Origin of the sequence: Alkalinema pantanalense CENA528 (genome assembly GCF_050753345.1) — a bacterium.
Lineage (GTDB): Bacteria > Cyanobacteriota > Cyanobacteriia > Leptolyngbyales > Leptolyngbyaceae > Alkalinema > Alkalinema pantanalense.
Genome location: NZ_JBLZFX010000001.1, coordinates 57,672 through 115,342 on the forward strand (window position 1 = coordinate 57,672; position 57,671 = coordinate 115,342).

The 57,671-nt window shown below is 50.0% G+C and carries 45 protein-coding genes and 1 riboswitch (1 of these 46 only partly in view); of the genes, 13 read left to right on the forward strand and 32 right to left on the reverse strand.

Translation table 11 applies throughout. From position 1 onward, the window contains the following. From ACN4EG_RS00260 to ACN4EG_RS00290, 7 genes are all read right to left on the reverse strand, one after another. Window positions 1-229, reverse strand: partial view of a response regulator gene (locus ACN4EG_RS00260; RefSeq protein ID WP_431627077.1) — the 5' end (the start) only. 4,046 nt of this gene lie to the left of the window's left edge; only the first 229 of its 4,275 coding nucleotides appear in the window; the start codon lies at window positions 227-229; its stop codon lies beyond the left edge, outside the window. Window positions 230-947: 718 nt separating this feature from the next. Further along, window positions 948-2,120 carry a hormogonium polysaccharide biosynthesis glycosyltransferase HpsP gene (gene hpsP / locus ACN4EG_RS00265; RefSeq protein WP_431627078.1) on the reverse strand — a complete coding sequence of 391 codons (1,173 nt, stop codon included), beginning with the start codon at window positions 2,118-2,120 and terminating at the stop codon, window positions 948-950. A 15-nt stretch (window positions 2,121-2,135) separates the two neighbouring features. Beyond that, the gene (locus ACN4EG_RS00270; RefSeq protein WP_431627079.1) at window positions 2,136-2,996 is read right to left on the reverse strand and encodes a DUF928 domain-containing protein; all 861 of its coding nucleotides are present in this window, start codon (window positions 2,994-2,996) and stop codon (window positions 2,136-2,138) included. A 189-nt stretch (window positions 2,997-3,185) separates the two neighbouring features. Beyond that, window positions 3,186-5,189 (reverse strand): CHASE2 domain-containing protein, encoded by a 2,004-nt coding sequence (locus tag ACN4EG_RS00275; RefSeq protein ID WP_431627080.1) that lies wholly within the window; start codon window positions 5,187-5,189, stop codon window positions 3,186-3,188. A 90-nt stretch (window positions 5,190-5,279) separates the two neighbouring features. Beyond that, window positions 5,280-6,353, reverse strand: a complete 1,074-nt coding sequence (locus ACN4EG_RS00280; protein WP_431627081.1) for a M23 family metallopeptidase — start codon at window positions 6,351-6,353, stop codon at window positions 5,280-5,282. Window positions 6,354-6,432: 79 nt separating this feature from the next. Further along, window positions 6,433-8,247 carry a TolC family protein gene (locus ACN4EG_RS00285; RefSeq protein WP_431627082.1) on the reverse strand — a complete coding sequence of 605 codons (1,815 nt, stop codon included), beginning with the start codon at window positions 8,245-8,247 and terminating at the stop codon, window positions 6,433-6,435. A gap of 613 nt (window positions 8,248-8,860) precedes the next feature. Further along, window positions 8,861-10,339 carry a glycosyl hydrolase family 57 gene (locus tag ACN4EG_RS00290; protein WP_431627083.1) on the reverse strand — a complete coding sequence of 493 codons (1,479 nt, stop codon included), beginning with the start codon at window positions 10,337-10,339 and terminating at the stop codon, window positions 8,861-8,863. A 339-nt stretch (window positions 10,340-10,678) separates the two neighbouring features. Here ACN4EG_RS00290 and glgA point away from each other — a divergent pair, with 339 nt between their 5' ends. Beyond that, window positions 10,679-12,154 carry a glycogen synthase GlgA gene (gene glgA, locus ACN4EG_RS00295; protein WP_431627084.1) on the forward strand — a complete coding sequence of 492 codons (1,476 nt, stop codon included), beginning with the start codon at window positions 10,679-10,681 and terminating at the stop codon, window positions 12,152-12,154. Window positions 12,155-12,375: 221 nt separating this feature from the next. Here the strand turns inward: glgA and ACN4EG_RS00300 are convergent, their stop codons facing one another. From ACN4EG_RS00300 to petM, 11 genes are all read right to left on the reverse strand, one after another. Continuing rightward, a complete protein-coding gene (locus ACN4EG_RS00300; RefSeq protein ID WP_431627085.1) occupies window positions 12,376-12,855 on the reverse strand; it encodes a YqhA family protein in 480 nt (159 codons plus the stop codon). Window positions 12,856-13,084: 229 nt separating this feature from the next. Further along, a complete protein-coding gene (uvrA, locus tag ACN4EG_RS00305) occupies window positions 13,085-16,117 on the reverse strand; it encodes an excinuclease ABC subunit UvrA (RefSeq protein ID WP_431627086.1) in 3,033 nt (1,010 codons plus the stop codon). A 90-nt stretch (window positions 16,118-16,207) separates the two neighbouring features. Continuing rightward, window positions 16,208-18,388 (reverse strand): tetratricopeptide repeat protein, encoded by a 2,181-nt coding sequence (locus tag ACN4EG_RS00310; RefSeq protein WP_431627087.1) that lies wholly within the window; start codon window positions 18,386-18,388, stop codon window positions 16,208-16,210. 157 nt (window positions 18,389-18,545) lie between these two features. Then, complete coding sequence (gene psbA / locus ACN4EG_RS00315; RefSeq protein ID WP_431627088.1) at window positions 18,546-19,628, reverse strand: photosystem II q(b) protein; 1,083 nt, start codon at window positions 19,626-19,628, stop codon at window positions 18,546-18,548. 355 nt (window positions 19,629-19,983) lie between these two features. Further along, a complete protein-coding gene (locus ACN4EG_RS00320; protein ID WP_431627089.1) occupies window positions 19,984-21,168 on the reverse strand; it encodes a pentapeptide repeat-containing protein in 1,185 nt (394 codons plus the stop codon). A gap of 233 nt (window positions 21,169-21,401) precedes the next feature. After that, window positions 21,402-21,596: a DUF2949 domain-containing protein gene (locus ACN4EG_RS00325; RefSeq protein ID WP_431627090.1), complete on the reverse strand. Its 195-nt coding sequence runs from the start codon at window positions 21,594-21,596 to the stop codon at window positions 21,402-21,404. A 592-nt stretch (window positions 21,597-22,188) separates the two neighbouring features. Next, window positions 22,189-22,728 carry a DUF192 domain-containing protein gene (locus tag ACN4EG_RS00330; protein WP_431627091.1) on the reverse strand — a complete coding sequence of 180 codons (540 nt, stop codon included), beginning with the start codon at window positions 22,726-22,728 and terminating at the stop codon, window positions 22,189-22,191. Then, window positions 22,709-23,404, reverse strand: a complete 696-nt coding sequence (gene nblR / locus ACN4EG_RS00335; RefSeq protein ID WP_431627092.1) for a response regulator transcription factor NblR — start codon at window positions 23,402-23,404, stop codon at window positions 22,709-22,711. Before nblR ends, ACN4EG_RS00330 begins: the two co-directional genes overlap by 20 nt. Before the next feature lie 321 nt (window positions 23,405-23,725). Next, a complete protein-coding gene (locus ACN4EG_RS00340) occupies window positions 23,726-24,658 on the reverse strand; it encodes an NAD(+) kinase (RefSeq protein ID WP_431627093.1) in 933 nt (310 codons plus the stop codon). 146 nt (window positions 24,659-24,804) lie between these two features. Continuing rightward, window positions 24,805-25,785 carry an SDR family oxidoreductase gene (locus tag ACN4EG_RS00345; RefSeq protein ID WP_431627094.1) on the reverse strand — a complete coding sequence of 327 codons (981 nt, stop codon included), beginning with the start codon at window positions 25,783-25,785 and terminating at the stop codon, window positions 24,805-24,807. 181 nt (window positions 25,786-25,966) lie between these two features. Beyond that, window positions 25,967-26,068, reverse strand: a complete 102-nt coding sequence (gene petM / locus ACN4EG_RS00350; RefSeq protein ID WP_431627095.1) for a cytochrome b6-f complex subunit PetM — start codon at window positions 26,066-26,068, stop codon at window positions 25,967-25,969. Between the two features lie 114 nt (window positions 26,069-26,182). Here petM and pdxA point away from each other — a divergent pair, with 114 nt between their 5' ends. Next, window positions 26,183-27,235 carry a 4-hydroxythreonine-4-phosphate dehydrogenase PdxA gene (gene pdxA, locus ACN4EG_RS00355; protein ID WP_431627096.1) on the forward strand — a complete coding sequence of 351 codons (1,053 nt, stop codon included), beginning with the start codon at window positions 26,183-26,185 and terminating at the stop codon, window positions 27,233-27,235. 42 nt (window positions 27,236-27,277) lie between these two features. After that, window positions 27,278-27,964, forward strand: coding sequence for a tetratricopeptide repeat protein (locus ACN4EG_RS00360; protein ID WP_431627181.1), 687 nt, complete (start codon window positions 27,278-27,280; stop codon window positions 27,962-27,964). Window positions 27,965-28,038: 74 nt separating this feature from the next. On the opposite strand, the gene ACN4EG_RS00365 is transcribed toward ACN4EG_RS00360, so the two are convergent. The 3 genes from ACN4EG_RS00365 to gpmI all read right to left on the reverse strand — a co-directional run bounded on the left by ACN4EG_RS00365 (window position 28,039) and on the right by gpmI (window position 30,875). Continuing rightward, window positions 28,039-28,851 carry a hypothetical protein gene (locus ACN4EG_RS00365; RefSeq protein WP_431627097.1) on the reverse strand — a complete coding sequence of 271 codons (813 nt, stop codon included), beginning with the start codon at window positions 28,849-28,851 and terminating at the stop codon, window positions 28,039-28,041. Further along, window positions 28,852-29,085, reverse strand: a complete 234-nt coding sequence (gene secG, locus ACN4EG_RS00370) for a preprotein translocase subunit SecG (RefSeq protein WP_431627098.1) — start codon at window positions 29,083-29,085, stop codon at window positions 28,852-28,854. A 191-nt stretch (window positions 29,086-29,276) separates the two neighbouring features. Further along, window positions 29,277-30,875, reverse strand: coding sequence for a 2,3-bisphosphoglycerate-independent phosphoglycerate mutase (gpmI, locus tag ACN4EG_RS00375; protein WP_431627099.1), 1,599 nt, complete (start codon window positions 30,873-30,875; stop codon window positions 29,277-29,279). Between the two features lie 517 nt (window positions 30,876-31,392). Between gpmI and ACN4EG_RS00380 the strand changes: the two genes are divergently transcribed. Both ACN4EG_RS00380 and ACN4EG_RS00385 read left to right on the forward strand, forming a co-directional pair. Continuing rightward, a complete protein-coding gene (locus tag ACN4EG_RS00380; RefSeq protein WP_431627100.1) occupies window positions 31,393-32,724 on the forward strand; it encodes a potassium transporter TrkG in 1,332 nt (443 codons plus the stop codon). Window positions 32,725-32,924: 200 nt separating this feature from the next. Then, on the forward strand, window positions 32,925-33,626 hold the full coding sequence (locus ACN4EG_RS00385) for a potassium channel family protein (RefSeq protein WP_431627101.1): 702 nt from the start codon (window positions 32,925-32,927) through the stop codon (window positions 33,624-33,626). Between the two features lie 202 nt (window positions 33,627-33,828). Here the strand turns inward: ACN4EG_RS00385 and ACN4EG_RS00390 are convergent, their stop codons facing one another. After that, on the reverse strand, window positions 33,829-35,334 hold the full coding sequence (locus ACN4EG_RS00390; RefSeq protein ID WP_431627102.1) for a glycosyltransferase family 2 protein: 1,506 nt from the start codon (window positions 35,332-35,334) through the stop codon (window positions 33,829-33,831). Window positions 35,335-35,853: 519 nt separating this feature from the next. Between ACN4EG_RS00390 and ACN4EG_RS00395 the strand changes: the two genes are divergently transcribed. From ACN4EG_RS00395 to ACN4EG_RS00410, 4 genes are all read left to right on the forward strand, one after another. After that, window positions 35,854-37,368 (forward strand): phytoene desaturase family protein, encoded by a 1,515-nt coding sequence (locus ACN4EG_RS00395; RefSeq protein ID WP_431627103.1) that lies wholly within the window; start codon window positions 35,854-35,856, stop codon window positions 37,366-37,368. A 78-nt stretch (window positions 37,369-37,446) separates the two neighbouring features. Then, a complete protein-coding gene (locus tag ACN4EG_RS00400; protein WP_431627104.1) occupies window positions 37,447-38,349 on the forward strand; it encodes a DMT family transporter in 903 nt (300 codons plus the stop codon). Between the two features lie 527 nt (window positions 38,350-38,876). Continuing rightward, window positions 38,877-39,146, forward strand: a complete 270-nt coding sequence (locus ACN4EG_RS00405; RefSeq protein WP_431627105.1) for a hypothetical protein — start codon at window positions 38,877-38,879, stop codon at window positions 39,144-39,146. A gap of 622 nt (window positions 39,147-39,768) precedes the next feature. After that, window positions 39,769-39,911: riboswitch (cyclic di-AMP (ydaO/yuaA leader) on the forward strand. A gap of 58 nt (window positions 39,912-39,969) precedes the next feature. Then, window positions 39,970-40,641: a universal stress protein gene (locus ACN4EG_RS00410; RefSeq protein ID WP_431627106.1), complete on the forward strand. Its 672-nt coding sequence runs from the start codon at window positions 39,970-39,972 to the stop codon at window positions 40,639-40,641. 143 nt (window positions 40,642-40,784) lie between these two features. Here ACN4EG_RS00410 and ACN4EG_RS00415 read toward each other — a convergent pair whose 3' ends face one another. The 3 genes from ACN4EG_RS00415 to ACN4EG_RS00425 form a co-directional block, all read right to left on the reverse strand. Then, window positions 40,785-42,929, reverse strand: a complete 2,145-nt coding sequence (locus ACN4EG_RS00415) for a tetratricopeptide repeat protein (RefSeq protein ID WP_431627107.1) — start codon at window positions 42,927-42,929, stop codon at window positions 40,785-40,787. Window positions 42,930-43,269: 340 nt separating this feature from the next. Continuing rightward, a complete protein-coding gene (gene psb34, locus ACN4EG_RS00420; protein ID WP_431627108.1) occupies window positions 43,270-43,440 on the reverse strand; it encodes a photosystem II assembly protein Psb34 in 171 nt (56 codons plus the stop codon). A gap of 258 nt (window positions 43,441-43,698) precedes the next feature. Further along, complete coding sequence (locus tag ACN4EG_RS00425; RefSeq protein ID WP_431627109.1) at window positions 43,699-44,538, reverse strand: thiazole synthase; 840 nt, start codon at window positions 44,536-44,538, stop codon at window positions 43,699-43,701. Between the two features lie 244 nt (window positions 44,539-44,782). Here ACN4EG_RS00425 and ACN4EG_RS00430 point away from each other — a divergent pair, with 244 nt between their 5' ends. Then, window positions 44,783-45,343, forward strand: a complete 561-nt coding sequence (locus ACN4EG_RS00430; protein WP_431627110.1) for a GNAT family N-acetyltransferase — start codon at window positions 44,783-44,785, stop codon at window positions 45,341-45,343. Here ACN4EG_RS00430 and thiO read toward each other — a convergent pair. From thiO to ACN4EG_RS00460, 6 genes are all read right to left on the reverse strand, one after another. Next, window positions 45,289-46,356 (reverse strand): glycine oxidase ThiO, encoded by a 1,068-nt coding sequence (gene thiO / locus ACN4EG_RS00435; protein WP_431627111.1) that lies wholly within the window; start codon window positions 46,354-46,356, stop codon window positions 45,289-45,291. The two genes, ACN4EG_RS00430 and thiO, sit on opposite strands and share 55 nt — an antisense overlap. 115 nt (window positions 46,357-46,471) lie before the next feature. Continuing rightward, window positions 46,472-46,861 carry a hypothetical protein gene (locus ACN4EG_RS00440; RefSeq protein WP_431627112.1) on the reverse strand — a complete coding sequence of 130 codons (390 nt, stop codon included), beginning with the start codon at window positions 46,859-46,861 and terminating at the stop codon, window positions 46,472-46,474. A 251-nt stretch (window positions 46,862-47,112) separates the two neighbouring features. Beyond that, window positions 47,113-48,705 carry an NAD(P)H-quinone oxidoreductase subunit 4 gene (locus tag ACN4EG_RS00445; RefSeq protein WP_431627113.1) on the reverse strand — a complete coding sequence of 531 codons (1,593 nt, stop codon included), beginning with the start codon at window positions 48,703-48,705 and terminating at the stop codon, window positions 47,113-47,115. A 640-nt stretch (window positions 48,706-49,345) separates the two neighbouring features. Then, on the reverse strand, window positions 49,346-50,839 hold the full coding sequence (locus tag ACN4EG_RS00450; RefSeq protein WP_431627114.1) for a type IV pilus twitching motility protein PilT: 1,494 nt from the start codon (window positions 50,837-50,839) through the stop codon (window positions 49,346-49,348). A 250-nt stretch (window positions 50,840-51,089) separates the two neighbouring features. Then, window positions 51,090-52,061, reverse strand: coding sequence for a glycosyltransferase family 2 protein (locus tag ACN4EG_RS00455; RefSeq protein ID WP_431627115.1), 972 nt, complete (start codon window positions 52,059-52,061; stop codon window positions 51,090-51,092). A 169-nt stretch (window positions 52,062-52,230) separates the two neighbouring features. After that, the gene (locus ACN4EG_RS00460) at window positions 52,231-53,217 is read right to left on the reverse strand and encodes a hypothetical protein (RefSeq protein ID WP_431627116.1); all 987 of its coding nucleotides are present in this window, start codon (window positions 53,215-53,217) and stop codon (window positions 52,231-52,233) included. On the opposite strand from ACN4EG_RS00460, the gene cobU reads away from it, so the two are divergent. Further along, entirely contained in the window at window positions 53,216-53,860 is a 645-nt protein-coding gene (gene cobU, locus ACN4EG_RS00465; RefSeq protein ID WP_431627117.1) for a bifunctional adenosylcobinamide kinase/adenosylcobinamide-phosphate guanylyltransferase, read from the forward strand. The two genes, ACN4EG_RS00460 and cobU, sit on opposite strands and share 2 nt — an antisense overlap. A 241-nt stretch (window positions 53,861-54,101) precedes the next feature. Then, window positions 54,102-54,545, forward strand: a complete 444-nt coding sequence (locus ACN4EG_RS00470) for a hypothetical protein (protein ID WP_431627118.1) — start codon at window positions 54,102-54,104, stop codon at window positions 54,543-54,545. A gap of 6 nt (window positions 54,546-54,551) precedes the next feature. On the opposite strand, the gene ACN4EG_RS00475 is transcribed toward ACN4EG_RS00470, so the two are convergent. Further along, on the reverse strand, window positions 54,552-55,616 hold the full coding sequence (locus ACN4EG_RS00475; RefSeq protein ID WP_431627119.1) for a ribonuclease Z: 1,065 nt from the start codon (window positions 55,614-55,616) through the stop codon (window positions 54,552-54,554). A 769-nt stretch (window positions 55,617-56,385) separates the two neighbouring features. On the opposite strand from ACN4EG_RS00475, the gene ACN4EG_RS00480 reads away from it, so the two are divergent. Next, window positions 56,386-57,570 carry a SpoIID/LytB domain-containing protein gene (locus ACN4EG_RS00480; RefSeq protein ID WP_431627120.1) on the forward strand — a complete coding sequence of 395 codons (1,185 nt, stop codon included), beginning with the start codon at window positions 56,386-56,388 and terminating at the stop codon, window positions 57,568-57,570. The last annotated feature ends 101 nt before the right edge of the window (window positions 57,571-57,671 follow it).

The following is a 57,671-nucleotide window of genomic DNA, read 5'->3' on the forward strand; positions in this document are numbered from 1 at the left end:
AGGCACTATCAGTTAGGGTCAGTAAATTTTCCAGCAAACCGTTGAAGAGAGCCTTGGGCGCTTCTGCATTAATAAACTGCGACTGCGCCGCCATAATGGCCTGTAGTAAATCGTTCGGATCATGCCGTCGTGCCGCATCCTGTACATTTGCCACGGGAGAGATGGGAGGATGGGCGATGACATCCTGGGCAAAGAGGGAGTGGGGATGGGCGATCGGCAAGTCTTCCACAGGAACCTCGGGGCAATTTACTCCAAACTGAACAAATATTAGTCTCCAACCCAATAGCTATTGGAATCGATGGGTATTGAGATGGGATGCTACTAACCGATAGCTGCACCTTAGCTTAAGGATGCCCCTTCAATTTCAAAAGTCATGATTTTTACAGATAGATTCTTATACAACCTAGACAATAGAATGTTGGGAAAAACCAATTTTCTATTGTCCGGATTATGCAAAAAAAGTATGAACAATGTAATTTTGATTGTAAATTCCAAAGAATTTAACTAGAAAAATATCTACAACTCATCATCATTTGAAATCGATTTTGAAATAGACGTTGATCGTTCCGCAATCATATTGAGCCTCTGCAAAACGTTTGATGTGGACAAACGTTTATGAATGTGCTGAAGAGAAAGGACGTTGAATCTTTAGTGAGTTATATTAGACCTAAATCTATGACAAGTCAACTTCATCGAACAACGAATCAGTCGATGATTGCATAGTTAGATAATGGAGTTGATTCTAAGAATGATCAGCATTTATCAATCCAAGCACTATAAGTATTTTATTTTAGTTATCCACTATGATTAATTATTTCATCGATCTATAACGCAAATCCGGATAGACCCAAGGATCGGAGTTCATATTGGCTCTTTTGATGACATGATTTTCTGGCTATAATTCTTTCACTAATCTTGTCCTGCTGCCTTCATTAACTGTATCACCTTCATGAACCTATGACTTCCTGATACCGTTGACAGAGCTGGGTCGCGATCGCCTCCCAACTGTAATGTTTGCGGGCATAGCCTTGGGCTTGCAGTCCTCGATAGCGCAACTCCTGGTGATCCTTGAGCGCAACCTGGATTGTATTAAATACGCTATCCGCCGTACATTCACAAATCCAGCCAGATTCAGATTGTTCAATCTGTTGCCAGATGTGAACTTGATTGGAAATTATCACAGGCGTACCAACAGACATCGATTCAGCAACAGAAATACCAAAATTTTCGTAATAGGATGGTAATAGAAACAGATCTGCAATCTGTAATAGTTCAGTTTTTAGATTACCGGAAACAAAGCCTGTAATCGTTGTACGATCGTTTAATGGTGATGACTGAATACGCAGTCTGATTTGAGCTTCGTAACCTGAATCCTGGGGATTGCCGCCTGCCAGGACAAAGTGAAAGGGAGTGGTTTGGCTGAGCTTTTCTAAGGCCGGAATCAGCAAATCCAGCCCTTTTTTAGGATCAATCCGAGACATAAACAGTAGAATCGGTCGATCGCTCGGTAAATTCAGAGCAGCTTTGGTTTCAGCAACCGATCGAACAGCGGGAGGGAGTTGAACCCCCAATGGATAGATCCAATCCATACATTGAGTGCCAAATCGTTCTGAAACCTTGGCTTCCTGATCACTGGTAAAATGGAGCGCAGCCGCACCTGCCAAATTAGGGCGTTCTAATACATGAGCGTAGAGTTGTTTAATTCTCCGTTTTTTCTGTAAATCCGCTGGATCAAGGGTTCCCAGGGGGCGCAAGATATAGGGCAATCCCTTAGTTCGCACGATCGTAGCTGCTAGGGAAGTGACGGGGGAAAATAAGGCGTGAATGTGAACAACATCGTAGCGATCGACATTGCGCCACAGCCACATTAATAGGTCGATCGAAAACTTATAACGCCGAAACGGAGAACATCGGAAATAGATAATGTCGTACCCATCCTGTTCAACGGGAACCCCCAAAGGCACTGGGAGGGGTGCCTGTCCTGCATCTCCGTTGGCATCCGTGGTGAGAATCGTCACTTGCACGCCCGATCGGGCCAAAGCCGACGACAACCCCACTACCATTTGACTTGGGCCACCGTAGACCAACGAAACTGAGGGGATAATTTGCAGGATTTTCATGCGAGTTAAGGTTGGTTAATATCGCAGTTGGGACTGGGGGCAACGCACTTTCTCGTCGGAACGTGGTGCCCCGATCTGCATTTCTCCGTGGCAGCCCGTCGCCCGCTTCATTTTACGGGCTTGGTCTACCGTTTTCTTCAATCCCCCCTGTTCCAAGAGATCGAATAAAGCGGTTTTGAGCGCTTTATTTTGCGGTTGATCCAGCAAGGGGCCAGCCAAACTATCCACTGCGTCGTACCACAGTCCTGCGTCTGCGTAGATTGCCGATCGCTCTGGAATGGCTTCTACTTTAGCGAGGGCTTCTTCTAATTTTTTGGGACTCTCCACCCGTTGTAAGTTGGCTTTGATCAAACCAACATTTTCATAGGATTTCTTAGGATTGCAAACCACTTCCACTGACCACTGGTAGGTTTTGCCCGTTTGCAGTTCCGGTTGATCGCTCGGATAGGGCAACGGCATCAATCCAGGTTCACTAGATTCCACGCGCTGGATAAACAACGGTTTTTTGCCAACTTCCCCAAAGCGCATTTCGATCGGGCGCTTGCCTGTGAAATAGGCGTACAAGGTGGGGCGAGGATTCACGGTTTCTCCGGTATGCCCCACCGGAGCCAGCATGGAGAGAAACATCGACTCGCTGGTGTTCGCACACTTCACCCCAGGGCTGCTTCGTACCCCTGTACCATCTGTCCGAATCGGCGTGGGGCGATTGGGGGGATTATATTTAGCCCGTTGCGCCGCGATCGCGGGTTGGCTCCATTCCAGCAGAAGCGAATGCCGTGCCGTCCCAGCATTCACCAAACTCTGGAGAGCAATGAGTGCCGCTACGCTGGTTAAAAAGGTACTTGTGGAAAACCGGAAAGGCTGCAATCTAGGCATATTCAGGACTCCTAATAGACAGATTGAGAATGAGTCAGCAACGAAACTGGGTGACGAATAATTTAATTTGGACACGAAACACGGCGACTGCATCCCTGATTAGATATATTTCACATATGATTCACTCACACATATGATTCATTCACGATATGCTTATGCGACTGGCTGACTGGAGCACTGCCTGGAGTACTATTCCGGTGCGGTGGAAGGGACTAACACCGATTCGCTTGTCGCTAAAATTTGATAGACCTGTGTGGGTTGTTCCCGCCCTTTGAGTTGCACTGAACCGATCGATCGAGCTTCAAATTGAGATTGGACTAACTGGTATGTCGAATCACTGACCAGAACTCGGCACAGCCCACCCTCAATGCTTTTATCGAAACTTTCTAGCCGAGCCGCAATATTGACCGTATCGCCGATCGCCGTGTAATCCATGCGCTGATGTCCCCCGAGGCTGCCTGTGACCGCCGTGCCCGTAGAAATCCCAACCCTCATTTGGATCGTGGGCAAACCGTCCTTTGCCCATTTTTGGTTTAAACCCTCCAAGGCTAACCCCATTTTGACAGCGCAATCCACTGCATTGAGGGCATCTTGCCTTACCTCTTCAGGGGTTGTCCGGGCAATCGGTACTCCAAATACGGCCATAATGGCGTCTCCGATGAACTTATCGACGACGGCACCGTGATCCAAAACAATCTGAGTCATGGCTGCCATATAGTCGTTCAACCAATCCATTAAAATTTCGGGATCGGTGCGCTCCGAGATCGTACTGAAATCTTTGATATCCGTGAACAGTATTGTTACGGTCATCTTGCGACCTTTCAGCCGTCCGTTACCGAGGAGTTGATCGCGATCGCGCCAGATGGCTTCGGCAATCTGCGGGGTGACGTAGCGGCCAAAGATATTCATGACCAGCTTGCGATCGTTGCGCTCTAAACTGCCGACATAGCCCGTCAACGCGATCGCAGAGAGTCCCAAGGCCAGGGCCGGAGGCACCACGGGAATCCACCAGCCTGCTAGAAAGACTCCATAGGTGATCACAAACAAACTGCCCTCCGCCGCAGATAGGGCCAAAATGCCATAGCGTGGATTGCGGTAGATCCAGGCCAACAGTCCCCCGATCGTTGCCCAGAGCAAAATCCAGGCTGATTCCTTCGGGTCAGGGATTTGCCATTGCAGAGAAAAGCCCTTAGGAAATAATTGCAGTGGGGGATCAGCCCAAACCCGCAGATTCGATCGACCATCCAAAGCCGCACTAATGACTTGACTGGCGACATTGGCTTGAATTTCAACCCCGTGGGTTTTTTCTGGGGTGGTGATCGTATTGCCGCTGTAGGGAGTGTAGAAAAAATCCTTGAGGCTCTCCGCTGTCGGGCCAATCAAGACGATGCGATCGCGGAAAAGATTCCCAGCAATTTTGCCCTGCAAAACATCCTGCATCGGAATGGTCTGGAAGGTGCGAGAGGGACCTCGGTAGTTCAACAGAATCTGGTAGCCACCCGCATCCGCCCCCACATAGCTGCCATCATTCGGTTCAAAGATGGGAAACACAGCATTCCGCAGCCGCAGCGCCGGAGAGGTTTCACTTTCCGCCTCCGGTTGAATGCCTTGCTTGTCCAAATACATCAGCGCGAGACGCAGCCCTAAACTTTCCAAGGATTCACTGCCGTCGGGGGTTGTCCAGTAGAGCAGGGCGCGGCGCAGTTTGCCATCGCCATCGGTCACGATGTTATTAGAAGCCGTCTGGCCCTTTTGTTTGAGCAGATTAGCAGTATTGACTGCCGAAGCATCTTGGCTACCGAGGCGTTTTTCAATGCCAATTAAGTTGGGCAGCTTTGCTAAAACTTGGGTCAATCGTTTAGAACCCGGTTCGACGGGCACATCCCGGAAAAAGTCCAGCCCGATCGCGCGGGGTTGTTGCTTCTGGATGTTTTCGATCACCTGCGCCAGGGTGTTGTCGTCCATGGGCCAGCGCCCGATCGCCTGAATATCTGCCTCGTCCACGCCCACAATGACAATGCGATCGTCCGTCGGTTCCTGGGGCCGCAGCCGAAAATACTGATCCAGTGCCATCCATTCCAAGGGTTGCAGCCAGCCCAATGCCCGCAACAGCACGATCGCCCCTGTGACCGCTGGAATAATCATCCAAAGGCCACGCCACTGCCAAAGTTGTTTACCAAGGCGGTTCACCATAGGAAAAACCTGGGATCTTGTTCATGGGTTCCATTTATTAGATCCCACCCCTAAGGGTGCCCACCAGGAAACAAAATTGGGCAGTGAAAATTACGATCGCGGTTGAGTGGCCTGGGGAGTGGCTGGATTTTTCGCGACTTGCAGGGACTTAACCAGATCGGCCATGGCGGTTTCTAGCTGGAGTCCGGCATCCATCGCAACCCAGCCTTCATCGGTCAGTTGGCGCAGTTCAAAGTGCAGGTGTGGCCCGGTGGAGTTCCCCGTACTGCCCACCCGACCGATCGCAGCCCCCTGCTGGATCAGTTCCCCTGGTTTTACAAAAATTTCCGATAGGTGGGCGTAGAGGGTTTGTTGGGTGCCGTCGGTATGCTCGAGGGCGATCGTCAAGCCATAGCCTCCCAGAAAATCAGCTAGCAAGACTCGCCCCGCTAAAGCAGCTAACACAGGCGTTCCCATGGGTGCGCCGATGTCCGTTCCGGTGTGCATCCGTTGTTCGCCAGTAATGGGGTGGATGCGCCAGCCGAAGAGAGAGGTAATCGGCGCGGGGATTGCCAGGGGAAACATTAATTTCAGGTTGCCATTGCCCATGCGACCAAAGGGACGGATCAGCTTTTTGCTGAAGTAACTGGGGGCGCTGGCGATCGCGTTGGGATTGACGGTTGCCGGAGTCCAACTGGGGCCACTGGCAGAAAAATTGAGCGACCCGACGCGCACAGGGGCTGCACTGGGGCTGGAACCGACTGCAATCGCTGACCCTGAAGGTGCGGGCTTACCATCGGCTGCGGGCACTTCTCGCTGGGTCGCTCCGAGGCTGTAATCGGTGCGATCGATAAAGACATCCGCTGATTCGACTTGCTGAGGCGGTTCGACTTGACCGGCGCTGTAATCAGGTTCATGGGTCTGGGAGGGCGCATCGATCGGTGCAACGGGCACCGCTTCGGGGGATCCCGCACCGCCCAGGCTGTCTCCCGCAGGTTCAGTCACCGCTGGAGCCGGACTGGCAAATTCTCCAGCGCTCTCTTGGGCAGCGGTTTGGGCAAGGGCGATCGGTGCAAAAGCCACCAAACTCAGCAGGCCGCTTAAGCTCAGCCAGATCGATCGACGATATCGTACTTTTCCAGAACGAAGAAATTGGTGTAACTGAATCTGAGGCTTGGAAGTCATGGTTAGAAAGGGATAGGCAATGAGAGTAGGAAATGGGCAGGGGGCAAATATTAATCCCCAGTGAGTCAAGAACCGTGCATTATTCCCGAGCAATATTGCTGATAGCGCGTCGGAGTTGGGCCAGCGATCGGTTATAGCCAATGATGGCGCTGAGGCGGTTGCCCTGGGCGCGGGTTAGATCGGTTTGGGCGTTAATCACATCGGTTTGGGTACCCACCCCTTCCCGGAAACGGATCCTGGCAAGATACAGCGCCCGTTCCGCTTGGGTAACGGCTAGGGTTGTAGTCTCAATGCTGGCGGCGTTGGCTTGCAGATTTGCGTAGGCTTGTTCCACTTCAAAGCGAACCACATTGCGAGTTTGGGCAAAGCGAGTTTCGGCAATCTGCTTGTTAATTTCCTGCTGCTTGGCTTGGGCACGGGCACTGCCGCCGTCGAATAACGACCAACGCGCCACAGCAGACAGGCTATAACCGTCGGAGAAACCGGGCACCGGCTGCTCAAAAATTTTCAGAAGATTATAGTCGGCTTGCACACTGAGGGTGGGGCCAAGGGTAGCCAGAGCCGCTTTACGCTGGGCTTCGCTGAGTTCTCGTTGTACCAGTTGGGTTTCCAGTTCCGCCCGGTTTTTATAGGCAGCAATAATGCTTTCTTCGAGGGAAAGTTTCCATTCGCCTGCTTTCTCCACGGGGTCAGCCGCAAGGATTTCCGCAAACTCTGGCAGGCTGAGTAACTGCGCCAGTTGGCGACGGCGAATCGTCCAGTTGGCCTGGGAGTTGGTTAATTGCTGTTGGTTATTGGCCAGTTGCACCTGCGATCGCAGCACATCAAAGCTCGTGCCCAAACCTGCCCGCAGTAACTTTTGGCTATCGCTCAAACTTTGTTGGGCATTTTCCACCGCCGCTTGGTTAATCCGCACCTGTTCTTCGGCGTCCTGTAGGTCGTAATAGGCACTGGCTACATCAAACTGAATTTTTTCCTGGGATTGCTCTAGCGCCAGTTCAGCGGTGCGCACCTGTTTTTCTGCCGCGCGGATTTGGGCTGGCCGACGACCGGAGGTGTAGATATCGTAGTTGAGTTGGATTTGGGTGTTGAGGCTGGTAACCGGTTGGTCGTCCCCTGGGTCTGGGGCTTGCTGAAATACCCTTTGGGCAGGGCTCAGGCGATCGAAGGCAATGCGTTGGGAACGCAAAGAAATTTCAGAACTGGCATTCTCCGATCGGGTGAAGGTCCCTTGCAGTTCCAGGGTGGGAAAGAGGCTAGCTTGAGCCTGACGCAGGGCTGCCTTGCTGCGCTCCAGTTCCAACTTGCTGACTTGAATGTCTCGATTATTGCGTTCCGCTAATTCCAGCGCTTGGTTCAGCGTAATGGGTTGCGCTCCGGCTAACTTAACCTCTTCTGTTTTAGTCGGAAACAGCAACGGGTTTGCATGGGGATTCAGCAACTCTGGCGCAGGAGCCTTCCGCTGTTCTTCAGTGAGCAAGGATTTCCGTTCTTGAAGTGTGCCCGGTATGGCGGGTTGAACGGATGGCGTTGATAGGTTGGGTTGCGTCTGAGTGGGTTGATTCTGGCTGGGCGGTAAGGGGGTACTGGAATTGGGAGCAGACGACTTGGACGGGGTGGCCGGGACGATATTGGAATTGCTGGGGGAGTTGTTAGGGGAAGTAGTCGGTTGGGTTTGCTGGAGAGAACTGGGCAGCGACATAATTTGGGGAGAAAATTCCTCCGGGGCATTCGCTGCTGCTAGCAGCTTCCCTAAATTAGGGGACTGGATCTCAGAGGATGGCTGGCTCAAAGGCTTTTGCGGATTGACCGACTGGGCAGAACTAGAACCTGCATGACCTACGGTGATTAATGCACCGACCCCTGCAAGAAAGAAAAGATGCGATGTCTTCATACGAACCTGGTTAAACCCAAAGCGTCAACAGCAAATAGCGGATAGATTGCAGCAAACACAACCTTAAGCAGGATAGCGCTTGGAATGGAGGATCGGCAAAAATCTTCGCAGGATTTGGGCAGTTAGGGCTTGGAAAAGGCCCGATTGCCCAGCATCTTGTCTCAATCGCCAATATTTCTCCCTCGATCGCTCTAGCTCAGTTGCGAGTATTACTGTCTCTATCGGACGGTAAATCGCCTATGTAAATTGCTCATGTAGATTGCTTACGTCAGTTGCCAATGGCTCTTTTCCAACGATGATTCATGTTTTAAAAAGAGCATGGGTTCCTGCAATGGACCAAAGTTCGATTCCTATCCTATCTCACGTGCTTCAGCGATCGGGGCCAGACTAATAAAATAGCGCGCTCAAGCACTGGCCCCCAGAACGGAGGCCCAAAAATTTGGAGCGCGAGAAAAGATGAACTGGCCCCATGGGTTGCATTTTCTAGGATGCATAGTCCCATGCTGAGCCAGTTCCACTAGGCTATCTATTATCTCCTTTGAGTCAGTGGGAGGGGAGATCGGGCCGAAGGTTCTAAAGTGGTGAATCCTGACGATTTCCCCCCAATCAGTCCTTACGACTCGATCAGGGCTATCCCTCGGCGGTACAGTTCCCGCGCATAGTCCGTCCAAGCCCCTTGGCCCCAATAGCGGAAGCAACTGGTTTCCGTCAGCAATACATAGAGTAGTGCGGCCTGGTAAGTGGGATTTTGGGTGAAGCTAGGATTTTCTGCCACCTGCCGATCGAACTTGGCGTGGAATTGGGCACTGAGCTGGTTCATCGGCTCTAGGACATTGTCATAGCCCCGCACCCAACTCAAATCGTTTGTCCAAGAAGCACCATCCATGCTGAAGCGGTGATCCTCCTGCTTCAGAGCCGCGATCGCCTGTTCCACTTTTTCAGGGGTTGCCGTAGCCGGATCCACCCGTTGCCAGATTTTATGCTGCTGGACAGCCTGCACCTTGGGATAGTCGTCGGGGCTGACGCCTGCCGCTTCAATCAGTTCCAAATACTCAGTTCCGTTAAACCCGACGGTGCGGTTACCCGCCTCATGAATGTTGTGCCAAACGGGTTGAAAGTCGCGGGGGAACTCATTCATCATGACGCCGCCGTTTTCACCATCGGCAATCTGTGAGACCAGGGACGGCACTTCGATCGCGCCAATCCGCTGCCTTCCCCGTCCTTTGGCTTCGTGGTAGGGCTGCATTTGGGCAACTAGCTTAGTGTCCGAACCCTGGGTTTTGATCAGTGCGGTGATGCTGACGGTTTCTCCATGGGAGTTGCGGGCTACCAATTGGTTTGGAATGTACTTTTGATCCTGGGGAACACCGGAGCCGTCTAGATTTTCGATCGAATGCTCCTGTACCAAGAGCCATTTATAGCCACAGTCTTTTAGGGCCTTGATGTACTCATATAAGGTATCGGGGTGGTTGGGCAGGTGCATTTCGGGCGGCGAGAAACCTTTCACCCGCTTCAGTGCATCGAAGCCAAACATTGCAGCAAAGTGGTGCTGCCAAGCTCGGATGTGCAGTTTGATATCGGGAATGGGGGTAGACGGCACAACCGCATGGCTCCACATCGTACCCAGCCACTCGACATGGGGCCAATATTTCGCATTGCAGGTAATCGTCTTCAGTTTGTCGAGGATGTCATCTCGCCCCATCTGGCGCAGTCCCCAGAGCAAGTTGCCGGAATAGTCCAGCATGATGCGAGGGTTACAGCCGCTCTCAACCAGTTCAGGAATAAAATCGCCCATGCGGGAATAGCACCAAGCAAAGACACTGGCGTTGTGGTTATCGCCTTCGCCTTGGTGCTCAAACATGTGTTGCAAATTGCAAATCAGTTCCCCATGCGCGCCAGCGGGAATTGTCGGCTGATGCATGTGGAGGGCGCAGGCAAAGCCGGAATGAATCTCGTCTAAACGCAAATTGGAAACGGGGAGGAAGACGGGATCGGAATGGTTAGTAACGGCACTGATTTCCGATTCGAGACCGCAAATGTTGGGCAGTCCGGCCCGAATTTCCTCTAGTGGAGAGGTGGCAACAGCAGTCATGGAAGCTCCTTTTAGTGGGTGCTTGTGTAGCCTGTGCGATCGTAGAAGATCCCGATTTCAACGAGATTAAATTAGCCTATGGGATTTTGCCAGAACCATCAGAATTCCGACAGTAAAACCCATCACCCAAGCGACAGGATGGGCACAGGCCAATCATTTCCAGCGTAGCGGTGATTACTGAATTTTCGGATTACCCTACAAAAATCAATGTTTCGTATCAGAGATACTTATCTAATCTCTTTCCTTAATTTCGTTTGCCACACTACTAAATGTAATGAGGTATTCTGTTTCAATAGGTTCGTAAAAATTGACATTTATTAAATAAAAGAGGTGTGTTGGATGTATATCGTGCAGATTGCCTCTGAGTGCGCTCCGGTAATCAAGGCTGGTGGCTTGGGTGATGTGATTTACGGCCTCAGTCGCGAGTTGGAAAGCCGGGGTCACTGTGTGGAACTGATTCTGCCGATGTACGACTGCATGCGGTATGACCATATTTGGGGCCTCCACGAAGCCTATCGAGAGCTATGGGTGCCTTGGGATAATGGTAAAATCCACTGCTCAGTTTTTTGCGGTTGGGTGCATGGTTGCCTCTGTTTCTTTATTCGCCCCCACTCCTACCAAGATTTCTTCGATCGGGGAATCTACTACGGTGCCTCAGATGACAACCTGCGGTTTGCGTTCTTCAGCAAAGCGGCACTGGAGTTTCTGCTGGTATCGAATAAGCGACCTGATATTATTCACTGTCACGATTGGCAGACAGGATTAATCCCTGTAATGCTGTACGAAATGTATGCATACCACGGGATGGATAGACAACGGATTTGCTACACCATTCACAACTTTAAACATCAAGGAATTACAGGTGCAGAGATTTTGTCGGCGACTGGATTGAACCGACATGATTATTATTTCCAATACGATAAGCTTCGAGATAACTTCAATCCCTTTGCAATTAATTGCATGAAGGGTGGAATTGTTTATTCTAATTACGTGAATACGGTTTCGCCTCACCACGCTTGGGAAGCTAGATTTTCGGGGATTAGTTATGGCTTAGGTCATACGTTGGAAATGCACCAGGATAAGTTTAGTGGAATTCTGAATGGAATTGACTACGATGTCTGGAATCCAGAAAGCGATCGCTACATTCCCTATCACTACTCCTCTACAACTTTTGCTGAGAAACAGAAAAATAAACAAGCTCTGCGAGAGCGCTTAATGCTGGACAATGATCATGACAAACCGATCGTGGCTTACATTGGTCGCTTGGATGATCAGAAGGGTGTGCATTTAGTTCACCATGCGATCTATTACACGCTGCATCGTGGCGGACAGTTTGTCCTGCTGGGTTCGGCAACAGAACCAGGAATTAACGCCTACTTCCAGCATGAGAAATATTATTTGAATGACAACTCCGATTGTCATTTAGAGCTTGGGTTTAACGAGGAATTGTCTCACCTGATCTATGCGGGTGCCGATATGATTGTGGTGCCTAGTAACTATGAACCCTGTGGCTTAACCCAGGTGATCGGTTTGAAGTATGGTGTGGTACCGATCGTTCGAGGGGTGGGCGGTTTGGTGAATACGGTCTTTGATTGGGATTACGACCAAGAACATCCCCCAGAAAAGCGTAATGGATTTGTTTTCTATCAAACCGATCCTCAGGCATTGGAGTCGGCAATGGGACGTTCCTTTGATCTGTGGTACAACAATCCTGAGTTATTCCGTAAATTAGCCCTTCAAGGGATGGAATACGATAACTCCTGGAATCTTCCTGGCGAACAGTACCTCAGCGTGTACGAGCACATTCGCGCTTAATTCATACAATTAGGAGCCTACAAATTGTAGAACAGGAATTATAAGCAAGGGGACGATCGACGATCGTCCCCTTGCTTTTCATAAATTGGCAATCTTTGGCAGTCTATGGATTTGAAGGCATCCATGACCCACTTATCCCTCTTATCCCTGAAATTACCAACAGTTCCTAGAATTGACTTGGTAGTGATTCTCCAATCTAGCAGCCAATGCTTTGAAGCACTCTAGTTAGATTTCCTAGCTTTCTTACCACTCAAGAAATAGGTTAATGAAGCAATTACCAACGCAACACTTGCACCAAAGGGCAAAATCGTCGCTTCGCCATCCCATCGAACAGCTTGTCCCAAAAACAACACGCTGAGTACAACTACAACAACACTTGTTAATTTACCTTTGAGATCATCAATGTCGTGGATTTCCAACCACTCTGGAACCTTAACCCGATCGTCGATAAATAGCTCATACAATCCTAATGCTGTAATGTAAAATACAGTGGAGAGCCAAAAGAGATCCATAATTTCAATACAAGATAAAACCAGCGTTTTTGCTCCCTTGCTGGAAACAGCACCTTCTGTAAATATCTGAAGAACCGTAGTTACGGTTTGTAGCGCCCCATAGATCATGACCGTTACAGAAGCGATAAACGAAAAGAAGACAGCAATCATAATCAATTGCCGACTGCTAGCTAACACACGATGAAACATAAGCAATAAGAGTACAAATACTCGGTTAAAGGACTTAATAAAACTCGTTATCCTGAAAGGACTGGCATTTGCAGGATGAGATTAACGACTTTCAGTACAGGACATTCTCAAACTGTAAAGAGTCTACCGTATTTCAGATCGAGACCTATCTACCTCTGTACAGGAGAAGTTTGCTTGCCAATTCTGCATAGAGACTCTCTGGAACTGAAACGATCGTGTTTCCTCGCAATCAAGGCCCTATCTGTTGCACAGGATACTGTTCCAATACCAGTTTCAAATACTCTCCTGTGTAAGATCCAGATACCTGGGCCACTTCATCTGGCGTTCCCACGGCAACCAGTTCCCCGCCCCGATCGCCCCCTTCCGGCCCCAAATCAATGATCCAATCGGAACACCGAATCACATCTAGATTGTGCTCAATCATCAGCACTGAATTACCTTTGTCCACCAAACGCTGCACTACATCGAGTAGCTTGTGCACATCGTAAAACGATAATCCCGTCGTCGGTTCATCAATCAGGTACAACGTCTTACCCGTGGCCCGCCGGGACAATTCCGACGCCAGCTTCACCCGCTGCGCCTCCCCCCCGGATAGCGTCGGAGCCGTCTGCCCAATTTTCATGTAGCCCAGCCCCACATCGTACAGCGTTTGTAGCCGTGTTGCGGCCTGGGGAATATTTTGGAAAAAGGCCAACGCTTCCTCCACTGTCATATCCAAAACATCGGAAATTGACTTGTCTTTAAACTTGACTTGCAGCGTTTCCCGGTTGTAGCGCTTGCCTTTACAGACCTCACACTGCACATACACATCCGGCAGAAAGTTCATCTCAATCACATTGACGCCCTGCCCCGAGCAGGCTTCGCAGCGTCCGCCCTTGACGTTAAACGAGAACTGCCCTGGCTTATACCCGCGTGCTTTGGCCTCGATCGTTCCGGAAAAGACATCGCGAATCACGTCAAAGACCCCCGTGTAGGTGGCAGGATTCGATCGCGGGGTGCGGCCAATGGGTGACTGATCAATCACGATCGCCTTATCTAGGGTATCCAGTCCCAAAATCTTTTCAACGGCCTTGGGAAACGGCACCTTATGGCCAAAGTGGTGCTGAATCGCAGGATGGAGCAATTCATTGACCAGCGTAGACTTGCCCGACCCGGAAACCCCCGTAATACAAACCAATTTGCCCAGGGGAATTTCCACATTGATATTGCGCAAATTATTGCGAGTCGCACCCTGAATCACCAGCGATCGGCCATTGCCTTCCCGCCGTTCCGCTGGCGTCGCAATCACCCTCCGTCCTGACAAATAGGCCCCCGTCAGCGAGTCTTCCGCCTGTAATAAATCCTCCACATTCCCCTTAGAGACAATGTGCCCCCCATGCACCCCCGCCCCAGGACCAATATCAACTACGTAATCCGCAGCGCGAATAGTTTCTTCATCATGTTCGACAACGATTAAGGTATTACCTAAATCCCGCAATTTTGTCAGGGTGTTCAACAGTCGCGTATTATCCCGTTGATGCAAACCAATACTCGGTTCATCCAAAACGTACAACACACCCGTCAATCCCGATCCGATCTGCGTTGCCAACCGAATCCGTTGGGCTTCCCCGCCGGAAAGGGTCATGGCAGGCCGATCGAGGGTGAGATAGTCCAATCCCACATCCAACAAAAATTGCAACCTTGCTCGAATTTCCCGCAGCACCAGATCCGCAATCTTGGCCTGTTTTTCCGTCAGTTGCATATCATTGACCCGGCGCAGGCACTCCCGAATGGACACCCCCGTTAAGTCGTGAATGTGATACTGCCCAATTCGCACCGCCAACGCTTCCGGCTTCAGGCGATAGCCCTGACAGTCTTCGCAGGTTTGATCGATGAGGTATTGCTCTAACTTTTGCTTGTAAACATCGGAAGTCGTTTCCTGGTATTGCCGCTCCAGCATGGGCAGTGCACCCTCATAGCGGCGATGGTAGCCCTTGGCTTCCCGATAGCGGGATTCCGTTTGTATCCAGATCGGCTCCGGAGAACCGTGGAGCAAAATTTCTTGCTGGTCTTCCGTCAGCTTTTCCCAGGGCGTTTGAATATCAAATTCGTAGGCTTCTGCCACACTGCACAGTAGCGATAGATAGTAGGTGTTATCCTTGTCCGACCAAGGCGCGATCGCGGCATAGACGGGCAATTTGGGATTGGGAATGATTAAATCGGGGGAAAACTTGCGTAAACTTCCCAACCCATGGCAATTGGGGCAGGCTCCATAGGGGGAGTTGAAGGAGAATAACCGAGGCGATAACTCCTCCATGACTGCGCCATGTTCCGGGCAGGCAAAGTTTTCCGAAAAGACAAGATCGGCGATCGGTTCCGCCACCGTGCCATAGCTTCCCCCAGCTTCAGCAGCCTTGAGATCGCTCGATTTCTGGGTAGTGGGCAGTTCTACAACGTTGTTTTCCTTCTGTTTTTCATCTTGCAGAATGTTGATGACTGCGATTCCGCCGGAATGTTTTAAGCAAGTGCCCAGGGAATCCACTAAACGCTCTTCAATTCCCGCTTTCTTAATTAATCGATCGACGACAATTTCGATGTCGTGAAATTTATTTTTTTCCAGTTCGATCGAATCGCTCAGTTCCCGCACTTCGCCATCAATCCGTACTCGCGCAAAGCCTTCCGAGGCCAAGCTAGAAATTAATTTTTTATGCGTCCCTTTTTTTCCCCGCACCACTGGTGCGAGAATTTGAAACTTGGTTCGGTCTGGTAAATCCATCACCCGATCGCACATTTGGTCGATCGCTTGGGGCGCAATGGAGCGATCACACTCGGGGCAATGGGGCGCACCAGCTCGGCCAAACAGCAAGCGGAGGTAGTCATAAATTTCCGTCACTGTTCCGACAGTGGAACGCGGGTTATGGGACGTAGACTTTTGGTCAATGGAAATGGCTGGACTCAGTCCCTCGATCGCGTCCACATCCGGTTTATCCACCTGCCCCAAAAATTGCCGCGCGTAGGCACTCAGAGACTCCACATAGCGCCGTTGCCCCTCTGCAAAAATCGTGTCAAAGGCCAGCGAAGACTTCCCCGATCCAGACACGCCTGTAAAGACAATTAACTGCTCGCGGGGCAATTCTAGATCAATATTTTTCAAGTTATGCTGTCGTGCCCCTCGGATGCGAATCGTATTGGATGGGTTGCTGCGAGATCCGACACTGGGCAACCGATCGCTCAGGACACTTGATGTATCAGGCTTAGAGGACTTACCGGAACGCTGCGCCATCGTGACACTGGGGGAAAAGGGCTTATTGATTCTATCGTCCCAAGATAGTGCATGGGTACCGCAATCTAGAAATTTCCTCCCCCCTTGACCTTAACGCCTCGATCGATAGCAATCTAAATGGGCTTGGAGCTGCTGCTTGCGCTGGGCATATCCCGGCTGTTGGGCGTTGGGATACTGGTCAATTAAGGTTTGGGCGGCGGCGATCTGCTCCGTTTGTGAATAGAGTTGCACAATGGCCTCTAAATCATCCGACGATCGCTCCGATTCTGGTAATTGTGTCCACACCTTGGCCGATCGATCGAGGGTCATGACAGCCTCTTGAACTTGTCCCCGACCCAGGTAAGCTCGGACAAGGCGGGGGGCCGTAAACAAAAAGCTCCGAGGTGGATGATATTGCGCAACGAGGTCAATGGCGGATTGAGCAATCGCAAGATCGCCAACAGCCAGGGCTGTAATGATCAAATTATCAATATTCGTCTCTTTCAACGCCACTGTCGGAATGGCTTGAAACGTCTTCCAAGCGGGCAAAAGTTGCCTTTGGTCGAGAAATTGCTGAACGATCGCGCCCAGAACCACCTGGGGATTGGGAGCCGCCTTCGCCCACTGCACGGCCAATTTCCGGGAAGCTTCGGCGGCGTCCTGTTGCGCCATTTGAACCTGGGCTATGGAGATCGCAGCGTAGGCTTGGGCACGGGTATCAAGTTCTTTAATACCAGCGGCGATCGCTGTCGTTTTCGTCAGAATGGTTTGGGCTGGGGTCGTTTGGCCTTGGCGATGGAGCGTGGCTGCCACTTGAGCCAATGTGGCGATCGCAGGAGAATAGGCCGGATATTTGCGAGGAATGCGTTCAGCAATGGCAACGGCTTTATCGGGTTTAGCCGTTTCTGCATAGGCGATCGCCAACTGCTGCAAAAGATCAATCCGGGCCTCGGGATCGGATTTCAGTAATCGTTGAATCAAGGGTTCAATGGCATCCAAGAGATCTAATTTCTGGGCAAGGGGAACTAAGCGAAATCCCTTAGCATCGATGCGGTTGAGCGGAATGAGACGAGCCATTGCTACCTTCACTTCTGGCAGGTAACCCTTCTCTGCCATTTGCCATAACAAATAAGTTGTATCCCGATTTTTGAGTTGTATAGCGACTTGAATCCATTGTTCTATCGCCTGGGAGGCTATTTTAGGTTGATTTCGTTTACGATATTCGCCAGCAACCGTTAGTAAATGATCAAATTTTCGATCGGGCTGATCTTTTTGTAATGCGTTCAGAATTCGATCGGGACTACCGCCTGCCTTGAAATAATTTTGTAGGAACGGTGTTTCTTGATCTAATAGTTCATTCTGAATCGATTTCCAGGATTTATTAAATAACTGATCAGCAATTTGGGGCTGTTTCGCTTTTTCATAGGTCGCAATGACATCACCATATCTATGATCGTCAAAGTGAATATACCCTTTCAGGATGGCATCCAGATAGGGCTTCGCTTTTTCTAAGCGGTTAAGTTTCACATAGCCAATGACTAGTTCAGGCTGTAACGTTTCTGGCTTTTGAGTTTTGGCAAAGCGATCGAAGAGGGCTAAGGCTTTCGTCTGATTCCCAGCAGATTGGTAAGCTTGGGCTAAGCGCAGGATCAGCTCTGGATGAGTGGCAGTGATCGTTGCTTCAAGTTGGGGGAGTCTAGGGGCGATCGTTGTACTTTGGCCTAGGTCAGTGGCGGCCTTGAGTAATACGGTAAAGCGACGTTGATTCGCCGCAACTTTCAGCTCAGCTTGTAACGCTTGGTCTAACAAGGCACCCGCTCGATTGCCTTGGCCAAGGCGTTGATAGTATTTGGCTAAGTTGGCAAACAAAACATCTCGATTCGGCTCGTTGGTCAGAACGGCGATTTTAGGTACAAGCCGATCGGAAGTTGCGATCAATTGACTTCTTTGTAAAGCAGATAGCTCGGGCAGGATTTGTTCTACTTCCGCAATCGTTGGGGATTCAGGCGGACGAGCCGTAGGGTTGCTCACTAGCAATTGAAAGAGACGGGTACTGATACCTTCATCAAAATTTGCAGGTGCATTGGCGATCGCGTTCAGTTCATCCTGTAATTGAGCAATCCGATCGATTACCGTGGACTGAGCTAAGGGCTGGGCCGGATACCATTGCCAGTTGGCTCGATCGATCGCAATCACATTCTGGCAAGTGAGGGTCTGGGCTTGGGTCGAACGGAGAGGAGCCACGATCGGAGCCAGAAAAACCAGGCTAAGTAGGACGCGGAACAGGCTCATGGGCGATTTCTATCCAGATCAGGTCTGTGGAACAAATACCCTAACTACTTGTTGCATTTCGGAAATCACCGCCAACACCAAAAGCCCCCATCGAGTAACTCGATGGGGGCTTTCGATTTATCAATCAACTAATCTCAAGCTAAAACCGCAGAGGGCATTAACCATTGATAGCAGGTGCTTGCAGTGCTACAGGTGCAGACTCGCCAGATGCCAAGTCCAGAGGGAAGTTGTGAGCATTACGCTCGTGCATCACTTCCATCCCCAGGTTAGCCCGGTTGATCACATCCGCCCAAGTACCCACCACACGACCTTGAGAGTCAATGATGGATTGGTTGAAGTTGAAACCGTTCAGGTTGAAGGCCATCGTGCTCACGCCCAGAGCGGTGAACCAGATACCCACCACCGGCCATGCACCCAAGAAGAAGTGCAAGGAACGGCTGTTGTTGAACGATGCATATTGGAAAATCAGACGACCGAAGTAACCGTGAGCTGCCACGATGTTGTAGGTCTCTTCTTCTTGTCCAAACTTGTAACCGTAGTTCTGAGACTCAACTTCAGTGGTTTCACGAACCAAGGAAGAGGTCACCAGAGAACCGTGCATGGCGGAGAACAAGCTACCACCGAAGACGCCAGCCACACCGAGCATGTGGAAGGGGTGCATCAGGATGTTGTGCTCTGCTTGGAAGACCAACATGAAGTTGAAGGTCCCGGAGATACCCAGGGGCATCCCGTCGGAGAAGGAACCTTGACCGATGGGGTAGATCAAGAAGACTGCGGTTGCTGCTGCCACAGGTGCAGAGTAAGCCACGCAGATCCAGGGACGCATACCCAAGCGGTAGGACAGTTCCCACTCACGACCCATGTAGCAGAAAACGCCAATCAGGAAGTGGAAGATCACCAACTGGTAGGGGCCACCGTTGTACAGCCACTCATCGAGAGAAGCTGCATCCCAAATGGGATAGAAGTGGGTACCAATTGCGTTGGAAGAAGGGATAACCGCACCAGAGATGATGTTGTTACCGTAAAGCAGGGAGCCTGCAACGGGCTCACGGATGCCATCGATGTCCACGGGGGGAGCTGCGATGAATGCAATTACGTAGCAGATGGTTGCAGTCAGCAAGGTGGGGATCATCAGGACGCCGAACCAACCGATGTAAATCCGGTTGTTGGTGCTGGTTACCCAGTTGCAGAACTGTTCCCACAGGTTCGCACTCTCGCGGCGCTGTAGTACTGTTGTCATGGTTCTGTAATGATTGCGGAAATCAGGTATGTATATGTGGTGTTAACCACACTTCATATAGTAGCGGATAAATTAAGGAATGTAAAGAGTGTTAAGAAATTTTTCTAATTTTGTTACAGCCATCCTCAAATCTACCGACAGCAAGCATTTCAGCTTCAGACCAAGAACTATTAATGCAGGGATGTGATTGTACCTACTGCGAACGATCGAAATTCTTCTTAACAAATTACAAGCATGGATCAATCCAACAAACCGCTCTTTACGAGGTCTTCTATGGGTTTCAGGCGAAACTGTGGCAAGTAACACAGGTTTATCAAGATTGCGTTTTGTAAAGTTGTTACATTTCGCGAAACATTTACCCTTCGTAAACTTTCCCGTGGGGCATCGTCGCGCCTTGCAACAAAGCTCCGGTTAACTTCACCATCACCCGATCGTCAAAGCCCACCTTCGCCCCCTCCAAATTCGCACCCCGTAAATCGGATCCACTCAGATCAGCTCCGATTAAGTTGGTACCTCGCAGATCAGCATTTCTCAGGTTGGCTTCCAAGAGATTGGCGCGAAACAGATTGGCATTTTGCAGATTAGCGCCTTCTAGATTGACTCGATGTAAAAACGCATCACTGAGATTGGCTTGACTCAAATTGGCGCGGGCTAAATTACGGTTCGACAAATCCTTTTCCCGTAAATCCCGTCCCCGCAAGTCCACACCTGACAAATCAGGGCCATGGGTTTTGTGGGGAGCTTGGGAACTGCGATATTCTCGAGGCGACCCATAGGCTTTAGCCGCATTGCCCGGTGGCGTGTAGGCTTGAGGCGGCTTAGGTGGAGGATCGACCGGCTTTGCACTAGCATACTTGGCTTCAGGTTGACGTGGATCCGATGTGGGTCGCGGATGGGGCTGCGCAGTACCTGATTGCGCTTGACCCGATCGATGGTATTCAGCGCGGTATCGTGACTGCGCGTAATAGTCCTGTGCCCTTGCTGTACTGCTATTTGCGTCCTTCCCAGTCTGCTGGCCCTGACTTGTACTATGACCATTTGCGCTATGACCATTTGTGCTATGACCATTTGCACTATGGCCATAGCCATGACCGTTGGCACCATAGCCATGACCAGTAGAGTGGTAACCATTGGACTGATTACCTGCACCATGATTGCCCGAAGCGTGGCTGTGGGATTGCCCCTGACTTGACTTGCCACCCTGGTAGTAATAGTAGGACTGGTAGGCGGTATAGGATTGAGGGTTCCGGTTAGCTTGGCTATCAGAACGATGGGTCTGATGGGAAGACGCTCCAGAATGGTGGGTACTCGTTGAAGACGTTCCCGCTCGGGACTTTTTAGCTTGTTCCCGCAAGAGATCGCGGGCGTGGTTCAATTCTTTGATTTTTTCTTCTGCAATTTGTAGAAGACGCTGATTATCCTTAGGAAGCCGATCGGGGTGCCAAACCAGAGCCAAATCTTTGTAAGCTCGATTAATTTCTGCCAGGGTCGCGCTCGGCTTGATGCCCAAAAGTTGATAGCAGTGTTCTAGGTCACTCATCCACTTCACCACTACTGCCAATGATCATTCCAAAAACGCGCTCATGACCTCCCTGCTTGGTGTTGAAGTAGAGGTTGAACTTTCCTCAGTTTAAACGGAACTCTGGTGAAATGGCTGATAGCTACAGAGTTAATTAACCCCATCCCCTAGTCAATTCAGGCGATCGGCAGCATAGACTACAAAACAGTCGAGACAGGCTATGGCTTGGACAGACACCTCACCCAACCCCTGCCTTAAGCTGCAGCTTCCAACCAGTCATAGATGCGGTCTAACTGCTCCAGGGTAATTAAACCGTATTGCCACAGAATCATTGGCAGTGGGTCATAATCCCCCTTCCGTTGCTTCAGGGCAAAATCAATGGAAGAGGCAGAAACCAATAAGTCTTCTTTTAAAAATCGAATTAAATCGGGATAGGTTGATGGAGACATCGTTGGAGATCACCCCCGTAGTGTTGTCAGAAATGAATGTGATAAATTCCAAACGCCTAAGCTGGGAAGGCTCAGACTCTAACAAGAGCTATTGTTGACAAAATAAACCAGAAAAACACAGATAACCCAGGACTGTGCAGATGACCCAGAAGCGCTCTGTATCTGGCTAACCGTCTTCCTGACTTTGCATGAACTTGACGTAGTTCAGTCAAACTCACGAAATTAGGATCATTTACCGGACTTTTTGCAAAAAATCTCTTACAAAAACGTTAAATTCTCAGGATTGCCGTCAATAGTAGCACATATGTTCTACTTTGACCGATTTAAACAATCTTCAAATAGAAGTGATGGTTAAGGAACTGACAAACAACTGAGTGTGATGAAGATCAGGCAAGGTTCTCAGAGCTTTAGGTTGCAGAGAACCCGAGACTCAATAGGAAAACACACAACCGTTAAATTGATTACAATTTAGCCGGATTGAGCAGAGAGTATAACATAGGTTTCGTAAACGAGATCAGGAATAATCAAATTTTTTAATGGTTTCTCGAAATTTTACCCAATTTCGCGGAATACCCAGCCGTCTATATCACCATTACCGTTGCAAAAAGGTGACGGTGACCCGATCGCCCACTTGCAGGTTAAGGGCTTGGGCACGCCCTGCCCGCAATTCAATCACTTGATCGACAAACTCCCTAGGCCCGTAGGTAGGGCAAGCCGATGCGATCGTCTTGCAGGGAGGCACTTGGTCAGCAATCGCCACGACCTTGCCTTGGTAGAGAAACACCATATCTAAGGCAACGGGTACATCTTTCATCCAAAAGTTCACTGTTCTAGCTGGTGAAAAGGGAAACAACATTCCCTGATCATCACTGAGTTCCGGGCGATACATCAGTCCCAAAGCTTGCTGTTGAGGGGTTTCCGCGACTTCCAATTGAATGGTTCGATCGGCAATTTTGGCTTGGGCTGTGATGGGCAAATATTGACCAACCCCCGTTGATGCCGCGATCGGGGCAGCGGATGCGGCAGGGGCATTCACGGTAGGAGCGGGCGCGCAACCCAGCAGAAAAATACTTAAGCTCAAGCTACCCAAGCCAACGCTGACCGATCGAACGCTACACTTCCCGCAAAACATACCCCACACCCCGAACCGTTTGAATAAGTCGTTTTTCACCCTCGTCTTCAATTTTGAGCCGGAGGTAGCGAATGTAGACCTCAATAACATTGGACTCTCCCACAAAATCGTAACCCCAGACGTTTTCCAAAATTTGCTCACGGGTCAGAACTTCGCGGGAGTTTTCCATGAGGAATTTTAAGAGATCAAATTCCTTCATCGTTAGATCAATCACGCGACCATTCCGAAACGCTTGCCGTGTCCCTAAATCCAACATTAGGTTACTAAAGCGCAACACCTCCTGCTGGGGAACTTCCGTTCGTAAGTAATGTTTGACCAGTCGCAAAAAGTCATCACTGCGATAGGGCTTCAGAAAATAGTCATCTGCCCCAGACTCAAGACAGGCAACTCGATCGTCCACCGAGTCTTTGTTCATCATCAGCAACACGGGCATTCGCAGTCCCTGTTTCCGTAAGGAGCGACAAAACTCTAGCCCTGAATCTCCAGTTAACATGCGATCGACAATCACCAAGGCAGGTTGTGCATCCAGGGTTACCCGCAAGGCTGAACTGGAATCATTGACAACGCGAGCATCATAGCCAAACTCCTGCAAATCAGCCCGTACACTGTGGGCTAAGAGTTCATCTGGTTCCACAATCAGTACGCAGGGTGAAGAATCCAGAAGGGTGGTACTCATAGGTCTGTCCTGATGAATATCCTCTGATGCAACAGAGGTGCTGGGCGAAGAGATTTAATAGGGCATGACTAAAACAAATTTGAATGAGTAGAACAGCTAATCCAGAATTTTATGAAAATCTGAGCAAATCAACTTTCTACATAGGATTGGCCTAACCATGATGCCTAGCTGGCAGATTAACTGTGCAACCCAAGCGATACCACAGAATTGCCAAAGACAAAGCCATCAAAGTTATCAAGCAATCCGACAAGGAGATGAATGAATGCTCAATATGAAAAATTTTCTCTATTGTACGCAGTCCGACCGTTTTGTGTGGGATTCCTAGTCGTTCACGGAGGGTTGATCGCTATGATTAAACGGCTTAGCGACATGGGCTAACCCCCAACCTAACTTATCTCGCAGTAGACTAAAAAATTCTGGATTTTGGAGTCGCACAAATCGTGCAGGATAATGGGATTTTTGGATGCAGACTCGATCCTCTGGCAACACGTAACAGCCCGCATTACCATCGGCCACTAGCACCAAGCGATTGGGCGTCGCGGGGAAAATGGTGACTGGCTCAGTATTGCTAAATACTAAGGCCCGAGAAGCTAATGAGTGAGGGCAAATCGGGATCATACACATAACCGGAATTCCTGGCGTAATCACAGGCCCCCCGGCAGAAAGGGAATAGGCAGTGGATCCGGTGGGCGTGGCCAAAATAATCCCATCTGCAGGAATATCCACCCGACTATTGTTACCAATTTGCACTTCAAAATGGCACATACTGGTCAACGGTTCCCGGTGAATTACCATCTCGTTGAGACATAGCGCTTCCCACATCAGGTTGTTCTGGCGATAGACCTGAACTCGCAGCATGGTGCGTTCTTCAACGTGGTAGCGATTGGCCAATACCTCCGCGATCGCCGTCTCCAAGTTCGTCGCCAATACTTCCGTTAAAAAACCCAAATGGCCTGTATTGACTGCCAACAGAGGAATTCCACAGGGCGCAACCTGGCGAAAGGCAGACAGAACCGTCCCATCCCCCCCTAAGACCACCGCAAATTCAACTTCCTTGTCAAAGCCAGGGGGAACTAAGCGATCGATCGGGGTATGACAAACGGGAGCACTGGGATCGGAATAGCCCAAAATCCCTCCCTCTCCTGTGGCGGTCACCACTGTCCAGCCTGCATGAGTCAGATGATCTTTCAGCAGATCCGCTGCTTGGCAAGCTGTTGGCTTTTGATCGTTGTAAATAATGCCAGCTTTAGGCACAGGAATACCCACACGAGAGGCTAGATGAACGAAAGAGGCCAACCTTGGGATGACCTTAGACAGTAATCATCCATTTTTGACTAATTTTGGAAACTCGAGTTTTAAGTTCCGTTACTTTTTGAAGGTCTTAGAACCGAGTCAAACTCTTAGAACCGAGGGTAGGTTTTCTTGGTAGCTTTTTTCTTTTTAGCTTTCTCTTGGGCGTACTCCACTTCCTTCAATTTCTTGAGAATCCGGCTGAAGTACTCCTGCATATATTCCTCCAGGGTAGAAATTTCCTGAGGATCGATACCAAAGATTTTGTAAACGTCCTCCATGGAGGTGGTGAGCGCTTGGCCCGTGGCAACGACTTCTGTAAACGCCAAGCGATCGGAAATATTCCAACTCCACTGGAAGAATTTGGTGATTTGCCGCGCTGCTCTCAGGACTTGGATGGGAACCTTGGTCACCTTGGCTTCTTTCCCCGAGAGCCGTTCACACAGTTTAATAATTTCGTAGCCATCCCAAGCGCGAGGCCCCACGATCGGGAACGATTTACCTTCCGTTTCCGGTACTTGCAGTGCTTTCACGGCAAACTTGGCAATGTCGATCGTATCCATGAAGGCCATGGGCGATGTTTCACCGACGACCCAAACGGCTTGATTTTCCAAAATAGGAATGGCGTACTGGCCAATCAGACCCTGCATAAAGCCACAGGGCCGCAGGATGGTGTAGTTCAGTCCAGATTCTTGAATAAATTTTTCCGTGCAGGTTTTGATTTGCATCAACGGGACATCGGAGTATTTCTCGCAATCCAAGATGGAGAAAAAGATTAACCGATCGCAATCCGACTTCTGCATGGCCTGGATCAAGTTGACTTTCCCGTCCCAATCCACCTGCTTAATGCTGAGGGAATCGGTGGCTCGGGCAGTCGATGCATCAATGACAGCAGTCACTCCCTCCAGGGCTTCGGGCAAGGTTTCCGGTTTACAGAGATCGCCATAGACCAGTTCCGCCCCCCACTCCTTTAGAAAAGTGGCTCGCTTAAAACTTCTCACCATACAGCGAACTGAGTACCCTTCATCAAGGGCACGGCGAGTCACCTGTCTTCCGAGAGTGCCCGTAGCACCGACAACTAAAATGCTCATGGAGGGTTCGTGACAAAATGTTAACTTTTCGTCAAATTCTATCAGAAATCCTGGGGGCTGTCTGAGGGGATACAAAATCCGAGGCGATCTAAAAAAGGGCAATGCGCTCAGGTGAGAAATTTCTAAGAAAAATCTGGAACCCGATCGCCATTGCCCCCTTGCGATTGAGGATGAATTTGATTTATTCTTCGCCGCCTTGTAATTTCAGCAGGGCAAAACCCACTGCTAGCCCAACCAAAATCAATGAAAATGACAAAAACGCAGTATTAAATAGTTCGCCCATTGCATGTTCTCCCAAGACCTACAAGTTCTCCCAAAACTGGGAGAGTGGCTTAGATCAACCAAGCCTGCATGAAGTATTTTAGACCAGTTGGGACTACGCAATGGGGAATTCGCGATGGGGCTAGGGGAAATTCGGCGACCAAAGTTAGTTATCAGCCTCGGTGATCCGGCAGGGATTGGCCCTGAGGTCATCCTCAAAGCCTTAGCAGATCCCGAAATGACGGGCGTAGCAGACCTGACGATCGCGGGCTCTCGATCATGCCTAGACACAACCTACCAACGATTACAAAATCAAGGCATTGCCCTACCCAATTGGGCTGATTTGCAACTCTGGGAAGTGCCGATCGATGCCGCGACGCTCACCCAGATTGAAATGGGTCAAGGCAATGCCGCTAGTGGAGACGCTAGTTTTCGGTATTTAGACGCCGCGATCGCGGCGACAGTGGCGGGGAAATTTGACGGCGTGGTGACAGCTCCCATTGCTAAATCGGCTTGGAAGGCGGCGGGACATTGCTACCCCGGACAGACGGAATTGTTGGCAGAACGAGCCGGGGTGACGCAATTTGCCATGGCGTTCGTGGGTCGATCGCCCCACACAGGATGGATTCTCCGGGCCTTGCTCGCTACGACCCACATTCCCTTAGCCGCAGTGCCCGCTGCCCTGACTCCCGAACTGTTGGATCAGAAATTGAATCTCCTGATCCAGTGTCTTCAGCAGGATTTTGGACTAGCTCATCCCCGCATCGCGATCGCAGGACTGAATCCCCATAGTGGCGAACAGGGACAATTGGGCCGGGAAGAGGTCGATCGGTTAAACGCATGGTTCATTCAAGCGCAGCAACAATTTCCCCAAGCCACCTTAGAGGGTCTGCTCCCCCCGGATACGATGTGGGTCAAGCCGGGACAGGCTTGGTTTAATCCGCAAGCTTCCGTGAATCCCCACGATGGCTATCTGGCGCTGTATCACGATCAGGGCTTGATTCCGGTGAAGCTGATGGCCTTCGATCGGGCGGTGAATACGACGATCGGGCTGCCCTTTGTTCGCACGTCACCCGACCACGGCACTGCCTTTGATATCGCAGGACAGGGAATCGCCGATGCCACTAGTATGAAGGAGGCCATCTGGTGGGGAGCGCAGCTTGCCCAAGCCCGATTTTCCAAGTCTTAGTTCAGGCATTAGTTCAAGCATTAAAAGTTTTAGGGGCCAGTGATGAAAGGGGAATTCTATGTGTGGGGCAGCGTTGTTCTACTGACGATCGCACTCTCAGCTTGGGTACTTCCCGCGATCGCGAATTCAGCCAGCGAGTTTCGGCAACGGGGGTTAGCCCTACGCGCCCAAGGAGACTACGGCGGGGCGATCGGGGCTTTTGAGCAAGCCATGCAACTGGAGCCCCAGAATTTAGACAATCAACTGCTGCTGGGTTGGACGGTCTATAAGGCGGGCGATCTCGATCGATCGGCCCAGGTGCTTTCCCAGGTGACGGCCAAAAATCCCTTTGCGGTCGGGGCTTGGAACGCCCTGGGAATTGTGGATCTAGTTTCTGGCAATGTCCATAGCGCCGTGGGTTCTCACCTCTGGGCGGCGATGCTCAATCCCCAAAATGAAGTCGCCCATTACAATCTCAGTTTGGCCTTGACTCGTCTGCAAGCCTTCGATCGGGCGATCGCCCATGGCGAAGTCGCAACTCGGTTGGAACCGGACAACCCCCACCCTTGGTTAGCCCTAGCGATCGCCCAAGCTGCGACCCGCCCTGACCAAGCTAAGCAACATTACCGTAAAGCCATGACCTTAAATCCAGGGCTAGAGAATCCTGAAATTCGCGCGATCGACCTACAAGAAGCGGGCTTCAGTCCAGAACAAATTCAACAAGTTCAAGCCTTAACTCAGCGTCAATAGCGCATGCTCCCCATCACGCTAATCCTTCGTATAACCCGAATCAGTACCAGCAATCAGTACCAGCACAACCCACACTAGGGAACCGGGGCAGGCCAGCCTAAACGAGTCGGCTGCTCGTAGACGCGCTTGAGGGTGTTGACATCACGCGGGGAAATGGAGGGTGGATGCTTCACTTGGGAGAAATACAACACATCCGTCTCCTGGGGACTGTGACCCCAAATACCCAGCGCATGGCCCAATTCATGGCGTGCCGCTGCGAGTAACGTATCCTTTGGCTGTCCCGATCGAATGGCGATCGTGCAGCGATGGCAAAGCTTCGGTTGATTCATCGCTGGGCTAGAGGGGACTGGACTGGACTCCGTTTTTTGCCAATACAGTTCATAGCGGGTTTCTGCCATACGAACCCTAGGAATCTCACGGGATCCCGGTGTCCACTTTAACGGTAAGCTAGTCCGTTGAATTTGAATCTCTGCCTGGGTTCGATCGTCCGTCAACGCCAGCGGTAGATAGGCATTCCAGTCTCGAACGGCTTGCTGCACTTGGTCTTGCCAAACCTGCTCGGCCTGCGACTTGGCCGGTTCTACATACACTGGCACCGGAAACTGAGACCAAATCAGGGCACCTATAGGTAACGATTGCACTTGGTCAAAGTAATCACCCGATCGATCGTTCCACGAAGCCAGCGGCGGCGGCAAGGGATGAACTTGTAATTCGGGTAACGACGTTGGATCAGGCGCGGGAGTCGCGATTGCGCCGATTTCCTGCAATCCGACCATCCCCCAGCACAACAAAACGATCGTCGTTAAAACTAACCACGATCGTTTAAAAAGCGGGACTGCTTTAGCCCAGCGTTTTTGCGGCTTCAGCGTTTCTCGTTGCCGAGCCATTTATGCTTTAATCCATCCTGCACTGAGCACGATCGTCAAACCCATAAACATCACAAATAGCGTCCAAGTCACCCGATTGAGGGTCACTTCAGCACTCTTAGTACTGGTGAACAGTTGTGCCTGTCCACCCAATCCGCCTAAACCGTCCCCCTTAGGGCTGTGGAGCAAGACTAAAACAGACAGTCCAACGGCAGAGAACATCCAAAGGACTTTGATGACATTAATAAGGTTCATGGAGATAACGCTGGGAAAAACGAAACACAAATTACAGAAAAGTTGAAAAGACAGGCGAGACAATCAAACTTGGGCAAAATCAATCTTGTCTGCCAAGATGGTTGTTACTGCAAACGTCTAGGAGACCCTCATCGGGATAGTCCTTTTCCAGTCTACTGCCTTCAACTGAACCCTTTCAATGGATGCCTTGGCTATCGGCCAATTTTAACGGGGGTTCGATTGGCCCGGACATCAAAATCAGCGGACTGAATCATCGATCGACCGGTCATTTCCTCCGGCTGGGGAAGCTTGAGGATCTCTAAAATCGTCGGCGCGATGTCGGATAGGCGACCATCCGAGCGGAGAGACACGTCCGTACCATGGCCAGGGATCTTCAGCCCTTCTCCTTCCACCAAAATAAAGGGCACCAGATTGCTGGTATGGGCCGTCCAAGGATTTCCCTCTTCATCCCACATCATTTCTGCATTGCCATGATCTGCTGTGATAATAGCGATGCCCCCCGACCCATTCACCGCAGACAGCAGTTGCCCTAAGCAATGATCCACCGTCTCTAGGGCCGTCACCGTCGGTTCCATTTGCCCCGTATGCCCCACCATATCAGGGTTGGCATAGTTGATCACCACCAGTGAGTACATCCGCTTTTCGATCGCTTGAATAGCCGTTTTAGTGACCACATCAGCGGACATGGTTGGAGCCATATCGTAGGTTGGCACCATAGGACTGGGTACCAATTCCCGATCTTCTCCGGGGAAAGGTTGTTCTAAGCCACCATTGAAGAAATAGGTAACGTGGGCATACTTTTCCGTCTCGGCGGTGCGGAACTGCTTGAGCCCATGTTTTGCAATCACTTCGCCCAGAATATTAGTCATACTCATGGGTTCAAAGGCCACTAGGACCGATAACGAGGAATCGTACTGAGTCATCGTGGCAAAAGTAAGCGGTTGAATCAACGTCCGCTCAAAACCATCAAATTTGGGATCAACAAATGCCTGGGTCAACTGCCGCGCCCGATCGGGACGGTAGTTAAAGAAAATCACACCATCCCCCGCCTCTACCGTTCCCGGAGCAACCCGCGTCGGCAGAACGAACTCATCGGTTTTACCATTGGCATAGGCTGCTTTCAGGATTTCCGAAGCCGATCGGCCATCCGTTTCCCCCGTCTGGGTCATCACGTCGTAGGCAAGCTGCACTCGATCCCAGCGATGATCGCGATCCATGGCATAGTAGCGCCCACTGAGGGTGACAATTTTGCCAACGCCCACTTGGTCAATGTAGGATTCCAGCCGAACGATCGAAGCAACGCCATCCGTCGGCAAGGTATCGCGACCATCGGTAATGGCATGGATACAGACTTCAGAAATGCCTTGCGCCTTGGCTAAATCCAGCAGTCCCAACAAATGGTCTAGATGGGAATGCACTCCACCCTCGGAACAGAGGCCAACTAAGTGAAGTTTGCCTTGGCTGACTTTAACCGCTTCACACACCTTGACCAGTGCAGCATTACGGAGATGGGCACCCGTTTCCACCGCGTCGGAAATTCTGACCAATTCCTGGGGAACAACACGGCCTGCACCAATGTTAAGATGACCAACCTCTGAGTTTCCCATCTGCCCGTCGGGCAAACCGACATCTTTCCCAGAAGTCCGAATGAGTGTATGTGGATAGACCTTCGTCAGACTGTCCATGACTGGGGTTTTTGCTGCAGCGACTGCGTTACCATCCACGGCTTCGCGATGCCCCCAGCCATCTAAGATGATCAGCACCACAGGAGAAACAGGCACCTGTGCCATATAGTTTTCGCCCTTTTATCTACTATCCTCCGGCGATCATACCACTGGAACTCAAGGGTTCAGACGATTGGATGGATTAGAAAATCAAAGCTACGCTTTACAAAACTAAATACCTGTCTTAAAAGAGTCTAAACATTTTCCCCTATAGCAGTAGGGTGCCCTCAGCAGGGAATCGTTATAAGAGCGTACCTATGATCAGGCTTCTATACTCTACCGAAGGTTATTTTTCTAGATGAAGCATCAAATAAAATCTATACTTAACTTCAAAATTCCTCAAGGTTCATAGAACCGTAATTAACTCCTTGAAACGAGAGTCAACTTCATCCAACCAGAGTCGTTATCTAGGGTCTTCGCTTCGATAGTCTTTGCTTTGATCGAGACTCTCCACGATTCCTGACACCTATTTGCCGTAATCTCGAATAAAGAACGCTTTCGCGATCGTGCCCTAATGACTGTTGCTAGAACCGTTTGCCTAGGTTTTTTGACCGTAATCTTCATCGGAGCCTGTTTACTTGCTATGCCGTTTTCTTTGGCAGGCGGGTATCCAGAAGGTTGGCTCAAAGCATTTCACATCGGATTATTTACCTCCACGTCTGCCGTTTGTGTGACTGGATTGTCCGTAGTGGATGTGGGTAAATATTTCACCCTTTTTGGTCAAATCATTTTGGCCCTTCTTGCCCAAATCGGGGGCCTTGGCTATATGACTGCCACCACCGTTTTACTTTTACTGCTCCGTAAGCGGCTTGGGCTGAGGGATAAAATTGCAATCCAACAATCTTTGGATGTCACGGGATTATCAGGCTTGCCTGCATTGATTAAATCGATCATTGCAACAACCTTGGTTTTTGAGGTGGCGGGGACACTATTTATGCTGCCCACCTTTTCGGATCCGAGCCAGTTACCCCCCAATCCGGCAATGTGGCCAACCTTTATTCAGCAGGGAGGCTTGACTCCCCTCAAGTCGCTTTGGCTGGCCCTATTTCATAGTGTTAGTGCATTTAATAATGCGGGTTTCGGGCTGTTTGCTGATAACTTAATGGGCTATGTCCGTTCAGTTCCCATCAGTCTTGCAATTTCCGGTCTGATCATTTTCGGAGGGATTGGCTATCAGGTAATTATGGAAGCCTTCTTTTGGCTCCGCAATCGCACCAAAGGAGACTCTCGTAAAACCGTCTTTTCTCTCAACTTCAAAATTGCCCTCAGCACCACGATTTTTCTATTAGCGGTGGGTACAATCGCCTTCCTGCTCACTGAACTGAATAATAGCCAGACGCTCGCATCTTTGACGATCGGGGAACAGTTACTCGCTGCTTGGTTTCAGTCCGTAACGCCTCGTACCGCTGGATTTAACACGATCGACATTAGCAAAATGACCGCGACGGGCCTATTCATCACCATCATTTTGATGTTTATTGGAGCCAATCCGGGAGGCACTGGAGGCGGTATCAAGACGACAACTTTCCGAGTGCTGGCGAGTTGTACCACTACCGTGTTAAAAGGCAAAGAAGAAGTTCTGTGTTTCCAACGTCAAATCCCGATCGCGCTTATCCTCAAAGCCGTCGCGGTAGCACTGGGTTCTGCCCTGACGGTCGCGCTCTCCACAACGCTACTGACCCTCACCGATCCGAAGCAGCCCTTTATGCATTTATTTTTTGAAGCAATGTCTGCATTTGGCACTGTGGGCCTATCAGCAGTGGGCACCGCTAACTTGACGATACTCGGTCAACTGATTCTCATTCCAACAATGTACATTGGCCGTGTCGGGATCTTGCTCCTGATGAGTGCAATTTTGGGAGATCCAAAACCGAGTTTTGTAAAATACCCAGAAGAAAATTTGTTGGTGGGATAGTATTTACCTGGGTTTTTGAACGAATTCCAGTGTTGGACAAATTCACTCAACGTTGAGGCTTACTTTTAATTTTGTACCTGCCCGATTCGTTACAAGTCTCTCCACTGCCAGGTCTCTCCACGACCAAACGTAGCTAGATCAAGTTATCTCCCTGCTTTTGATTACTTCAACATTCATTCCTAATTTTTTGAGGCTAACCTGTGGATCTCTCTTCCCTTGGATTTTTTAATACCCTTCGTTTCGATCGCAAAAACCGTCAATTTGCTGTCATTGGCCTCGGTCGCTTTGGCCGCGCTGTCTGCGGCACACTACATAGTCAGGGTTATGATGTCCTGGCGATCGACTCCGATGAAGGCCGAGTGTCCCAAGCGTTGAACGATCGCATCGTCGCCCATGCCCGTGCCATTGACTCAACCCAACCCAGCGCCCTTGCCGAAGCAGGGATTTTTGAGCAGGATACAGTCATTGTGGCCATTGGCAACTACGTCCAAGAAAGCATTATTACAACCTTGAACGTCAAAGAGGGCGGTGTTCCCCATGTAGTCGCCAAGGCATCCTCAGAAATTCATGTGACCCTGTTGAAAAAAGTGGGTGCTGATCATGTGATCTTTCCAGAACATGATGCTGGCTGCTCCCTAGCCCGATCGCTCACCAAACCCGGCATTTTGGAGCGGTTTGAGCTTGACCCAGACAGTAGCATTGTGGAAGTGATTACCCCCGAAGAATTCGATGGCAAGACGATCGCGGAGCTCCAATTGCGATCGCGCTATGGGGTCAATCTAGTGGCTTTCAGTAAAGATAAAAAGTTTGTTGTGAATCCTGATCCAACCACTCCCCTACGCAAGGGCACTGCGATCGTTGTGATTGGGGCAAATAAGGATATCGATCGCCTACCCATTTAAAAAATTTTCATTTAAAAATTAATGGAGAAGAGGTTGATGAAACTTCTTCTCCATTACACCTAAGGTGTTCGTGATGTGTATGTTGATTATTTCTGACTTTGTTAGATGACCGTATTAGATAACCGTTAGATATCCCGAAGCAATCATCTAGATTAGATCAATCGCCATAGAGGTGAATGGCCATTCAAACCCCCTCATCCAATCAGCTCACCCGATCGGTTACTTTGCCAACGTAGGACAAAGATTGCATGGTTGCAGGCAATGCCTCTCGCAAACCACGTTTCGTAACAACCCATTCAGTATTGCCAATTAGGTGATCATAGATTGCAATGATAGCAATCATATTTTTGAACACACAATAGATAGGAATGAACAGACAGTAGGTGACATAGGCCATAATCGATTGCTCACTCGATCGGGCTCGAATGTGCCAAGCAGTCAAAGTCTGAAACGGGCCACTCATTAATGTCAGTATTGTGGTTGACCAGAAAAAGACATCAGAAATGGGCGGAGTTTCAATCTCTGCCAACGAAAAACCCAACAGCAGTGGAAAAATCTGGAGGGCGACAAAATGGAAGGCCACACTGTAAATTAGCAACATGGTCCAGTAAGCCTTTTGCCAGCCGTCCAATTTACTCGATCGCAACAGGGGAATTTGATAGCGGAGCGCAACTTCTAACCAACCTTGGGCCCAGCGTTTGCGTTGAAACCAGAACGACCTTAAATCAACCGGAGCTAACTCGGTCGTAATAATGCGCGGATCGTGAACCATTTGATGGCCTCGGAGCAACGTCCGCAGGGTCGCATCAATGTCCTCAGTCATCATTTCCGGTTGAAACTTCGTGCGCCGCAACACGGAGGTTCGCCAATACCCGTTGGATCCGCAGAACATTCCCGTATCTACGAGGAGCGACTTCGCGGGATGGCTCACCCCATACATACACTCAAATTCCACCGCAATCATCTGCGTCAGAAAATTCGTGCCATAGTTTCGGATCACATTGCGACCCTGAACCACAGAATATTCACCACTTTGCAGCCAACCCCAAGCCCGCTCTAAGCAATCAGCTTGAGGACGATGATCGGCATCCAAAATGCCTGTAATTTCACCTTTGAGAGTTTTGATCACGGCATTTAAGTTTTCTGCCTTCGATCGACTACCTTCAACAGAAACCAGACGTAACTCTGGATACTGACTGGCGAGTAGTTCTAATTCATCCTCTACCGGCAATCGCATGGGCGTGTTGTACGCTAACACCAGTTCTAAGCCACCTGCTGGACGATGCAAGGTTGCCAGAATATATTTCAAGGTGTCAAGAATAATGTGTTGCTCATTGGGCAGGTATGCAACAACAACCAAAGAACAGAGCGGCATATCGCACAGGTTGACATCCGCAGGCAATATTCCCTCTGGCCTTCGACGACGGAAACGCAAAATTTGTTGAATAATGCCCAATTTTGGCTTTTTCCTACGAAATTTCGAGGAATAGGCCGTCATGGTTGCGATCGCTTCACCAATCACGACCCCAGACGTCAACAAATACAACACTGGCATCACCCAATGCAGGGCTCGCAAGTTACCTTCGTTTTTCAAAATCCAATAGTACAAGACCGTTGGCAAACCAATCACTACCACATGGGTAAAGACGATTTTGTCAAGGACATCACCAAACAGTACAAACGGCTTTTGCAGCAGTCCCTTCCTCATAGTTTTATAAGCATCAAGGGTTCTTATAACGAGAAACCATGCACAAGCAGCCTTGTCAAACCATAGCGAACGGAAACTTCAGTTGGTCAAGGCTTGTGCTTAACCAAATTTTCCGAGGAGATGGGCACGGCAGCTATCGGCCAAGAATCAAAACACTTAAATGCATCGATTAGTTTAAATCGATGGCCCAGAAACTGTTTGACCAAGGCTCCCAAAAGCTTTGTGTAGCATACTCCATAACGCGATAGGTAGGATCACTCAGCCCAATAAAATCTCGGCAGCTTTCAGAGAAGCCAGACTTTCAGGCAGAATGAGGCTGTTTGTACAAGCTAACGCTGTCGAGCGAAGACAGCGCGTGTGAGGAGGGAATGTGAGATGCAAAGGGTGACTTTTACAAATCAGCCCTGATGATGCAAGAAACCAATTACTAAAACTACTAAAACAGTAACCAATAATTGGCAAGAAATATCTGTTATCAAGTAACCGATTTCGCAAAATTGTCCTCAATCGAGGTCAAACATGACTCAAACAGACGTTCTCGTAATTGGCAGTGGAATTGGGGGGTTGGTGGCAGCAGCCCTCTTAGCACGCTACGGCAAGCGTGTCTTAGTCTGCGAAAGCCATAGTACTCCCGGTGGAGCAGCCCATAGCTTTTCTCGACAGGGATTTCACTTTGATTCAGGGCCCTCATTCTACTGTGGTTTAGGGGAGGGTGCCTCTCTCAATCCACTTCAGCAAGTACTGCAGATCTTGGGAGAAACCATTCCGACACTCTCCTATGATCCATTAGGGCACTATCACTTTCCGGAAATGACCGTGCCAATCTATGGCAACTGGCATCGCTATCGATCGCAGATTGCTCAGATTACGCCCCAAGGAGCCCAAGAACTAGAGCAATTCACACAACAATTACTAAAACTCTATGACGGACTGCGGAATATTCAAACCCTAGCCCTGCGATCGGACTGGCAACTGCTACCCAGCTTGTTCACCCAATATCCCCAGGGCTGCCTACAACTCCTACGTCGATTACCGCTACTCGGCTTATCCGCCGGCCAAATCTTGGATCAAACGGTGCAAGATCCCTGGGTACGGCGACTTGTTGATTTAGAATGTTTTCTGCTCTCGGGGCTAAAAGCCCACGGAACCGTTGCTCCAGAAATGGCGTTTATGTTTGGCGAACGGGGGCAGTGGCCGATCGATTATCCCGTGGGTGGTAGCCAAGCGATCGTTGATGCGTTGGTGCGCGGTTTGACCAAGCAGGGTGGGCAATTGCGCTTGAATGCCCATGTAGAGAACATTCTCGTTCAAAACCGCAAAGTGCAAGGGGTGCAACTACGCAGTGGGGAACGCATCCAGGCAGCCACGGTCATCTCCAATGCCACCCGTTGGGATACCTTTGATTATCTGTTACCGCCAGAGAGTCTACCCGATCGCCTGCGCCAGCCCTGTTTGCAAACCCCCACGATCGCCAGTTTTATGCATCTACACTTAGGCATTCGGGCCGACGGGCTCGACGATCTGACCGGTCACCATGTCGTCGTCCACGACGATCGCCAGGACATTACCGTTCCCGGCAATACCTGCATGATTTCCATCCCTTCCGTCTGGGATCCAACCCTTGCACCAACAGGACACCATGGGATCCATGCCTACACCTTGGAACCCTATCACGGTTGGCAGCGAGATCAGGACTACGTGAGCCACAAACAACAAAAAGCTGCCCCCTTGTACAAAGCCTTGGAACGGGTAATTCCAGACATTCGATCGCGGGTCGTCCTTGAACTCATTGGAACCCCACTAACCCACGCCCGCTATCTCCGCCGCTATCAGGGAACCTATGGCCCCGCGATCGCCGCTGGCATGGGTCAATTTCCCAGTTGTCATACTCCGATCCAGGGGCTGTACTGTGTAGGAGACAGTACGATGCCCGGAATTGGTGTGCCTGCCGTTGCCGCTTCAGGGATCCTCTGCGCCAATACATTAGTCTCTCCCGCTCAAACCAGGGAAGTGATCCAACAACTGTCTGGCTAGACTGACTGGTCTAGGTCTTGACTTCATCATCTACAAACACTGGACAATAGCGCTATTCGTTACCTATTGTGCGCCGCGATGGCAATTTTGCTGGAATTTCGAGGAGAACTTGCGGCTCTAGGGTCGGCGTTGATTTGGTCGATCGCCGCGATCGTCTATACCAATTTAGGGCAGCAATTTTCTCCCCTCATCCTCAACTTCACCAAAGGCTGGCTGGCTCTGGGGATGCTTATCCTGACCCTGCTCCCGCAGATCGCCCTTGGCCACTCACTCCCCCTCCAAGCCATTACTTTATTGACCCTCAGTGGAGTGATGGGCATTGGCTTAGGTGACACTGCCTATTTTGCAGCCCTCAACCGCATCGGCCCCCGACGTAGTTTACTGATTGCGAGCCTATCTCCGGGACTCACGGCACTACTATCCTGGCAGTTTTTGCAGGAAGCACTTTCCCTAAGAGCTTGGCTCGGTATTTTCCTCACCCTCAGTGGAGTCCTCTGGGTCACCCTAGATCGGAATCAGCCAGAGGACATACCCCATCTCCGTTATCGTCGTGGGATCGTCATGGCCATTCTGTCAGCCCTTGGACAGGCAATTGGAGCCGTTCTCTCCCGTGCAGCATTGGTTAACAGCACCGTTGATCCCCTGTGGAGCACGTTGCTGCGTTTAGGGGGCGGCACGATCGTTTTATTAGGGTTGATTATCGCTCAGCAGCAGGCTAAGGACATCACTCAACCCCTCCATCCCAGACGGATCTTTGCAACGATCGCGGTCACTGCTTTTTTCAGCACCTATGTAGGGATTTGGTTCCAACAAATTGCCTTCAAATACACGGCTGCCGGAATTGCGCAAGCACTCAATAGCACCAGCCCCCTATTTATCCTGCCGTTGGCGCTAGCTTTGGGCGATCAGCTATCCCTGCGTGCCATCCTAGGGGCCATTACGGCCTGTAGTGGAGTCTGGCTCTTATTTCAAAACCGATAATAATTGCTGAGGAACACCACAAACGGGACAGCGCCCCATCTGAGAGTCATCGGAGGGTTAATTTACTTGCACAAAATACAAAAAATGGTAAATTCTATACAATAGGGAAGATGCATAAATTAAAAATTTACCCAAGGCTACGCCCTAACTCACTTAAACGAGGGATTACCTGACTAAAATTTCGATCGAGGTTTGATTTTGGTCTAGTTAACGAAGTGGCACAGGGAAAATTATGAACCCTCCCAGAAAGTCTTAGGCTGAGATCGATTTCTTTTCCAGGTATACCACTCTGTGAATTTTCGGAAGCTACACAACCCATAGCGAGCAAAATTCCGTGTTCATCCTAGGTTGTAATGGCGATTTCTTCCAGACAATTAATGGCTAGGTAGGAAGTTGATCCATTGCATTAACTGAGGATAAAGATGGTTTCTTGCCAGGAAAACCTACATAGCAAACCCTAGTTTGCTTTAGTGAGGTTGCCTCTACCAATCAGTTGTCATCCATCCGCACTTCAGGAGACTGTATCCATGGAAATGTTGGCCTTTGCTATACTCACTTGCTACTTCCTGGTTATGCCAATCCTATTTCTTAAATGGTTAGGCTTTTTTATGCAGGATAAGGATATGTCCAAGACTGATAGGAAGCTGTCTTGGGCTGTTCTAACCATCGCCACCTTACTTTGGCCCTTGACGCTGCCCCTTGCTTATTTAGAACTTCTCGATAAAGTGAAGCGCTATGAGCGACGAGCCAAGATGGTTGGTGTATCCTTAAAAACTTTATCTGACCCAACCTTTTAATCTAACCCAACCTTATTAATTGGTCTGATTAATAAGCATAGGTTCAGTTTTCATACCAGGACTGAGAGCGTGTCCCAGCGAAAGGTGACACGCTCTTGTTTCGTTTTATGGTGAGAGATTGGCTTGTTTAATCTGTGTACATTTAGCCAGCAGCAATAGTTAGTAGGTAGAAATAACTAGCAACATTTTCAATCCACTTCACGCCACAATCCACTTCACTCCGCAACAGGGACAAAGAAGTGCTAAACCCATCGTTTATGCGAACTTAAGTTATACTGATCAACGATAGCTAAGTCTTATTCTCTGAGAGTGCAATTTATCTTTTGTTGTACAAGTAGCAGATTTTGAAATCTGGGCTGTCCTAAAGTGACAAGTACTGTTAGGTGTGCTGGGGAGTGTACGTCTTAAGTTGGGTAGTCATTACTGATGAGCAGTTGATGACTCTTAGTTGAAATAGATTGATCGAAATAGTTTGAGTTGGTATTGATTTGACTTCTGGGTTGATTTGCGATCGAATTGATTTGACTCTCAGGAAATGTAGGTCGTTGTTGAATTTGTAGTAGAGATTGTCGAAACTAGCGATTGAAGCTGGTTTGCTATGTGGGTAGTAGCCTAATTTGAGTCGAATTCATGGTGGAGTCTCCATTGAAAACGACTGAGAACGGAGGAACCATCTATTCTTGGGGCTAATTCCAAGTTTCTTGGAAGAGACATCTTCCCGTCTTAGCCCGTCAGCTAACTCCGTCGGCCATGGGAGGAGTACTCAGGACTCATCTTTCGACCCACCTCTCATTAGTTGGAATATTTCAGAGAGGTCTAAACTGTGAATATATTGTCGATGCTCGCTCGCCTTCAAGGAACTTTGACACAAGCGGATGTAGAGCAAATGATTTTGCTGGCATCCGATCGTAGGTCTAGTCTTGAGGGAAAAGACATTAACTTGGTAGTTGGTTATTCCAACTCTCCCAAAAGTCAGGCTGCGCTTGACCTGACTCTTTGGATTGCCCATCAAACGCGATTGGCCACGAGCCAATTGGTCACCGTTCAAGTTGTCTATGTGGTTGAAGACGCGCCAGCTCCCAATCTAGCTTCGGCTGGGGACTGGCGTACCATTAGTCGGGCTGATATCAAACGTAGTCAAATCCTACGCACTTCGGAAGCAGCTATCCGAGAGACCCGTTCTAGGGAGCAGTCCTCTCGGCAACGCAGCAGCAATGTTGCGGTACTAGAAGCTCCGATCGATCGTGTCCATCAATTTGAGCAGGCTGATCACATTCTTTGGCAAGCTCGCTGTCTTGCAGATGAGTGGCGTGGCTCTCTTAAGACCCATCTTCGCTTTGGCCAAGTGGCTCACGAGCTACGTCATGTAGTCAGTGAAGAAGATGCAGCTCTACTGATTGTGGGGTGTCAATCAACAAAAGCACCACTCATTCGACAACTAGGTTCCAATTTCCCTTGTCCTGTCTTAGGCGTTCCTGACCTTCAAAACGATTAGTTAGCCCATTGGTTAGCCAGTTAATTTTGGCTGGCCAGTCAGCTAATCGGTCAACCCATGGGGATACAAGCTGCCTGGACAAAGGGCAGGGGAACATCATCCGGCCATTATACTGGAGTGGCAAAATTCCCAACGGATCCGCTCTATATCTGCTGCATGACTTTGGTCAGCAAAGTGGCTGGAAGTTTAGACATGGCTGCGTTTTGTCCAGGTAACCCGAGTTGTTCATGGTAGGTTCGCACCACTTGAACAATGCCATCCAAAGCTGCTTCTTGGAGGTCAACATTGCTTTGCCATCCAGTCCATGCCTGCAAGTGATGGTATAGGGCGGCGGACAAATACTCCGATCGAGCCGTAGCTTCCAAAGGCGCACGATACTGGGTCACAGCCTGATGATAGGCCGAGGCCAAGTTGTGATGGGTGGCCCAGGGATCGAAGTTAAGGGGGCCTCCACCGGATTGCTTCAGAATATCCACCATATCCAACGCCGCTAAGTAAGCAACGATCGCATCTTGGAGATAGGTAACAATATGATCTGGATGGGTAGCTGGATCATTGGCTAGATGCCAGTAGGCTGTACCGAGGTTATTTTGGGTCGCAGCATAGCCATTGGGAGCTGCATCCGGCGTGCGATAGAGCAAGGCAACCCGATAGGCCGAGATCGCTGACTGAAGAAGATTTTGGGAAGTTTGCTCAATCGTGGGATTAAGGTTTTCGCATTGCGACAAATTCCAGTAAGCCGTGCCTAGGTTGTTCTGAATCATGGCATAGGGCAACGGCTGTTGTTCTGGATCGTAAAACGGCAAAGCTGCACCGTAGGCAGCAATGGCTTGCTGAAGGTTAACAATGGGCTGCTGATATTGGGCTAAACTCCAGTACGTGGTTCCTAAGTTATTTTGAATCGCAGCGTAGCGCTGGGGATCCTGGTCTGCAGTGCGATGCTGGATGGCCTGCATATAGGCTGAGATTGATCGCTGCAAATTCTCTGCTGGCTGGCTGTACTGCGCTAAATCCCCATAGGCTGCGCCCAGATTATTCTGCACCATGGCATAGTGCAAGGGTGTCTCTGCGGGATTGATTAATTCGATCGCGGCTTCGTAGGTTTGAATGGCTTGAGCTAGGGCTGCTGACTGTTCGGGATCAGATGGGTTCGATCGACTGAGTAGCCAGTAGAGATTAGCTTGATCATTCAAGACTTCTGAGCAGGTCTCCGGCGCATCCGACAAGTAGGGTAAAGCCTGCCCATAGGCTTGAATCCCTAGGGCGAAATTCTCTGACACGGGATTTTGGTCTGCTTGATCACGGTACCAATCCCCCAAATGGCGATAGGCGGCGGCAAGTTCGGCATGCCGCAATGGCTGTTGCTGCTGTAAATACTCAATTTGTCGAATCCAACAGGTGGGTTGCAAGCTTGCATCTTGCGGAGAAAGAACCTCATTCCCTGACTCCCCAGGCAGGTCGATCGCGGCTTCAGGTACCGTTTCAGGAGCTGTTTCTTGATCATCGGTTTCAACCCTTTGGACAACGGCAGCCAGCACATAATCCGCCAACTCATGTTCCGCTGAAGTGAGTGAAGTCGTTGCAGGCGATGGCGGGGTAAGGACAGCAGCAGCCCGGTGGGTGACAAGGGTCGTTGGGGGAGGACAGGCAACAGTATCCGCCGAATCGGTTAATTGAGGAAAGGGATCGCCTTCAAATTCGAAGGTTCCTGTATGCCACCGCCAAAATTCCGGAGCAGATTGTTGAATCGATCGCAACCAAGGACGGGACACCCACAGGACTAAACTCCAGGGGGTTTCTCCATAGCCACGACCAAAAGCCCGGAGATGATTCAAAAAGGCTCGCTGGAGATGAGCAGGTTGGCGCGTTAACTTTTCAATACCCAAAATTTGGAAGACTGGATGACCCGGCTTGGTGGGCTGGTGCAGCAACCACTGGGCAATTTGGCCCCGTAGATCAGGATGGGCAGTTTTGAGATTTAATCGAATGAAAGAAATGGGGTCGATGGGAACGGCCCAGGGATCTTCTGGCAAAGCAGCAGAGCCTTCAGAGGAGGCAGAAACACAGACCCAATGGCTTGCTTCATGACGCACTTCTTGTTCTAAGAGGAGAGAAATGCGATCGCGTAAAGCCATGTCATCACAAACCGCGATTAACAGTTGGCGACGCAAGCGTAACCCTAACGTCATCCGAAGACGCGCATAGACCTGTCGATTGCGGCTGGATAGGGAGTGAGCAATCTCAGTCACAGAAGGATCAGAATGGGGTGGGCGGTCAGCGAGTAGCATTCAAGATAACCTAAGAGTGAAGCGATTGATCCATTTTGGAGGCGGGATACTCTATAGTTCAGAGATCCCAATGTATTCTCAGGATGAAACTTTGCCCTCACACCACAAACTGCTCCTATACAAAACAGGCTCCCGATCTCCATCCAGGACGTCTATCAAGTACGTCATATCAAGAAACAGGAACCTAGTTAACTTTAGCCACACAAAGCTTTAGCTACACAAAGGATATAGAGGATGGGGTGTAAGAAATGGGGCTGTGTATCCACTGCACTGGATGCCCTTAAAGCGGGTGCGACCCCATCTCTACCTTAAGAAAATAATGTTTAGAACACGACAATGGTTAAGACACGATCGCTGCGACGGCAATCAATCCCCCCACCAGAACTGCCGTACCAATCCCGAAGATGAGGTAGGTACGCTTTTGGCTATCTGTCATGGGATCAGCCTGATACATTTTGGGCTCGCGCGCAAAGTTATTTAAACGTCCGTCATCATCCTTAACGTAAGGCATGCATTACCCTCAATCTTTCGGTCAACTGTAACAAGTTGTTGGTAATCGCCTGCTAAGATCGTTGCAAAACTCAGCAGTTCTTTATAGAAGTTTAGAAACCTTTGTCAATATTCAAGATTTGACTTCTACAGGTTGTCTTGGCAAGTTCTCTTAGTAGGTTCTCTTGGTAGATTGTCTTGGTAGATTGTCTTGGCGGGATTACAGTTCATCCTCTGAACTGCCCCTAGGAGAAAACCGACTGTTCCGGTGGTAATACCCTCAACCTGTGATGGTTCCGGTGAGGGGAGAGCTTGCACTAGCATAGGCTTTCACAGGAATTCGACCGGCTTGGTAAGCTAGCCGTCCTGCCCGAGCGGCCAATCCCATTGCCGTCGCCATGGCCGCCGGATTAGCCGCCTGGGCGATCGCGGTGTTGATCAATAGAGCTGAGGCTCCAAGTTCCATAGCTTGAGCAGCTTCACTCGGCGTTCCAATACCCGCATCAACCACCACAGGCACCGTCGCATTCTCGATGATGATTTGGATATTGGCGAGGTTACGAATACCTTGACCTGAACCGATCGGAGACCCCAAGGGCATCACGGTTGCACAACCAACTTCTTCCAAGCGCTGGGCGAGCAACGGATCTGCATTGATATAGGGCAGAACGGCAAAACCTTCTTTGACCAATTGTTCGGCTGCTTGCAGGGTTCCGATCGGGTCAGGTAACAGGTATTTCCCATCGGGGATCACTTCCAGTTTGACAAAATTATTATCTTCTTGACCGAGTAATTTTGCCATTTCCCGTCCCAATCGGGCCACTCGAATAGCCTCTTCCGCCGTTTGACAGCCTGCGGTATTGGGTAACATCCAGATTTTGCGCCAGTCGATCGCGTCCGCCAGTCCTTCATGCCCCGGTGCATTGGTTTGGACTCGGCGCACTGCCACCGTCACGATTTCACAGCCACTGGCGGCAATGCTGGTCCGCATTTCCTCAAAATTGCGGTATTTTCCTGTTCCCGTCATCAAGCGGGAGCGAAAGGTACGACCCGCGATCGTCAGACAATCTTCCGTTAGCGTCCCTTCTGTAGATGCAATGGGCTGATCTAAAGTCTGCATAGCCTCTGCCTCAATTCAAAATATCTCAAGTCCTTAGGGAAACCCAGGAATCTGATCATACTGCTGTAGCTTCAACGATCGAGGCTTTAAACTAGAGTTTTCTAAGATTTGCAGAACTTCCACTGACTGCAGCCTCAAAATTGCACCATTGAAAATCGCGCCATTCAATTGCTGGAACAGATAAAAGCAATGGGATTTTGATCAAATTGCCCGTTGCATTAGCTTCAGATCTGCGGTACACGCTGTGATTGAAACATCTCGCCTGATTCTGCGGCCCTTAACGGAAGACGATTTTATTCCGCTTTGTGTACTGTTTGCCGATCCAGCTGTGATGCAGTATGTCGGGGATGGACAGCCTCGATCGCCCCAATCCACCACCAAGTATCTGCAATGGGTGATCGATCACCAAAAGCAGTATGGCTTTAGTCTTTTGGCCGTAATCCGTAAATCAGATAATCGCTGGATTGGGCAATGCGGTCTATGGCATTTAGAGCACAGTGAGGAAATCGAGACTGAAAAAATCGAGACGGAGGAAATCGAGTTGGGCTATAAATTTATGCAGGATTGTTGGGGCCAGGGATACGCCACGGAAGCCAGTTTGGCAACTCTTGACTACGGCTTTACAACGTTAGCGTTAGACCGCATTTGCGCGATCGCCCAACCGGCCAACCGAGCCTCCCAAAGAGTCCTGCACAAGGTGGGGATGCACTACGAGAAAACGGGGCAATACTACGGCCAAACCTGTGTGTACTACGCAGTGAATCGCGACCAATGGAACGCAGGTAACAAAGCATCGGCTTCTTGATGTAAGACCCAATTTGCAACGATTTGTCCAGTAATGGGCGTCAGCAAAATTCCATTGCGATAATGACCAGTTGCCAAGGTTAGATTTTCATAGGGACTTGCCCCCAGGAAGGGTAACTCGTCCGGTGTTGCAGGACGGTAGCCATACCAAAATTCCTCGATCGTATAATTCGCGATTTCGGGAACCAGTCGAGTCGCCCGCCCCATCAACTGCTGCATCCCCGCAGGGGTGTTCCCCGGCAGAAATCCCACATTTTCGCTGGTGGCTCCAATAACAATTCGACCGTCCTGGCGCGGCACAATATAGCTTTCGGAACCAAATAATACCGTTTGTAAGGGTAATTGCGTGGGATCAGGCACCCGTACCGCCATCATTTGACCTTTGCGCGGCACGACGGGAATCTGCAGCAAATCCTGACTCCAGGCTCCCGTGGCTAAAATATAATGCGCTGCTTGATAATCGCCATGACTGGTGCGTAGATGGGTAACCCGATCGATCTGACGCACAACCTCTTGCACCGCGACCCCTGGGTAAATGGTCACGCCCAGTTCCTGTACTGCTAACCAAAGCGATCGAGCCAACTTGCGACTATCCACCTGGGCATCTTCAGGAAACCACCAGCCACCGATGACTTCATCACTTAAGTGCGATTGCCGTTCATGGATCATCGAGGCAGCTTGCCATTGAGTCACATCATGGGAAAAATCTGCTTGGCAATAGGCCGGAGCCAGAATGCCACAGGGCCAATAATCCGTAGCATAGCCAGAAATTGCTTCTAATTTTTGGCTCCATCCAGGATAAAGATCGCGGCTACGAATACACAATTCTCGCATCGCACCGGACGGAATTCCCTCCGCTTGGGGGGCTAACATTCCGGCAGCCGCCTGACTCGCTGCTTCTTCAAACTGACGACAGAGAATCGCAACCGAAGCGCCTTGAAGCTTGAGCTCTAGCGCGATCGCGAGACCAATCACACCACCGCCTAGAATGAGAATATCCGCTGTCGTTTTCATAACTAAAAATCGGGGCGACCCATCAAGCCAGCCCCGATCCTAACATCAACACTATTACGGAAGAACCAATGATTCTATAGTCGCGGCCATTGCGATGATCATTGCCTCGATCGCCTTACCAACCCGCTGAAACAGGAGTTGTAGTTGTTGGTTGATTGGGAGTTCCAGTAGCGCTGGTACCAGCACTATTTGCAGGAGTTGCATTGGTACCCGTCGAAGTTCCTGTATTAGCCGACTGTTGCTTTTGGCCCGGTTGAGATTGCTGTGCATCGCGGGGATTAGCCTCAACCGCTGTGGAGGTGACTTGGGCTTGTTTGTTGGCAGGCGCAACTGCTGAGGTAACCCCAGTTCGGTTAGGGGTGGTGTTATTGGTTGAAACCGGAGTGGCTTTGTTGGACTGCACTTGATTCGTTCCTAGAAAAGGACGAATTCCAGCCAGCGAGGCTAACCAGGCAAAAGATAGCAGAATGAGGACGCCTCCCACCACTCTACCAATAATATTCATACCCATAAATTTAGATGAAATGAGTGAACAGCAAAATTTTCATGCTCTAACTCATTGTATTGGGGTTGCCCAAAATAGTGACATGATTTCACGAACTTTCAGGATCTGTGGGGATTTTTAAGGCTTAGACAATCAAGTACAAATTCCTAACAAACAAGACCCCTAAAGAAGCGATTCTTCAGGGGTCTTGGCGTTTATAAGGATTGTTTCAACCGCTAGCACGATGCTGGGGGAAGCAATGATTGAACAATCTATTTCACGATCGAGACAAGCTTAGGTGCAGCAAGCTCAGGAGCCATAGAAACTTGGGGGAATTGCGTCGGCTGACCTGCTAAGGTAGGCAACGCATTCCGAGCATGGCTCGCGATTTGGACTGTTTTCACATCATAGGTTTGGGTTACTAGCTTGGGATACAAGCCAATACCCATGATGGGTAGCAAAAAGCTGGCAGCAATAAACAATTCACGGGGCTTCACATCCAAGAAGACTTGACCTTCCACTGCTTTGCCTTCCTTGCCATAGAACATTTCCCGCAGCATGGAGAGCAGATAGATCGGCGTGATAATTAGACCGACCGCCGCCAGTACAACCACAACGGTTTTGAATTCCGTGCTGTAGATATCACTGTTGCTGAAGCCGAGGAAGACCATTAATTCCCCAACGAAGCCGCTCATTCCCGGCAACGCCAAAGACGCCATAGAAGCTGTAGTAAACAGGGCAAAAGCCGAAGGCATTTTCTTGCCCAATCCGCCCATTTCATCCAAGTTCAAGGTATGGGTTCGATCGTAGGTAACCCCAGCCAGGAAGAAGAGGGCTGCAGCAATCAACCCGTGGGACACCATTTGTAGAACCGCTCCACTCATGCCCAGTTCCGTATAAGAGGCCACCCCAAGTAAGACAAACCCCATGTGGGAAATGGAGGAATAGGCCATCCGCCGCTTGAGATTCCGTTGAGCAAAGGAAGCCAGTGAACCGTAGACAATATTGACAACACCTAGTACTGCCAACACCGGGGCAAAGTAAACATGGGCATGGGGCAGCATTTCCACGTTCATGCGGATCAAGGCATAGCCCCCCATTTTGAGCAGCACCCCAGCCAGAATCATCGAAACGGGTGCAGAGGCTTCTCCGTGGGCATCGGGCAACCACGTGTGGAGGGGGAATACAGAGAGCTTGACACCGTAGGCAACCAGTAATCCCGCATAAACTAAGAGTTCAAATCCTAGTTTGTAATCCTTCAGGCCCAGTTCCGTCAAATTAAAGGTGACATTGCCGCCATAAAAGGCCATGGCCAGCCCAGCAACCAGGATAAAAATCGACGCGATCGCGGTATAGAGAATAAACTTGGTGGCAGCGTATCGACGCTTGGCCCCCCCCCAAACAGCAATTAAGATATAAACCGGAACCAGTTCCAGTTCCCAAATGCAGAAGAACTGCAACAAATCCTGGGCACAGAACACCCCAATTTGGGCGCTGTACATTAGCAGCATCAGAAAATAAAAAAGCCGGGGCTTTTCCTTCACCTGCCACCCGGCCAGAATAGAGAGAGTCGTAACCAATCCCGTCAGAACCACCAGCGGCATCGAAATACCATCGATCGCTAAGGACCAATTCAGCCCCAGTTGGGGAATCCAGGAATAATTTTCAACGAGTTGATAGGCGGACTGAGTGAAGTCGTAGTGCTGCCAAAGGGCGTAGATGATGAGTGCAAAATTGGTCAGACCCACACCCAGGGCATAGGAACGGACGGTTTTGCCTTCTTTGTCGGGCAGAAACGGGATGAGAAGCGACGCCACGATCGGCAATAGGATAATGGCGCTGAGCCAAGGAAATGCAGTGTTCACGACGAGAACCTGTAGAGAATCATCAGTGAAATGGACAGTGGGCTATCACCGGGATGAACCTAACCCAGAGATTCAATCCGCAAAGAAAAGTCATCAACTTTGGAGAGATCAAACTCACTGTTTGGGTGGGTTTGCAAACGTTGCAGGACTGTGACCGGATCGGAGTCTCATAAGTGAGGCGCTGACCATCCACGCATCCCACAGGGGTTTACTAGCTATCTTTGCGAATCAAACTTACGAACGAGTATGGTTTAGTAACCGTGATGAGAATAATTACCTACTTGATTATAGTACCCATATGTAAAGTTAGATAAACTTCATCAAAACAATATAACGGTTTGTAAATTGTCTCGGTTCCATAGGCTTGGAAAGTAGATAGGTTAAACCTCTCAGACTTCTGAATCACCCAGGCAAGACGAATAAAAAGAACAGGGAAACATAAAGCTAAAACACGAAGCACCTTGAATATTCAAGATATTCGTAATATATGTTTACAATTCTAGGCGGACAATTCCGTATTTTTCAAAAACTTAATGATTGAGTGAAATTGGTGTAAAACTTAACAATTTGGATGTTTTTGGATCCAAAAATTTTCTATTCGGTAGGATTTTGAAGCCAAGATTCTGTCTTTCGGGGCTCTTTAGCTCAAAATTTGCTCACGGTAATCCTTGCTGTGTAGACCCGATCGACTCGATCGACGAGTCACATTTTTCAGCATGTAGTGCAGGTCATCGGGGTTCATCGATGCGGCCAAAGCCTCTTCCTCCGTAATTTGGCCTTGATAGTGGAGGTCATAGAGCGCCTGGTTGAGGGTTTGTGCGCCGTCTTTCCCCTCTTCCATCACTCGACTAACCGCGTCTAGATCGCCCTTTTGCAGATAATCTCGAATGGTTTCCGTATTGAGCATGACTTCCAACGCCGCAATCCGTCCCCCCGATGGAGTCGGCACGAGTACTTGGGAAATCACCGCTTGCATCGCTTCAACAATCTGGTGGCGGACAGTTTCTTGTTCTTCCGGCGTGTAGAAATTAAGGATTCGCTTGAGGGCATTAACGGTACCCTTAGTATGCAGAGTCCCCAACACCAAGTGCCCGGTCAGTGCAGCACGAATCGCAGTATCCACCGTTTCCCGATCGCGCATTTCACCAATGAGCAAAATATCCGGATCCTGCCGCAGGGCCGATCGCAGAGCTTCCTTAAATTCGTGGGTATGCAGCCCCACTTCCCGTTGCGTAATCAGCGATTGATTGGAGGTGTGGATATATTCGATCGGGTCTTCGATCGTGACGATTTTGCGGCAGAAGGCATCATTGACATGGCGTAGCATTGCCGCCAAAGTCGTTGATTTCCCTGTATTCACCGGCCCCGTCACTAGGACTAATCCCTGACGTTCTTCGGCAAGGCGACCTAGGATTTCAGGCAAGTCGAGATCGGCGATCGTGGGCACATTGAGGGAAATCAACCGTAACACCATGACCCCACCCATGATTGACTGGGCACAGTTCAACCGACAACGCACGAGGTTTGGGTAATAAATCGCGGTATCCAGTTCCCAATGCTGATGGAAAAACGTGCGCTGCTCCGGTGACAGCACTTCCTCTAAAAACGTTTCAAATTGGCGAGCAGTAATCACACCATAACTGGGTTGAGGCTGAATTTGGCCTTGAACCCGAAAACGGGGTACCTCCCCCACTTGCAAATGAATGTCCGAAGCCCTTTGCTGGTAGGCATCCTGAACCAGGCTTAGAATTGTGGTGAGTCGATTATCAGATACCGTTTCCAGTTGAATGTTGCTAATGCTGAGAGATTGGATACCTTGAGTGGTGGGACCGCAGTTAATCCGAGCCGTCAAAAACCCTGGAAGGGTCAGCAGCGTGTCTAATTTTTGCTGAGTGCGATAAATCTGTACTAAATCCAGGGGCAGGAGATCCTGAACATATTGGCTAAAGCGTTCTGGCGTGACGATCGGCAATTGTCCCTGGGGCATGAGCTTGCCATGGAGACGGTAGAACGGTGATCGGCCAATTTGGATATAGAGTGCCGTTGCTCCCTGGTGATACGCCGTATAGATCAGTTGCCGAAATTCGGAGAGCTGATCCGTTGCCGACATAGGATTGGCTTGGATTGCAGTCATAGCAAATGTGACAGCGGATGTGACGATTGATTTAACAGGAGGTTGACAGGCAATGACAAGGGAACGGGATTTGGCAAGGAATTTGACGAAAAATTAGGGTTGGAGTTCTCTAAATTTAGAACTGTCTAAATTTGGAACTGTTTCAATTTGGAATTGTTTCAATTTGGAATTGTCTAACTATCGATCCAGTGGCAATTCTTGGGCAGACGGTTAACGGGCGGTTTATTAGCTGAGTTTAATGTACAAATTTTTAATCGACAGATTTCTTGCTGCCGTGCGCGAGGGAAGGAGTTGCGAACAAACCTTGACAAGCTTTACCAAGGTAGCCAATTTGTCCATAGCTATATACCCAATTTTCAAAGGATTCTGCCGGTTTCCGCCAAAATTTGATCGCTTTATAGCAACCGCGCAGTAGTCGCTCGCTGCCCCGCAGTAGTTGCGCCAGTCCCGCTTCTCCGACTAACTGCTCTCGGTAGCATTCGCTAATCCCCTGCCACCACCCCCGTTCTAGAAACCAACGTCGCTGAACTCGCTCAGGGGCCACATGGTGAGCCACGATCGCAGTGGGTAAGTAAGCCACTCGCCAGCCAGTTTGCAGGGCGAGATTAGTCATGTGTAATTCTTCATTGGAGAGCAAATTTTTACCCACCCGTCCCAGATTGAGGTCAAAGCCCCCCACTTGGTCAAGGAAGCCGCGACGCAGAGAATAATTAAGGCCGCGCGGGGTAAGTCCTGGGGTCTGAATCTCAACAACCCGATCGCCCAAGTCATAGGCTCCTAAATTGCCAGCTAACCCGGCTGAAAGCCAGGACGGTGGAGTCAGCCCATCCGTCCAGAGCAACGTGACTTTGCCTCCCGCGATCGCTAGCTTAGGATCTTCCGCATAGGCATCCACGAGGATTTGTAGCCATTCTGGGCTAGCGATCGCATCATCATCGAGGTAAGCCAAAATTTCGGCCTGTGCTACTTGAGCTCCAGTATTGCGGGCGATCGACAGCCCAACTCGGGGTTCATACACATACTGGATGCGAGGATCGGCTATATATCCCTCTACCACTGACCTTGTGTGATCGGTGGAAGCGTTATCCACCACAATCAGTTCGAAGGCTGCACAGGTTTGCTGGAGCAAGCTTTCGATCGCTTTACCTAAATAGCGATCGCGGTTATGGGTGCAGATAATTGCCGAAATTTTGGGGTTCGGTTGGTTAGGACAGGGTGACATAGGAACCAAAAGAACAAGCCATTGTTGTCAGGTTTAACGCAGAACTCAAAATTTCTCAACACAAGCCTTAGTAATCCTTGGGTGATACTTATCCTGGAATTTAAATCCTGGAATTCAGATCTTTGAGTTGCCTTCAACTGTCAACGAATGGATGATGACGCCCACCATGCTATTGCTTCAGGCGGCCATGTAGCATCACGAGATCTTCGGATAGTTGTCCCAATCGACTTTCTAAATCCTGCTGGCGGGCGAGTAGTTGGCGAAGACGATGGTGGCGGGCGATCGCAAGACTCACGGTGGGCACCTGCTCTGCTGGACAGGGACAAGACCAAACTCGGCCATCGGCATTTAAGCCACAGAGTCGATATCCCGCACCATTGACCAAAACCCGCTCTGGTTGGATTTCTCCGGACTGCAATTTTTCGACAAACTGAATTAGTTGTGAAATTTCCGCATGTTTGAAGGCCACAGTTTCCACATGGGGCACATCACCCGTAGATTCTAGCCAGCCATCAACGATCGGCCCTTCGATGTAGAGATCCTGAATTTGTCGCACCACTTGGGCCAATTCCACGTGCCAACCTTCGGCAATCCCTAACATTTCCCGCAGGAGACTGGCTGCCAGTCCTGGATTTGCACCATTCCGGTGGCTGGAAAATTGTACCGATTTCATCTTGGGCAAATGCAATGCCTTGGGGGTGGCATCTGTTGCTTTGCCAGAATGACTTACCCCAGAATCCGGCATTGCGGGAGCAGGTGAAGAGGGCTGGGAAGCTACTGTGGTGCGTCCCGACGGTTTTGGAGTCTGATCGATCGAAGCGCGATCGGCCATCAGAGCAACCCCATGGGGCGTTGGCAAATGCAATTCAGTCAAAGGAGCGATAGTTGCAGACTTTTCAGGCGGAGCGATCGTAGAAACAGCCGTTTGAGCAGACGCCATTTGAGCAGACGCAGAATCGGAAGGCGCAGGCAGAGTGGGAGATACAGCTATTGGAGGAGCGGAGACAGACTTTGGACTCACTTCAAAGGACACCGATCGTTCCACTGGAGTTTGACGGCGTACCGTGCTGGCACTGGCAAAACCGGCGGCAATCTCGTTGGGACGCTCAAGACGATGCAGGGTTTGCTCAATGCGTTTGAGGTTTGCTTTCATCATGTCAAACTCGGAGGTGATTGGCCCAAGCCCCGATCTGCCAGGGTTTGGAATGACCTATTGTATACGTCGATATTTAAAAATGGTGCAGATTTTAAGAATGATCATTTTAGTCACTGGCCCTGCCCGATCGGGCAAAAGCGAATGGGCAGAACAGCTAGCCCAGCAGTCGGGTAAATCAGTGGTGTACCTAGCAACCGCGCAAATTGACCCTACGGATCAGGAGTGGCAAGCCCGCATTACCCAGCATCAACAACGCCGTCCTCGTCACTGGCCAACCTGGGCTGAACCAATCGCTCTAGCCGATCGACTCGGCCAATTACAGCCGCAACACTGTTGCCTAATCGATTCCCTGGGAACTTGGTTGGCGAACCTGTTGGAGCAGGATGAATCCACCTGGAAAGCCACCGTGGCAGAGTTGCTGCAAGTTTTGAGAACACAATCAGCAGATTTAATTTTTGTAAGTGAAGAAACAGGCTGGGGGGTCGTTCCGGCCTATCCCTTGGGACGCCTATTTCGCGATCGGTTGGGCAGCCTCACCCGCCAAATTGCCACGATCGCCGATGTTACCTATCTCGTCACAGGGGGCCATGTACTCAATCTCAGTCAGCTTGGCCAAAAGCTAGACATCAATGGCACTCCATAGAACTGGATGGTGCGATCGCACTCTAAACTTCAGACTTTATTTACATTTCTCACTAAGCGACCACACTAGCATGGAGTTAATGCAATCCCCTCATACTAATTCTTCCTATTCATTTCTCCCATTTCTCAACAATTTTTTCCGCTTTTAACCGCCCCAAGTCCTCCATCGATTTACCTCTGTTGGTCGATTTATTTACTTGAAGTCGATTTATTGGCGTCAGTCCCCTAGAGTTTTGTCACTTATGGCTTCCGTATCCCATGTCAAACACTACGTTGCCTACTGGTTGCAGTTGGGTAAGTCATTGGTGATTCAGTCCCACCAACGTACACTCAAAACGCCTCTACTCATCATCGATGGCGAAAAATATAGTGCTGAATTTGAAGATTCCTGGCAGCAAGCCCTCCGCCATGCAAATACCAGTTACTTAGAGAGCACTTCCCAAACAATCGCTGAACTGCTCACCCCAGAATGGGAAATTGTGATGTGTGCTCGCTGTCCTATGCCGATCGCGCTCAAGGTAGCAGGCATTTCCAATAACAACTGTCCCTGTCAGGATCTCAATAGTTGGCCCAATGCAGAAACTCTGCCCCCCCGTTCTCCTGTTGTGTCCCAAGCGGTTTTGTTGGATATTTGTGAGAACTTAAGGCGCAATGAACATCACTATCCTCGATCGGCCCCTGCATAGGGAAGCCTAGGACGACTTAGCAGAGGACTTAGAATTTGACTTAGCATTTGACTTGCGTGGCGTATTGCGACTTTTCTTCGGGGGGGGAAGTTCTGAAGGATCCACTACAGGTTCTGTAATCGGTTCCGCAGATTCGCTGATACGCCGCCGGGGAACTTCATAGGCCCAAAAATCGCGGGCCATTTCTGTTTTTGGAAAAATCGCTCGCGCCTCCGCTAGCAAATCCTTGAGTTCAATCTCATTGCCTGGAGCATAGCGCGGGCTAAAGTGCGTCATGATAAGCGTTTTAACCTGGGCTGCTAGGGCAACTTGAGCAGCCATGGTGGTGGTGGAGTGCAACCGTTGGAAGGCCATCTCCGCATCCTGGTGGGCAAAGGTTGCTTCATGGATCAGCACATCTGCATCCTGAGATAACTCGATCGCCGATTCGCAGAAAACGGTATCCGTACAGTAGACCACCTTGCGGCCTAGTTCTGTTGGCCCTACAAACTCTTGGCCATTGAAGGTGCGCCCATCCTCTAAGGTAACGGTTTCTCCCCGTTTGAGACGACCATAGACTGGCCCGAAGGGAATCCCTAATTCCTGGGCCTTGGCAACGTTGAATTCCCCCGGTCGATCGTGCTCAATGATGCGATAACCGTAGGCTGGCACCCGGTGTTTCAACATCGTGCAGTGCACTGCGAAGGTGTCATCTTGAAACACCATCCCAGGCCGCACTGTATGAACTCGAACGGGATAGGAAAAATGGGTTTGGGAATAGCGCCGACTGGCCTTGATGTACTCGTCCAGATCTGGGGGGCCGTAAATATCGATTTCCTGGGCATTTCCAGCCAAGCCACAACTGGCCAAAAGTCCCATCAGGCCAAAAATGTGATCCCCATGCATGTGGGTGATGAAAATACGGCGGATCTGACTCACCCGCAGGTCACTGCGCAGAAACTGGTGCTGGGTGCCTTCACCACAGTCAAACAACCAAATTTCCGATCGCTGGGGTAGCTTTAATGCCACTCCAGAGACATTACGGGAGCGGGTTGGCACCCCAGAACTTGTTCCAAGAAATGTTATCTGCAAGGCTGTCTTTGCTCAACACAGAATTTTGTAAATCAAGTTCTATAGTGACACAGGAACTTCATACCCTGGTCAAAGTTCATTCAAACTGACCGAGTAATTTAAAGACTAATTTTATTTTGCAACTCTTTTTATTTTGCAACTCTGAAAGTCACCGTTAAAAGTCACTGTTCAAATTTCCAGTGGCTTTTACGGAGGGTGCTCGATCGATTGCGCTAGGAGGCAATTCTGCTCAGGGCTTGACCTTGGCAGGGTCGAAATAGTCAAGGTTTAGCAAGACTTTATGTTCTCTCTAGAAAATTTAGAAACACTTAATCACGCTAAGTCTGATGGAGAATGTCGTAGATAGCCCAATTTCACTCTACCGCTAGAGTGAGCTCCGGTAAAATCGGCCCGTCGATGGGTCATTTTTTCAAGTTATCTCGATCGTCAGTCGCTCTCCCTTGGCCAAATTCGTCTATCCTAGCAACGAGATTGAGCGCTGAGATTGAGCGCTGAGCGCGAATGCATCCGGATGAATCCGTAGGCATTGTGCTATAGGAAACGGTGGTGATTTGAAGTATGACTTACATTAGGTCAGCTTCCTCAGTGAAACCACTGAAATTCTAAGACTCACGCTTAAAGATCGATCGGTTCTAAAGAAGAATGGTGAATCCTGTTAGAGTTCTCCAATTCAATTTCAATCTCAGTTGCTCAACCATCTTTAGTTGCACACCGTTTGCAGTTCCTCCCATTTGTCTTGTTCCTCACACCCCAAAGGAGACCTGAAATCATGACCCCGCGAACCGCCCTCCCTTTCCTAGCCTCAGCGCTGAAAATGGCAGGACGGCACGGGTGGCTGACTGCCCTACTGTGGTTAGTCGTCATTGCCCCGGCCCAAGCAGCCCTTGAACTCCGTGTCGCGATCGAAGAAAACGTCCCCAGCGTCAAAGTCGGCAGTTCCGTCGATGCCGTTGTCCGCGATGCCGCCTCTGGCCAAGTACTGGGGAATATCCAAGGTATGAACGGCTTTGAAGCCCAACGAGGCGGACGAGGCATTGCTCTAGATAAATGGACGGGAAGCAGCCTGTCGATCGAACCCAAGGATCCCAATGGTGTTGTCTGGATTGGCTCGCGGTGGTATCGCGGCAAGGCGGTTTTGGTGCCTGCGGGTTCGGGCCTTACCGCCGTCAATCGGGTGGATTTGGAACAATATCTGTACAGCGTCCTCGGTGGCGAGATGAACGGCAATTGGAACCAGGAAGCGCTCAAAGCTCAGGCTGTGGCTGCTCGCTCCTATGCCCTTTACCGTCGTAACCGGGATGGTAACAGCATTTCCGACCTGTGCGATACGGCCCAGTGCCAGGTCTATCGTGGCGTTCAAGATGAATCCGCTGGCACCCAAGCGGCGGTGAATGCAACGGCAGGACAAGTCTTGACCTATAAGGGCAAAATCATTGAAGCGCTCTTTCACTCCTCCTCCGGTGGCGCAACGGAAAATGTAGAGGATGTTTGGGGTTCCTATGTGCCCTACCTACGGGCTGTCACAGATTATGACGAGACGGCTCCCGTGTATCAGTGGAGCAAAACCTATAGCCAGAACGAACTCAGCAATTTGATTAGCGGCGTAGGTCAGGTGCGGGACGTGCAACCCGTCGGTAAGCCAACGGCAGGCGGACGCTATCGCAAAATGCGCATTGTGGGCGATCGGGGCCAGCGGGATATCAGCACGGAAGATCTGCGTGATGCCTTGAGCCTGCGGAGTTCCAAATTCACGATCGTCTCTCAGTTCGACCAAACCAAGAGCAATAATAAGCAGCGTGCCGCTAACTTTGTGGTGCAAGGTCGCGGCTTTGGCCATGGCCTAGGAATGAGCCAGTATGGGGCTCTGGGGTTAGCCAATCGCGGATTAAACTACCAACAAATTGTCCTGCATTACTACCAAGGCACCCAGTTGGCCAAAATTGACGTGCGTTAGGAGAGAATTTGCCCTAGAGTTAACCCGGTGATTATTCTTTCTTAAATCGAATGTAGCCAGTCCCTTAAAGTCCCGTCCGTATGATTGCGGAAGATTTTGAT

Excerpts from the sequence above, each read along its gene's own strand:
- ACN4EG_RS00365 (WP_431627097.1), bottom strand. The coding sequence starts at position 28,851 with ATGGCTCGGCAACGAGAAACGCTGAAGCCGCAAAAACGCTGGGCTAAA.
- hpsP (WP_431627078.1), bottom strand. The coding sequence starts at position 2,120 with ATGAAAATCCTGCAAATTATCCCCTCAGTTTCGTTGGTCTACGGTGGC.
- cobU (WP_431627117.1), top strand. The coding sequence starts at position 53,216 with ATGTCAAACTCGGAGGTGATTGGCCCAAGCCCCGATCTGCCAGGGTTT.
- ACN4EG_RS00325 (WP_431627090.1), bottom strand. The coding sequence starts at position 21,596 with ATGTCTCCATCAACCTATCCCGATTTAATTCGATTTTTAAAAGAAGAC.
- psbA (WP_431627088.1), bottom strand. The coding sequence starts at position 19,628 with ATGACAACAGTACTACAGCGCCGCGAGAGTGCGAACCTGTGGGAACAG.
- ACN4EG_RS00395 (WP_431627103.1), top strand. The coding sequence starts at position 35,854 with ATGACTCAAACAGACGTTCTCGTAATTGGCAGTGGAATTGGGGGGTTG.
- glgA (WP_431627084.1), top strand. The coding sequence starts at position 10,679 with ATGTATATCGTGCAGATTGCCTCTGAGTGCGCTCCGGTAATCAAGGCT.
- gpmI (WP_431627099.1), bottom strand. The coding sequence starts at position 30,875 with ATGGCACAGGTGCCTGTTTCTCCTGTGGTGCTGATCATCTTAGATGGC.
- ACN4EG_RS00455 (WP_431627115.1), bottom strand. The coding sequence starts at position 52,061 with ATGTCACCCTGTCCTAACCAACCGAACCCCAAAATTTCGGCAATTATC.
- ACN4EG_RS00450 (WP_431627114.1), bottom strand. The coding sequence starts at position 50,839 with ATGACTGCAATCCAAGCCAATCCTATGTCGGCAACGGATCAGCTCTCC.
- ACN4EG_RS00405 (WP_431627105.1), top strand. The coding sequence starts at position 38,877 with ATGGAAATGTTGGCCTTTGCTATACTCACTTGCTACTTCCTGGTTATG.
- nblR (WP_431627092.1), bottom strand. The coding sequence starts at position 23,404 with ATGAGTACCACCCTTCTGGATTCTTCACCCTGCGTACTGATTGTGGAA.
- ACN4EG_RS00280 (WP_431627081.1), bottom strand. The coding sequence starts at position 6,353 with ATGACTTCCAAGCCTCAGATTCAGTTACACCAATTTCTTCGTTCTGGA.
- ACN4EG_RS00480 (WP_431627120.1), top strand. The coding sequence starts at position 56,386 with ATGACCCCGCGAACCGCCCTCCCTTTCCTAGCCTCAGCGCTGAAAATG.
- ACN4EG_RS00285 (WP_431627082.1), bottom strand. The coding sequence starts at position 8,247 with ATGAAGACATCGCATCTTTTCTTTCTTGCAGGGGTCGGTGCATTAATC.
- ACN4EG_RS00415 (WP_431627107.1), bottom strand. The coding sequence starts at position 42,929 with ATGCTACTCGCTGACCGCCCACCCCATTCTGATCCTTCTGTGACTGAG.
- pdxA (WP_431627096.1), top strand. The coding sequence starts at position 26,183 with ATGGGGCTAGGGGAAATTCGGCGACCAAAGTTAGTTATCAGCCTCGGT.
- uvrA (WP_431627086.1), bottom strand. The coding sequence starts at position 16,117 with ATGGCGCAGCGTTCCGGTAAGTCCTCTAAGCCTGATACATCAAGTGTC.
- ACN4EG_RS00425 (WP_431627109.1), bottom strand. The coding sequence starts at position 44,538 with ATGCAGACTTTAGATCAGCCCATTGCATCTACAGAAGGGACGCTAACG.
- ACN4EG_RS00300 (WP_431627085.1), bottom strand. The coding sequence starts at position 12,855 with ATGTTTCATCGTGTGTTAGCTAGCAGTCGGCAATTGATTATGATTGCT.
- secG (WP_431627098.1), bottom strand. The coding sequence starts at position 29,085 with ATGAACCTTATTAATGTCATCAAAGTCCTTTGGATGTTCTCTGCCGTT.
- ACN4EG_RS00330 (WP_431627091.1), bottom strand. The coding sequence starts at position 22,728 with ATGTTTTGCGGGAAGTGTAGCGTTCGATCGGTCAGCGTTGGCTTGGGT.
- ACN4EG_RS00310 (WP_431627087.1), bottom strand. The coding sequence starts at position 18,388 with ATGAGCCTGTTCCGCGTCCTACTTAGCCTGGTTTTTCTGGCTCCGATC.
- ACN4EG_RS00440 (WP_431627112.1), bottom strand. The coding sequence starts at position 46,861 with ATGAATATTATTGGTAGAGTGGTGGGAGGCGTCCTCATTCTGCTATCT.
- ACN4EG_RS00400 (WP_431627104.1), top strand. The coding sequence starts at position 37,447 with ATGGCAATTTTGCTGGAATTTCGAGGAGAACTTGCGGCTCTAGGGTCG.
- petM (WP_431627095.1), bottom strand. The coding sequence starts at position 26,068 with ATGGGCGAACTATTTAATACTGCGTTTTTGTCATTTTCATTGATTTTG.
- ACN4EG_RS00345 (WP_431627094.1), bottom strand. The coding sequence starts at position 25,785 with ATGAGCATTTTAGTTGTCGGTGCTACGGGCACTCTCGGAAGACAGGTG.
- ACN4EG_RS00460 (WP_431627116.1), bottom strand. The coding sequence starts at position 53,217 with ATGATGAAAGCAAACCTCAAACGCATTGAGCAAACCCTGCATCGTCTT.
- psb34 (WP_431627108.1), bottom strand. The coding sequence starts at position 43,440 with ATGCCTTACGTTAAGGATGATGACGGACGTTTAAATAACTTTGCGCGC.
- ACN4EG_RS00380 (WP_431627100.1), top strand. The coding sequence starts at position 31,393 with ATGCCGTTTTCTTTGGCAGGCGGGTATCCAGAAGGTTGGCTCAAAGCA.
- ACN4EG_RS00320 (WP_431627089.1), bottom strand. The coding sequence starts at position 21,168 with ATGAGTGACCTAGAACACTGCTATCAACTTTTGGGCATCAAGCCGAGC.
- ACN4EG_RS00270 (WP_431627079.1), bottom strand. The coding sequence starts at position 2,996 with ATGCCTAGATTGCAGCCTTTCCGGTTTTCCACAAGTACCTTTTTAACC.
- ACN4EG_RS00290 (WP_431627083.1), bottom strand. The coding sequence starts at position 10,339 with ATGACTGCTGTTGCCACCTCTCCACTAGAGGAAATTCGGGCCGGACTG.
- thiO (WP_431627111.1), bottom strand. The coding sequence starts at position 46,356 with ATGAAAACGACAGCGGATATTCTCATTCTAGGCGGTGGTGTGATTGGT.
- ACN4EG_RS00275 (WP_431627080.1), bottom strand. The coding sequence starts at position 5,189 with ATGGTGAACCGCCTTGGTAAACAACTTTGGCAGTGGCGTGGCCTTTGG.
- ACN4EG_RS00360 (WP_431627181.1), top strand. The coding sequence starts at position 27,278 with ATGAAAGGGGAATTCTATGTGTGGGGCAGCGTTGTTCTACTGACGATC.
- ACN4EG_RS00390 (WP_431627102.1), bottom strand. The coding sequence starts at position 35,334 with ATGAGGAAGGGACTGCTGCAAAAGCCGTTTGTACTGTTTGGTGATGTC.
- ACN4EG_RS00470 (WP_431627118.1), top strand. The coding sequence starts at position 54,102 with ATGGCTTCCGTATCCCATGTCAAACACTACGTTGCCTACTGGTTGCAG.